Here is a 57,671-nt window from a genome sequence, read left to right on the forward strand (position 1 = left end):
GGCTTCTGGGCCGGCACCTGCATCGGCAACGTGTCCTACTCCATCCTCATCAAATCCACGCTCGGCGCCTTCTTTCTGCTCTTTGGCGACGGCAACACGGTGGCGGCCATCGCCGCTTCATCCGTGTTGTTGTGGGCCTTCTACTTGAATCGCCCCTGGTTTCGTAGACACCTCCAAGCCTCATAATGAGGCCCAAATAGGAGGTGCCATGAGTCGTCAGCGTTACCCTGAAGAATTCAAGATCGAAGCGGTCAAGCAAGTGACCGAGAAAGGCAAACCTGTCGCCGATGTCGCTCAGCGCTTGGGCATGTCCGTGCACAGTCTTTACGCGTGGATCAAGGTCTACAGCAAGCCCCAAGAGCAGCGTCAGCACGACGATGATCAGCAGGCAGAACTGCGCAAGCTGCGCGCTGAACTCAAGCGGGTGACGGAAGAGCGAGACATCTTAAAGAAGGCCGCCGCGTACTTTGCCAAGGAGTGCGGCTGAAGTACGCCTTCATCAAGAAGCACTCGATCGATTACCCGGTGCGGCGTCTTTGTCAAACCCTCAAGGTGCATCCCAGCGGCTACTACGCTTGGCTGGCCGAGCCTCAATCTGCCCGAGCCAAAGAAGATCAACGCCTGCTTGGCTTGATCAAGCATGCCTGGTTAGAAAGCGGAGGCGTGTATGGCTATCGCAAGATTCACGATGACCTTCGAGAGCTGGGAGAGATCTGTGGGCGAAATCGAGTCGGTCGCTTGATGCAGGCAGAGGGGCTGCGTTCGCAAACGGGCTATCGCCGTCGTCCTGGGTTTTATGGCGGAAAACCAACAGTGGCATCGCCCAACCATCTGGCCCGGCAGTTCAAGGTCAGTGAGCCGAATAAGGTCTGGGTGACCGATATCACCTACATCCGCACCTATGAAGGGTGGCTGTACTTGGCGGTAGTGTTGGATCTGTTCTCTCGCCAAGTCATTGGTTGGTCAATGAAGCCCAGGATGAGCAGCGACCTGGCCATCGACGCCATGCTGATGGCCGTGTGGCGACGCAAGCCACAGCAGCAAGTGATGATTCACTCAGACCAAGGCAGTCAGTTCAGTAGCTCAGATTGGCAAAGCTTCCTGAAGGCCAACAATGTGATCAGCAGCATGAGCCGACGGGGAAACTGTCACGACAATGCCGTAGCCGAGAGCTTTTTCCAGCTTTTGAAGCGGGAGCGAATCCGACGAAAGATCTACGCAACGCGTGACGAAGCCCGAAGTGATATTTTCGATTACATCGAGATGTTCTATAACCCCAAGCGTCGACACAGCAGTGCTATGCAGCTGTCTCCAGTAGAGTATGAGAAACGCTATTTTCTGAGCTTGGAGAGTGTCTAGGGAACCAGGGGCGATTCAGTGTGGGCTGATGGGGACGTTTCAAGTTTCTAACCACTGCTACCGGATGACAACTGACATAAATGCTAGGTTTGTACGAAAAGCCTTGATACGTGGTCATGCTGCGTTGAAAACAGCCTCGGAATGCTCATTTACAACCCGTACACTCCGCTTCCTCGGCTGTTTTCGCCTTGCCTGACCTGCGTCTCAAGATTTTTCATACAGAGCCTAGGTAATCCACCAGCTTGAGCAACATCGCATCACACCCCTGCAACTGCTCGACACTGACAAACTCATCCGGCTTGTGCCCCTGGTCCATGCTGCCAGGCCCGCACACCACGGTCGGGATACCTGCCTGGTCAAACAACCCGCCTTCTGTACCAAACGCCACCGTACCGAATTCATCGGTACCACTGAGCAACGCCACCAGCTGCGCCGCCTCACTGTCGGCAGGTGTCGCCAGCCCCGGGTAGGCGCTCAGCGGCGCCAGGCGAATATCACTGGCCGCATTGACCTTGCGCATACGTGGCAGCAACTCGGCTTCTGCATAGGATTGCAACTGGTCGGCCACTGCCTGCGCCTCAAACCCCGGCAAGGCCCGCACTTCGAAGTCGAACTCGCACTCCGCCGGCACGATGTTCAGTGCCCTGCCCCCTTTGATCACCCCGGTCTGCACCGTGGAGAACGGTGGGTCGAAGCGCTCGTCGTGATGCTGTGGCAAGGCCAGTGCGTCACCGATGTCACCCAGTTTGCCAATCAGCTTCGCCGCATACTCGATGGCATTCACGCCATAGGGCGCATAGGCCGAGTGGCAGGCCGCGCCATGCACCTGGCAGCGCATCGCCAACTTGCCCTTGTGTCCCAGCACCGGCTTGAGCTCGGTGGGCTCGCCAATGAGGCACAGGCGCGGCTTGTGCGGGCGCTGTTCCAATGCGGCCAGCATCGAGCGTACACCCAGGCAGCCCACTTCCTCGTCATAGGAGAATGCCAGGTGCACCGGCATGCGCAGAGGTTGAGCGAGGAACGCGGGCACGGCGGCCAGCACCGAAGCGATAAAGCCCTTCATGTCGGCCGTGCCACGGCCATACAGGCGCCCATCACGTTCGCTCAGGGCAAACGGCTCGACGGTCCAGGCCTGCCCATCCACCGGTACCACATCGGTGTGCCCCGACAACACCACGCCGCCAACGTTTTGGGGGCCGATGGTGGCGAACAGGTTGGCCTTGGTGCCTTCCGGGTTGTGAAACAGCTCGCACTCCACCCCCAGCTCGGCCAGGTAATCGCGGATGAAGCCGATCAACTCAAGGTTGGAGTCCCGGCTGACCGTAGCAAAGCCGATCAGCCGGGCCAGCAGCGCGCGGCTGGCAAATTCACTCATCGCCCGGGACCCCATAGCTGGGTGCAGCGGTCGGGTTGAGGGCACGGGTGACGTAATCCTGCATTTGTGGGCGATAGGCCTGCCAAAGACCGTCGAGCACGCCGATCGGGTCGGTATCAGCCCAGTCCACGCGCAGGTCCACCAATGGCCAGGTCAACTCGCCGGCAATTTTCAACGCCGCCGAGTGCACCGGCCCGGCTTCACCACCCGCAGCCATCGCCGCGTGCATGGCGGCCAGCAAGCGGTCGGCCAGGTGGCCGCCAGCCTGCTCGAACGCCACGACCATCGCTTCGATCACCTGGGTCGAGGACAACAGATTCCCGGCCGCCGCACACTGTTCACCGGCCACAGCGTTGTGCGTGCCCAATGCCTCGCGCCCGGTAAACAGCGCCACCTGCCCCTGGCTGTCGATCACGGTAACCTGGCGGTACTCGCTCCAGCCATTGGCGCTGAGCACCCGGTCCAGCGCGGCGGCGGGTGGCAACTGGCCCTGTTCAAGGGCATCGAGAACCTGCGGGCCAAGCGCCGGCAAGGTGATGTTCTGGGTGGAAACGGCGCCAACACCGGCACGCACCCAAGGGCAACGGGCACCCACGGCAATGCTCGACGAACTGATGGCGATGCCAACCTGGCCGGTTTCCTGGCAGCGGCCAATGATGGAGAAGGTCATGGTAATGCTCCTGTTGTCCTGTGCGATGCAGGGCATTCTGGGTGGAACCTTTCGGTAGGCGAAACCAACTTTTTCCGAGGGGTTAGACAGGAAAAAACTTTGCTCAGGCAGAGAGCGAACGCCGCCCGCGCGGCGCATCGCGAGCTGCGCTCGCTCCTACGTTTGTTTCAGGCCAGTTTCTCCTGTGCGAGGCCACAGAACTCGGGGCCTTCGCCGTTTTATCGGCAAGCACCAGCTAAATACTATTTTCGCCATTTGTGCCACATCCCTAGTCTGGCCCCAGGCAACGGCGGTCCTCCAAACCGACCTGACAAAAACCGCCTGAACAAGGGCTCGGACATGACACTGAACAACCTCGAAATCGACACCCTCGTCGTCGGCGCCGGCCAGGCCGGCGTGGCCATGAGCGAACACCTGAACAAGCTTGGCGTGCCGCACCTGGTGCTGGAGCGCAACCGCATCGCCGAAGCGTGGCGCACTGGCCGCTGGGACTCGCTGGTCGCCAACGGCCCGGTCTGGCACGACCGCTTCCCGGGCCTGGCATTCAACCTCGACGCCGACGCCTTCGCCGGCAAGGACCAGGTGGCTGACTACTTCGAGCAGTACGTACGCAAGTTCAACCTGCCCGTGCGCACCGGCATTGAAGTGAAGCGCGTGGTACGCAACAGCGACCGCCCGGGCTTTACCATCGAAACCAATGAAGGCGTGATTCGCGCCAACCGTGTGGTTGCGGCAACCGGCCCGTTCCAGAAGCCGGTTATCCCCGCCATTGCGCCAAAGGACAGCAACCTGCACCAGATCCATTCCGCCGCCTACTACAACCCTCAGCAACTGCCAGAAGGCGCAGTGCTGGTGGTAGGTGCCGGCTCCTCTGGCGTGCAGATCGCCGAAGAGCTGATGCGTGCGGGCCGCCAGGTGTACCTGTCGGTCGGCGCCCACGACCGCCCGCCGCGTGCCTACCGCAACCGCGACTTCTGCTGGTGGCTGGGCGTGCTGGGTGAGTGGGACGCAGAAATCGCCAAGCCTGGCCGCGAGCACGTGACCATCGCCGTCAGCGGCGCCCGTGGCGGCCACACCGTAGACTTCCGCGCCCTCGCCCATCAAGGCATGACCCTGGTCGGCCTGACCCAGTCGTTCGAGAACGGCGTGGCGCGCTTCCAGGACAACCTGGTCGAGAACATCAACCGTGGCGACGAAAACTACCTGGCCCTGCTGGATGCCGCCGATGCCTACATCGAACGCAACGGCCTGGACCTGCCAGAAGAGCCCGAAGCCCGCCAGCGCCTCGCCGACCCGGAGTGCATGGTCAACCCGCTGCAGCAACTGGACCTGGCCAAGGCCGGTGTCAGCAGCATCATCTGGGCTACCGGTTACGGTGTGGATTTCAGCTGGCTGCAGGTAGACACCTTCGACGCCAACGGCAAACCCCAGCACCAGCGTGGCGTAGCCCGTGAGCCCGGCGTGTACTTCCTGGGCCTGCCGTGGCTGTCGCGCCGTGGCTCGTCGTTCATCTGGGGCGTGTGGCACGACGCCAAGCACGTCGCCGGCCACATCGCCACGCAACGCACCTACCTGGCCTACCGCGACCGCGAACAGCGCGACGCGGATGAGCAGCAAGACAACACCATCAGCAACGTCAGCACCCTCGGAGCCCACTGATGCCTACTCATACCCGCATCCGCATGTTCAACACCAAGGAAACCTACCCCAACCAGACCCTGGACAACGACCTGTGCCAGGCCGTGCGGGCCGGTAACACCATTTATGTGCGCGGCCAGGTCGGTACCGACTTCGAAGGCAAGCTGGTGGGCCTGGGCGACCCTCGGGCGCAGACCGAGCAGGCGATGAAAAACGTCAAGCAACTGCTTGAAGAAGCCGGCTCGGACCTGTCGCACATCGTCAAGACCACCACCTACATCACCGACCCGCGCTTCCGCGAGCCGGTGTACAAGGAAGTGGGCAAGTGGCTGAAGGGTGTGTTCCCGATTTCCACCGGGCTGGTGGTGGCCGGGTTGGCCCAGGCCGAATGGCTGATGGAAATCGATGTGATCGCCGTGGTGCCGGATCAGGCGTGACCGGCAACACCGATGCCATCCAGCGCGCTGGATATTTCGCGGGCACGCCCACAGGTACACCGTAGGCTTAAGGCTTGTGCAGTCCCTGTGGGCGTGCCTGCGATGGGCCGCAAAGCGGCCCCCAACGATCTGCTGACAAGTATCAAGCTCTAGGCAAACCCGAACAATCGGCGGGGTGTGTCCCACATCACTGCACGGCGCGTGCGGGCATCCGGCATCAGGCACTCGGCCAGTTTCAGCAACGGGCCGTAGTCCACCCGCGAGCACTGGCGAATGAACGGCCAGTCCGAACCCCATACGCAGGCCTCGGGGCCAAAGGCTTCGAGCAGGGCGTGGACGTAGGCACTGCTCTGCTCCAGCAAGGCATCGACGGCGGCGAACTTCTGCATGCCCGACAGTTTCACGCTGGCCCGGCCACTGTCGGCCAGCCGCAGCAAGGCCTGGAAGCCAGTTTGCTGCACCCCGGCGGCTACATCCGGGCGGCCACAGTGATCGATCAACAGACGTGCCCGGGAGCCTTGCAGCAGACCATGCAGGTCCAGCAACTGGTCTTCGCACACCTGAATCTGGGCAAACAGGCCAAGCTCGGCGACCTTGCCGAGCAACCCGTCAACGTTCTTGAGGCTGGCCACCCCGTACAACGCGGGGTTGAAGGCGATACCGACCACCCCTTGCACCTGCAGCGCAGCCAGCGCATCGAGAGGGATACTTGCCTCGACCACCGCCACGCCCTTGAACCGCCCTTGCCCGGTGGCCAGGGCGTGCAGCAGGCAGCGGTTGTCGGTGTGGTAGCCGCTGTTGGGGCCGACGAGCAAGGCATGCTGTACACCGTAGGCGTCCATCACCCGGGTGAACTGCTCCTGGGTCGCCACCTCCTGGCCAGAGGGCGCATAGGGTGCTTCGGGGTGGTAAGGGAAACGGGCGGGGTCAAACAAATGGTTATGGCAATCGATCTTCGGTTCGTCAAAGATGTTCACGCAGCACTCCCGGCAAGCACCGCTGCGCTTGCCTACAGATCTTGTTATTGTTCGCCGCCAGGGCGATTGGGCTGTGTTCAAGATACTGCGTGGCCGGGTTTGACGCTCATACCCAGATGGCGAAGACCATAACCGAAGGTAATAGACATGCTGCTTGGCAACGAAGGCGCAGACGCGAGCCCCATGGTGTTCAAACTGCGGCACATGGAAGTGTTCCGTGCGGTGATGCTGACCGGCTCGATCAGCGCGGCGGCCAAGCTGCTGTACGTGTCGCAGCCGGCCGTGAGCAAGCTGATCCAGTACATCGAGGGGCGCCTGGCTTATCGCCTGTTCGAGCGCATCAACAACCGCCTGGTGCCAACCGCCGAGGCGCAGGTGCTGTTCCGTGAGGTCGAGCGGGTGTACCAGGCGGCGCTGGAGGTGAATGAGTGTGCGCTGTCATTGGGTGCCGGCGGCCACCACAAGCTGCGTATCTCTTGCAGCGCCTCGCTGTCGACGGTGGTCATCCCGATTGCCCTGGCGCAGCTCAAGCGCGAGGCGCCTTCGCTGGACATCGAGTGGCAAACCTCGCTGATGGGCGAAATGCCCAACCAGATCCTGTCGAAAAAGGTCGACCTGTCGATTGCCGCCCTGCCCGTGGTGCACGATCACCTGCATTCGCAAGCCTTCATGCGCGGGCGCATGGTGGTGGTGATGCCACCCGACCACGCCTTGGCCGGGCATGGCTCGCTGACCTTGCAGCAGCTGGAAGGCCACCCGCTGCTGCTGTTCAGGCCCGACATGCCGTTTGGCAAACTGCTGGCCGGGCACATCGAGCGGCGCGGGCTGCAATTGAAATCACTGTTGTCGTTCACCAACGCCAACGAAGCAGTGGCCCTGGTGAAGCAGGGCATGGGCATCAGCGTGATCGACGAATTCGTGGCGCAGGACAGTGGGTTGGCGGTGGTGCCGCTGGCCGATGAAATTCACTTTGATATCAGCTTTGTCTATTCGCGGTTCGAGCCGCCGTCGCATGCGGCGATGCATTTGATGCGGGTGTTGCAGGGACAGGCGCAGAAGCTGGGGCGGGCGATTGCGCCGAACTGACACAAGTGTTGGGGCTAACACACCCCTGTGGGAGCGGGCTTGCCCGCTCCCACAGGGTCCGCAAAAGACTTGCCGGACGTGTTCAGAAACCGACTGTAGCCGACAACAAGTAGGTACGCGGCGTGGATAGGGTCAACCCCGGCTCACTGTCATCCGAAGCCCCCGCCGAGCTCCAGTAACGATCATCCAGCACATTCTCGACACTGGCCCGTAAGGTCACCTCGGTAGCGTCCACCTTGAAGGCATAGCGCGCGCCCAGGTCGTAACGCTCCCAGCCATCAATCTGCTTGCTGTTGTTCTGGTCCAGGTACTGCGAGCTGGAATGAATGCCCCGCGCCGTCAGGGTCAGCCCACTCACACCGGGCACGTCCCATTCGGCGCCGAGGTTGACGTTGTACTCGGGCGTGGCCGGCGCGCGGTTGCCATCGTAGGCACCACCCACGGTATCGGTCAGCTCGCTGTCGATGTACATGACCCCACCCAGCACCCGCACGCCTTGCACCGGTTCGCCGAACACGCTCAACTCGATACCACGGTTGTCACGCTTGCCATTGGGCCCGAACACCCGCGAGGTGGCGTTGGTCTCGTAGGCCGGCTGGCGAATGCGGAATGCGCTGGCCGTGAACGCAACCTGGCCCAGGTCGTACTTGGCCCCTACCTCAACCTGCCGGCTGGTGAACGGCGGGAAGATCTGGTCTTCGTTGATCGACGTCGACGGCGCGATCTTGCCCTGGCTCAGGCCTTCCATGTAGTTGGCGTACAACGACAGCTGGTCGGTGACCTTGAGCAGCACGCCGCCCGAGGGCGAGACCTTTTCTTCGTCGTAGGCGGTCTCACCTTTGACGCCGTCGCTCCAGTCATCCACCTGCACCCGCTGCCAGCGCGCGCCCAGGGTCAACAGCAGGCGGTCGTCGAAAAAACCGAGGGTGTCGGCCAGGGCCACACCGGAGAAGCGGTTTTCTGTGTAGACCTCGGGATCGATGCGGGTGGGTGTGCCCGGGGTCGGGGTCGCCACCGGGTTGTAGAGGTTGCTGGGCGCCGAGGCATAGCGGGCGCCGCCGTTGGTGAAGTCCATGTAGAAGTAGGTGGCGGCCAAGTTCAACTCGTGGCTGACCGGCCCGGTGTGAAACCAGTTGCGAAGGCCGGCCATGGCGGTACGCACCGACTCGTCCCGGGTGAAGTCACGCGGCTGCACGGTGAAGTCGCCGGCATCGTTGGTGATGGACACGTTGTGCCGCAGGAAATCATGGTTGCTTTCACGCGCACCGACCGCGCCATAGGCCAGCAGCGACTCACTGACGTCGTATTCGGCATGCAGTGCGCCAAAGGTGTCGTTGGTGCGCGCCTTGCTCCAGGCCTGGGCGTAGTTGCGCCGCACATCGTCGGCTTCCGGCACCTTGGCGTTGGCGCCGATCAGCACGCGCTCCTGCGGCGCATCGGTGTCACGCTCGGTATGGCCAAGGTCTGCCGACAGGCGCAGGCGCTCACCGCGAAAATCCAGGCCCAGTACCGCCATTTCGCGATCGACACGTTGGTGGTCCCATTCGGTATCGCCCGCCTGCTTCACAGCATTCAAACGCACGCCGAACTGCTGGCCTTCGCCAAAACGTCGGCCAACATCCACCGCGCCACCTGCTTGGCCAGCCGATGCATAGCTGCCGGTAAACTCGGTGATCGGCTTGTCTGTGGCCCGCTTGGGCTGCACGTTGATACCGCCGCCCACGCTGCCACGCGGCGAAATGCCGTTGATCAACTGACTGGGGCCTTTGATGATATCGACCCGATCGGCCATTTCCATGTCGATCGAGTAAGTCGGCAAGATACCGTACAGGCCATTGTAGGCCACATCACTGTTGAACAGGCTGAAACCGCGAATGGTGAATTGCTCGAAACGCCCGCCCGCCGGGTTGGTAGCGCGCACCGACGGGTCGGTGGCGATGAGTTCGCCCAAGGTCCGCGCTTGCTGGTTCTTGACCAGTTCGCTGGTGTAACTCGTGATGCTGAACGGGGTTTCCATGAAGTCGCGCGAACCCAGCAGGCCCTGCGCGCCCTGGCGTGCCACCTGGCCACCGGCGTAGGGTAGCGTTTCGCTGCCAGCCGCCCGGCCACCCACGATGCTGATCGGGGCAATTTCCAGCGCACCGCTTGCATGCGGCGCCGGCACCAAGGTGAAGGCACCCTCACCTACCGGCAGCAACTGCAGGCCGCTGCCACGCAGCAGTTGCATGAAGCCTTCTTCGACACTGTAGCTACCTGACAGGCCGCTGCTCTGCCGACCCTGAACCAGCGCAGGGTCCAGCGAAAGGCTGACACCGGCCTGGTCGGCAAAGCGGGTCAGTACGGCGCCCAGGCTCGCGGCCGGCACCTCATAGGCACGCCGCGCCGGCTCATCGGCCCAGGCGGGCGCAGACAACAACAGGCTCATGGCGAACAACGGACGCACTGCGCGCGCCAGCGGGCGCAGGCGGCAAGACATTACTGCAGACATTGAACAAGGCTCCCCTTTGTTTTCTTCTACCGGTAATGACCGGCGAGTGAAAAAAAGGGGACAGCCTCACGCACGATTTTCTCGTGCGCCCAGGCTCACCCAGTAACGCGTGCGTGTTCGCACCTGTAACGGCAGGCTGGCGGCCAGCAAGGCCAGCACCCGGTCGGTGTCGTCAAGGCGGAAGGTGCCGGTCACGCGCAGGCGCTCCAGTTCCGGGGCCCAGCGCAACACGCCAGGGCGGTATCGGCGCAGTTCATGCAGCAGTTCGCCCAAGGGGCGGTCATCCAGACGCAGCACACCTTCGCGCCAGCCCAGTCGCCATTCGTCCAGGCCTGTCACCGGGCCGAAGCCGGCCACGTGCAGGTTGGCCTGCTGCCCGGCTTGCAGCACCTGTGCCGGGCCACGCAGCGGCTGCAGGCTGGCTACACCTTCGACGATCGATACCCGGCAAGCCTGATCGATCAGCCGCAGGCATACCTCGCCGCCACCGAGTACTACCTGGCCATAGGGCACCTGCAACGTCAGGCTCAGGTTAGCGGGCACCTTGATCGCCACTTCGCCGCGCAGCAATGTCAGGCGGCGTGCCCCCAGATCGATATCCACTGCACTGTCGGTGTTCAGTTGCACGGAGGTGCCATCGCTCAATAGCACCTGCCGACGTTCGCCTACCGAGGTGTGCATGTCGGCAGTCCAGGCGTCCAGAGGCAGCTCACGGCTGACCAGCCAGGCTGTCGGCAACAGTGCGGCGATACCCAAGGCTTGCTTGAGCAGCTCGCGGCGGCCGGCGTCCGGGCGGTCCAGGGTGGCCATGGCCAGTGTGCCAGGTAACGCGGTAAAGCGCTGGCGCAACAATGATGCCTTTTGCCAGACGTCTTCATGCAGGCTGCTGCTGGCCCGCCATTGTGCCAGGCGCAGCAAGTCGGTCTCGCTAGCGTCGCCAGAGTCCAGCAGCGCCAGCCAGCGAGCGGCAGCACGCACAGCTTCGCGGGTTTCGGGGGAATGGGGGATCATTGCAATTCGGCCAGCAGGCAATGTTCGTAAGCCTGCGCCATGTAGCGTTTCACCGAGCGCTCGCAAACGCCCAGGCGCTTGCCGATTTCGGCGTAACCCACGCCTTCGAGCTGACTCCAGAGAAAGGCCTTGCGTACCGGTGCCTTCAGGCCATCGAGCAATTCGTCGAGTGCTTGCAGGGTTTCCAGCAATATCCAGCGTTTTTCTGGCGAGGGCACATGCTGCTCGGGCAAGGTGGCCAAGGCATCGAGATAAGCCTGTTCCAGGCTACGTCGCTGGTGGAAGTTGCTCAGCAGGCGCTTGCCGACTGTCAGCAGATAAGCCCTTGGCTCACGTATGTCTGCCAAGGGCTGGGCACTGGCCAGTACCCGCAGAAAAGTATCCTGGCTGAGATCGGCGGCATCCCAGGCATTGCCCAGGCGCCGGCGTAGCCAGGTTTCGAGCCAGCTGCGGTGCTCCCGGTACAGGGCAGGCAGGCTAGGGTCCGTTGGCGGCGCGGCGTCGATCATGAGGATGGCCCTGCGGCGGCGTAAATAGGATTCATTCTAATTTACGTTGCGGCGCAGGGCCAAGCGGTTTGTTACCTGTCAGGCAATCGCTGCATCCACCAGCACCTGCGCTTCCTGCACCAGACGCTGCAGGTGCGCCTCGTCGATGAAGCTTTCGGCGTAAATCTTGTAGATGTCTTCAGTGCCCGATGGGCGCGCAGCGAACCAGCCATTGGCGGTCATCACCTTCAGCCCGCCAATCGCCTGGCCGTTGCCCGGCGCGTGGCTGAGGATCTGCACGATAGGCTCACCGGCCAGTTCGGTCGACTTGACCTGCTCTGGCGCCAGCTTGCTCAGCAACGCCTTCTGCCGCGCATCGGCCTTGGCTTCGACCCGGGTAGCGTATGGCTTGCCCAAGGCTTCGGTCAGATCAGCATAAGCCTGGCTCGGGTTGCGCCCGGTGCGGGCGGTCATCTCGGCAGCCAGCAAGGCCGGGATCAGCCCGTCTTTGTCGGTGGCCCAGACCGAACCATCGCGGCGCAGGAACGACGCACCGGCACTTTCTTCGCCACCAAAGCCCAGCGAGCCGTCGAACAGCCCTTGGGCAAAGAACTTGAAGCCCACCGGCACTTCGTACAGCTCACGGCCCAGAGGCTGAGTAACGCGGTCGATCAGGCCGCTGGACACCACGGTTTTGCCAACGGCTGCATCGCTGCGCCATAGCGGGCGGTGGCGGTACAGGTAGTCGATGGCCACGGCCAGGTAGTTGTTCGGTTGCAGCAGGCCGTCCGGGGTGACGATGCCGTGGCGGTCGTGGTCCGGATCACAGGCGAAGGCCACGTCGAAACGCTCGCGCAGGCCGATCAGGCCCTGCATGGCGTAGGGCGAGGAAGGGTCCATGCGGATCTGGCCGTCCCAGTCGACGGTCATGAAGCGGAAGGTGGGGTCTACCTCGGTGTTCACCACTTCCAGGTCCAGCTTGTAGTGTTCGGCAATGGCCGACCAGTAGCGCACCCCTGCCCCACCCAGCGGGTCGACGCCCAGGCGCAAGTTGGCGCTGCGGATGACGTCGAAGTCGATGACGTTTTCCAGGTCCGCTACATAGCTGCTGACGTAGTCGTGACGCTGAGTGGTCGGTGCCTGCAGCGCCTGGGCATGGTCCATGCGCTTCACGCCTGCCAGGTTCGCTGCCAGCAGTTCGTTGGCCTTGGCCTCGACCCACTTGGTCACATCGCTGTCGGCCGGGCCGCCATTGGGCGGGTTGTACTTGAAGCCACCGCTTTGCGGCGGGTTGTGCGACGGGGTGATGACGATGCCGTCGGCCAGGCCCTGCTGGCGGCCACGGTTGTGACAGAGGATGGCGTGGGACACAGCCGGCGTGGGCGTGTATTCGTCGTCCTTCGACAACCTGACTTGCACGCCGTTGGCCGCCAACACTTCCAGCGCGCTGGCCGTGGCCGGGGCCGACAGGGCGTGGGTGTCGGCGCCGATGAACAGCGGGCCATCGATGCCCTTTTCCTGGCGGTACAGGCAGATGGCCTGGGTGATGGCCAGCACGTGGTATTCGTTGAAACTCAATTCAAGCGAAGTGCCCCGGTGCCCCGAGGTGCCGAAGGCCACCCGCTGAGCCGCCACGGCAGCGTCAGGGCGGCCGGTGTAATAGGCGGTGAGCAGTCGGGGAATATCGACCAGCACGCTGGCCGGAGCCGGCTTGCCTGCCAAAGGACTGAGCGTCATGCAAAAACCTCGAGTTCAACAGATGTTGGTGTTGGAACGTGCAGTGTACTGAGAGTTGCAAGGGTGTGCGATGGGTGCCAGCAAAGAACAAGCTAGAGTAGAGACCATACCCACCGTGAATGAGGCCCCATGGCTTTCCACCGCCTGACCCGAACCCACCCCCGCCTGAGCTTCGCCGCAGCGGCAGGCCTGATTGGCGCCTGGCTGATCCCTGCCGGTGACGCCGTGCAACACATCCTCGCTGGCTGGAACCTGGGCGTCTGGCTGTACCTGTTGCTGGTGCTGTGCCTGAGCTGGGGCGCCAACCCGGAAAAGGTCCGCAAGGTTGCCCGCGTCGAAGACGAAAACGCAGGCCTGGTCCTGCTCACCGTTTGCATTGCCGCCATCGCCAGCCTCGCCGCAGTCACCCTGCAACTGCTGTCCAGCCGTGGGCTGCAACGCGCAGACCTGGCCCTGCACTACCTCTACACCGGCCTGACCGTGGCCGGTTCCTGGCTGCTGATTGGCTGCATCTTCAGCCTGCATTACGCCCGGTTATTCTACACCGGGCAGAACCATGAACCACCGCTGCGCTTCGCCGATGGCGAGCGCAACCCGGACTATTGGGACTTTCACTACTTCTCGTTCACCATCAGCGTGGCCGTGCAAACGTCTGACGTGGGCGTTGCCGGGCGGGGGTTGCGGCGGGTGGTGCTGGCGCATTCGCTGGTGGGGTTTGTGTTCAATACGGCGATTTTGGGGTTCACCATCAACATTGCTGCAGGCTTATTGGGATGAATCGACCTGGCATATTTGCCAGTAGACAACCTGCAGAGCATTTGCAAACTATAAGGCTTGGTATCTCCACAATGGACCAAGCCCCATGCAAAACTACAACTATCCAGATAGATTATTTTTTTATGGCCAGAAGCACCTCGCCACCATTACCGGAACTGCCCCAGTGCAACTTCTTCGCACCGACATGACCGCGCTGGCCGAGCGCTACGAAGCGACATCCACTACTTCAATAATCCAAAGCGATCGCGCCTCCAGTGTATTAGGCACTTCCTTAGCGCATTTAAATCGAATCTATACCCCCTATGGACTCGATCATACGGCACCAACTTTCTTGGGTTTCACCGGCCAACCAACCGACCCTGTCACTGGGTGCTATCCACTTGGCAATGGACATCGCTTTTACAATCCTGCAATGATGCGCTTTCATCAGCCAGATAGGCTTTCTCCTTTCCATCGTGGAGCAACTAACAGCTATACCTATGCCTTGGGTGATCCCGTGAACCTGCATGACCCTAGCGGACAACTCCCACAATTCATCGTTACAGGTGTATCGAGGACAGTTCGATTAATCAAACGGGTTTTAAGGGAAGCCATAAACCAAGCACTTGCCCCACCTGCAATAGTCAAAGATTATTTACAACCTATTTTAAGTACGATTGTAGCAACGGCAGAAAACGCCTCACGTCAATTGTTACCTGCAGCTACACCACTGCCCCTAAGGCTAGCCGTACAAACTGGAGTTGCGGCCGGAGTAGGTGCCTCGATTGCTACAGCAGCGATTTCATATTCACAAACTGGGACGATGTTGAGTGTGTCGCCATGGGAAGCAATCGGAATCTGGTATATGGGCAGCGCCACTCCAGAGCAACAGATAGCTCTCGGGTTCCAAATCCGACAACCTCAGGTCCCTGACCACATGAACAAGTTCTTGGCTTCTTGAAACCGGCTGCATCAAGCTAATACGATGCGCACATCTACAGCTTCCTAGCTGTTCATCCTACCGCTCGTCCGAAAAAGCAATGTGCACCAGATGTCGACGACCATGGCAGATCGGGTTGGCTTAACTGCCTCAAGCCTGCGAAGAAAACGTTTGCCTTTCTAATGGTAACCAAACGCCAGCCATCACAAGGTTGTGACCCTCGTCATGAATTAGTACATTTGTCGTATTTGCAGCCGAGAATCGCGCGTGGCAGGTGCTATGTTTACCTTCCCGGCGACCGCATCGATGTGGCCACCCGTTCACCACGTCCAGGTACGGACAAGGAGGCTGGCATGAACAAAATGACGTTCCCCAACGCCTGCCAGGTGATGCGCTGGCATTTTCACCCGCTGGGCTTCGAGGCGATCATGGATGCGCCACGCAGCATGGTTGCACGGCTGTTCGACCGCGCCACCGGCGAAACGCTACTGGCCATAGCCGGTATCCCCTGCACGGCAGTCATGGCTGCCGCCGACGTTGAACGCATCATCGAAGCCGTCGAGGCGGAGATGGACGCGTTCATACCCAGCTTCACCTTGCGCGATGCCGTTTAACCCGTGGCGGTATCTTGCGGCCGCAATGCTTGCAACTTGCTCATGAACTGTTCGGCGGGCACTGGCTGGCCCAGCAGGTAGCCTTGCAGCGAATCACACCCCAGTCGGGTCAGGAAGTCTTGCTGCTTGTCGGTCTCCACCCCTTCGGCAACGATGCGCAGGCCCAGCGCCTGGCCCAAGGCGACGATGGCCGAGACAATCGCCGCATCGTCACTGTCCTGCTCCAGGTCACGCACGAAGCCACGGTCGATTTTCAGTTCGTTGGCCGGCAGGCGCTTGAGGTACATCAGGCTGGAGTAGCCGGTGCCAAAGTCATCGATGGACAGGTCCACCCCCATGTCGGACAGGCGTTGCAGCACGGTCAGGCTGGCATCGGCGTCGTGCATGGCGGTGGTTTCGGTGATTTCCAGGGTCAGGCAGTTGGCCGGCAGGCGGTTCTGTTGCAGGGCCCGGGCCACGCTCTCGACCAGCCCGGCATGGCAAAACTGGATGGCCGACAGGTTCACGGCCATGCGCCAGCCTTGGTGCCCTTGATCCAGCCACTGGCGCATCTGCCGGCAAGCTTCGTCCAGCACCCACTCGCCGATCGGGATGATCAGGCCGGTCTTCTCCGCCAGGCCGATGAAGCGGTCGGGCAGCAACAGCCCCTGCTGCGGGTGCTCCCAACGCAGCAAGGCTTCGGCACCAATAGGCTCGCACGCCTGGGCGTCGAACTTTGGCTGGTAATGCAAACGGAACTGACGGTGCTCCAACGCCTGACGCAGGTCTTGCAGCAGCTGCAATTGCTGGCGGGCGTTACTGTTCATCGACACATCAAAGAAGCTGTAGCCGTTCTTGCCGGCGCTCTTGGCGTGGTACATGGCGGCGTCGGCATTGCGCAGCAGTTCGTGCTGGTCCTGGCCGTTTCCGGGGTACAGGACGATGCCCAGGCTCGCCGACAGTTGCAGGTCGTGTTCGGCCACGCGGAATGGCCGCGACACCAGGTTGACCTGCTTGACCGCCACGTCCATGGCATCGTTCGGCTCCTGCAATTCCACCAGCAGCACGAACTCGTCACCGCCGATGCGCGCCAACGTGTCCTGGCTGTGCAAGTGGCCGCGCAGCCGCCCCGCCACGGCCTTGAGCAGCAGATCGCCAATGTGGTGACCAAAGGCATCGTTGACCGGTTTGAAACCGTCCAGGTCGATGAACATCAGGGCAAAACAGCCGCCCTGCTCCGCCACCTTGGCGATAGCCTGCTCGATACGGTCGGCCAGCAAGGTACGGTTGGGCAGGTCGGTGAGCGTGTCGTGCAGCGCCAGTTGGGTAAGTTCCTGGTTGGCCAGGGTCAGCGAACGGGCCAGTTCGGCGGTGCGTGCTTCAAGGCGAGCGTCCAGCACCGAGGTGAGCAAGGCCACGGCCAACACCGCCAAGGTAGTGATCAACACCAGGTAAACCAGGCTGTCGCCCTGCAACCCGCCTGCCAGTGCACCGCAGAAACTGCCTTCGGGGAAGTTCGCCGCCGCCATGCCGGTGTAATGCATGCCGACGATGGCAAACCCCATCACCACTGCCGCCAGCCCGCGGATCTGCCGCACGTAGGGGGTGTGTTTGCGCAGACGGAAGGCGATCCACAACGCCGCCGCAGACGCACCCACGGCAATCAGCAGCGAGGCGCCAAATAGCGTCGGGTCATAGTCGATGCCCGGCAGCATGCGCAGCGCGGCCATGCCGGTGTAGTGCATGCAGGCGATGCCGGCACCCATGATAAGCGCGCCGAAGGCCAGTTGCAGGCACGGGAGGCTCGGCTGGCTCACCAGCCACAGGGCAAAGCCCGAGGACAGCACGGCGATCAGCAGCGAGAACGCGGTAAGCGCCAGGTCATAACCCAGGTCGACAGGCAGGCTGAAGGCGAGCATACCGATAAAGTGCATCGACCACACGCCGATGCCCATGGCCAACGCGCCGCCCCCCATCCACAAGTAGGCAGCCCGGCCCTTGGCCGTGGCGATGCGGCCGGTCAGGTCAAGGGCGGTATAAGACGCCAAAATCGCCACGCACAGCGAAATCAGCACCAGCGAAGAGGAGTAGCTACCGGTCAGCATTGGGAGTTCCAGCGACGGGACAGGGGGCCCGGCAAAAGCTGACGATTGTACTCAAGCTTAAGCGAAACGCACGGGGTTTTTGCGAATGGGAATGGATCCAATAGTTAGGCCCAACATTCTCCCTGTGGGAGCGGGTTCACCCGCAAACACCGCCGAAGCCGGTGCCATAAAACGCGCTGGCTTCTTCGCGGGTAAACCCGCTCCCACTGGATGTTTGCAAGTTTGCAGAAAACCGATCAATCCTGCTCGGCAAATGCCTTTTCGGCGTCCCAGCCGCCTCCCAGCGCAGCCACCAGCTGCACACTGGCCACCAGGCGCCCTTGCAGCAGGTTCAACACACTGCGCTCGTTGCTCAACGCCGTGGTCTGCACGTTCACCACATCCAGGTAGCCGATCAACCCTGCGCGGTACTGGTTCTCGGTCAGGCGCAGCGACTCGCGGGCGGCATCCAGCGCTTCCTGGCGCACCACCGCCTCATCGCCGTACACCTTCAACTGCACCAGCAGGTTTTCCACTTCCTTGAAGCCGTCGAGCACGGTCTGGCGGTATTGCGCCACGGTCTGGTCATACGCGGCCACCGTGCGGTCCACCTCGGCGCTGCGCTTGCCGGCGTCGAACAGGGTCAGCGCCAGTTGCGGGCCTACCGACCAGTAGCGGTTGGGCAGCTCGATCCAGTTGCTGAAGCTGCTGCTGGAATAGCCGCCGCTCATGCTCAGGCTGAGGTCCGGGAAATACGCCGCCCGCGACACGCCGATGTTGGCATTGGCGGCCATCACGTTACGCTCGGCGGCAGCGATATCCGGGCGCCGTTCCAGCAACTGCGAAGGCAGCGAAACCGGGATTTGCGGCAGCGCGGGAATGTCCTTGCTGTCGGCCAGCGCAAAGTCGGCCGGGGTTTTGCCCAGCAGCACGGCAATGGCATTTTCGAACTGCGCGCGCTGCCAGATCAGGTCGATCAGGTCAGCCTGGGTGCTCTTGAGCTGGGTACGAGCTTGCGCCACGGCATCTGGCCCGGCGACGCCGGCGCGATACTGGTTTTCGTTCATCCGCAACGAGCGCTCGTAGGCCGCCACAGTGGCTTCCAGCAGGCGCTTTTGCTCGTCTATCACCCGCAGTTGCAGGTAGTTCTGCACCAGCTCCGATTGCTGGCTCAAACGAATCGAGGCGAGGTCGGCGAAGCTGGCTTCGGCACTGGCCTCGTTGGCATTCATGGTTTCGCGCAGCTTGCCCCACAGGTCGATTTCCCAGCTCACGCCCAACTGCGCGTTGTAGGTGTTGCGAATACCGCTGCTGTTGTTGGACAAGCTCGAACTGGAACTGCCGGTGCCCTGGGCCGAGCGGTTCTTGCTGGCGTTCAGGTCCAGGCTGGGGAACAACGCCGCGCGGCTGCTGCGCACCAGCGCTTGGGCCTGGCGGTACTGGGCTTCGGACTGCGCTACGGTCTGGTTGCTGCGGTTCAGTTCCTCAACCAGCGCATTGAGCCCGGCATCGCCGTAGATTTCCCACCAGGCGCCGCGGGCGATGGCGTCGGATGGCGCGGCCTGGGTCCAGCCTTCGGCGTGCTTGAACTGCGCCGCCGAGCTGTTCAGTTCGGGGCGATGGTAGTCCGGGCTCAAGGTACAGGCACTGAGCAGGGCTACGCACAACCCGGCGCCGAGCAGGCGCGAGCCACGCCCACGGGTCAGCGTTTGCAGGGCACGATGAAGTGGGGTCTGGGCAAAAGTCATAGCGGGTTTTCCAGGGCGGCGTCGGTGCGCACGCCGCGCCAACGGTTGAAACGGTGGCGCAGGCGGTCCAGGTACAGGTAGACCACCGGCGTCGTGTAAAGGGTGAGGATCTGGCTGAACACCAGGCCACCAATGATGGTCAGGCCCAGCGGCTGGCGCATTTCCGCGCCCTCGGCGTGGCTCAGCAGCAGCGGCAAGGCGCCAAGGATGGCCGCCAGGGTGGTCATCAGGATCGGCCGCAGGCGCAGCAGACAGGCCCGGCGAATCGACTCCTCGGGTGACAGCCCCTGGTGGCGCTCCAGCTGCAAGGCCAGGTCGATCATCAGGATGGCGTTTTTCTTCACCACGCCAATCAGCAGGAACAGCCCCAGCAGCGAGATCAGGCTGAACTCGCCCCCCGTGACGTACAACGCGAGCAAGGCCCCGACACCGGCTGAAGGCAGTGTCGAAAGAATGGTCAGCGGGTGAATGTAGCTTTCGTACAGGATGCCCAGCACCAGGTACACCAGCACCAGCGCACCGAGGATCATGAACGGCTGGCCTTCCTGGGTCTTGGCAAAGGCATCGGCAGTGCCCCCCAGCTTGGCGATCACTTCCTCAGGCAAGCCCAACTTGGCCACCGCGCGCTCCAGCGCAGCCATGGCCTGATCAGGGCTGTAGCCTTCCGCGACGTCGAAGGCAATGTCTTCGGAGGCGAACTGGCCTTCGTGGCTGACGCGGTCGTTGGCCAGGCTGTTCTCGTAGTGGGCGATGGTGGACAGCGGCACACGGGCGCCGTCGGCGGTGATCACCTGCACTTGCTCCAGGGTACTTGGGTCCCAGGCATATTTCGGGTTGATTTCCAGCACCACCTGGTATTGGTTGAGACTGTCGTAGATGGTAGAGATCTGCCGCTGGCTGTAGGCGTTGTTCAACACCGTGGTAACCATGTCCATGTCGATGCCCAGGCGCTTGGCCTGGTCGCGGTCGACCACCAGGGTCACCTGCTGGGTGCCGGCACCGTCACGCGCATCGATAGCGGTGAGCTCCGGCAGTGCACGCACGGCTGCGACCACTTTCGGGAACCACTCACGCAGCGCTGCCAGGTCGCCACTCTGCAGGGTATACAGGTACTGCGACGAGTTCTGGTCACGGCCACCGCCGCCCAGTTGCAGGTCCTGGTCGGCCATCAGGAACAGGCGCCCGCCAGGCACTTTGGGCATTTCCTTGCGCAGGCGCTCGATCACCTTCTGCGCATCGATCTTGCGCTCGCTGATCGGTTTCAGGCGCACCAGCACCATGGCGTTGTTGGTACCGCTATTGCCACCGATGAAACCTGCAACGCTCTGCACTGCCGGGTCAGCGAGCAAAGCACGGCGGTAAATTTCCATCTTCGGCTGCATCACGGTGAACGACAGCCCGTCGTCACCACGGATGAAGCCCACCAGCTGGCCGGTGTCCTGCTGCGGCATCAACGTCTTGGGCACCACTACATACAGCGCGATGTTGATGCCGATGGTGGCCAACAGGCTGAGCAGGGTCAGGCGCTTGTGGCGCAGGGCCCAGCCCAGGCTGCGGTCGTAGACGTTAACCATGCGCTGGTGCAGTTTGTCGCTCCAGCGTTGCAGGCGTGTCTGCTCGGCCTGATGCGGTTTGAGCCAGCGGGCGCAGAGCATGGGCGTCAGGGTCAGCGATACCACCAGCGACACGATGATCGCCGTCGCCAGGGTGATGGAAAACTCCTGGAACAGGTTGCGCACAATGCCGCCCATGAACAGGATGGAGACGAACACCGCCACCAGCGACACGTTCATCGACAGCAAGGTGAAGCCTACTTCCTTGGCGCCGAGGAAGGCCGCCCTCATCGGCGGCTGGCCGTCCTCGATGTGCCGCGAGATGTTTTCCAGCACCACGATGGCATCGTCCACCACCAGGCCGGTGGCCAGAATCAGCGCCATCAGCGACAGGTTGTTCAGCGAGAAACCGCACAGGTACATGACCGCGAACGTGCCCACCAGCGACACCGGCACGGCCAGGCTGGGGATCAGCGAGGCGCGCAGGCTGCCGAGGAACAGGTACACCACCAGGATCACCAGCACCACCGCAATCAGCAGGGTGTGCTCGGCCTCTTTCAGGGTGGCCTTGATCACGGGCGAGCGGTCCATGGCCACGTTCAGTTGCACGCTGGCTGGCAACAACGACTGCAGGGCCGGCAGCTGTGCCTTGATCTGGTCAACCGTTTCGATGATGTTGGCGCCGGCCTGGCGGTTGACCACCAGCAGCACGGCCGCCTGGTCATTGAAGAAGCCGCTGTTGTAACGGTTCTCGACGCCGTCGGTGATGGTCGCCACGTCGGACAGGCGCAGGATGGTACCGTTTTGCTGGCGGATCACCACCGGCTCGTAGTCCTTGGCCGTTTCCAGCTGGTCGTTGGCGCGCACCTGCCAGTTGCGCTCAGCGTCCTCGACAAAGCCCATGGGGCGACGCTGGTTGGCGTTGGACACCGCCGTGCGCACTTCGTCCAGCGACAGGTTGTACTGGTTGAGCAGTTGCGGCTCGACGGCGATGCGCACCGCCGGCAGCGAGCTGCCGCCGATCTGCACCTCCCCTACCCCCGACACCTGGGCCAGGCTCTGCGCCAGGATGGTGTCGGCCAAGTCGTACAACTGGCCTTTCTGCAGCACATCCGAGGTCAGCGACAACACCATGATCGGCGCCTGGGACGGGTTGATCTTCTTATAGGTGGGCATGCTGCGCATGCCGCTGGGCAGCAGGTTGCGGGTAGCGTTGATCGCCGCCTGCACCTCGCGCGCCGCACCGTCGATGTCCCGGCCCATCTCGAAACCGATGATCACCCGGGTCGAGCCCTGGTTGGAGCTACTGGTCAGCGTGGTGACGCCGGCGATGCTGCCCAGCTTACGCTCCAGTGGCGTGGCCACGGTAGACGCCATGACCTCAGGGCTGGCCCCGGACAGGTTGGCCGACACCACGATCACCGGGAAGTCCATTTCCGGCAGCGGCGCAACTGGCAGCAGCTTGAAGCTGACGCCGCCCAGCAGCATGATCGCCAGGCTCAACAGCATGGTCGCCACCGGGCGACGGATGAAAGGACCGGACAGGTTCATGCCTCGGCCTGCTTCGCGTCAGTGGCCGGGCGCCAGCGGCGGGCCAGGCGGTCGAAGTAGAGGTAGATGACCGGGGTGGTGAACAGCGTCAGCACCTGGCTGACCAGCAACCCGCCCACCATCACCAGGCCCAGAGGCTGGCGCAGCTCCGCGCCGGAACCGGTGGCGAGCATCAGCGGCACAGCACCGAACAGCGCGGCCAGGGTGGTCATCAGGATCGGCCGGAAGCGCAGCAGCGCCGCCTGGTAGATGGCATCGCGCGGGCTCATGCCTTGGTGGCGCTCGGCCTCCAGGGCGAAGTCGATCATCATGATCGCGTTCTTCTTCACGATACCGATCAGCAGGATGATACCGATGATGGCGATCATGCCCAGGTCGTTGCCGCTGATGAGCAGCGCCAGCAAAGCGCCCACTGCTGCCGACGGCAAGGTCGAGAGGATGGTCACAGGGTGAATGTAGCTTTCGTACAGCACGCCCAGCACGATGTACATCGTCACTACCGCCGCCAGGATCAGCAGCAAGGTGCTCGACAGCGATGCCTGGAAGGCCTGCGCCGCACCCTGGAAGCGGGTTTGCACACCCAACGGCATGCCGATGTCCTTCTGCACCTGCTCGATCACCTGCACGGCTTCACCCAGCGATGCGCCGTGGGCTAGGTTGAACGACAGGGTCACCGCCGGGAACTGGCCGATGTGGGCAATGGCCAACTGGGCCTGGCGCTGCTCGATACGCGCCAGCGCCGACAGGCGCACCTGGCCGCCATCGGTGGCCTTGACGTGAATCGACTCCAGCGCTTGCGGGCCGATAACTGCCGCGTCCTGCGACTGCAGTACCACACGGTACTGGCTGGCCTGGGTGTAGATGGTGGAGATCTGCCGTTGGCCAAAGGCGTCATACAGGGCATTGGTGATCTGCGACACCGTGATGCCCAGGCGGCCGGCCATGTCACGGTCAATCACCAGGTAGACCTGCAAGCCCTTGTCCTGCAGGTCGCTGGCCACGTCGGTCAGTTCGGGGCGTTGCTGCAGCGCCTGTACCAGCTTGCTGCTCCATTGCGCCAACAGGTCGGCGTCGGGCGACGACAGGCTGAACTGGTACTGGGTGCGGCTGACACGGTCTTCGATACTCAGGTCCTGCACCGGCTGCATGAACAGGCGGATGCCCACCACCCGGTCGAGTTGCGGCTGCAGACGGCGGATGACCTCGCTGGCGGTGACATCCCGTTCGCCATGGGGCTTGAGGTTGATCAGCACGCGGCCACTGTTGAGCGTAGCGTTGTCGCCGTCGACACCGATGTAGGACGACAGGCTTTGCACCGCCGGGTCCTGCAGGATCACCTTGCTCAGGGCCTGCTGGCGTTCGCTCATGGCGGCAAACGAGGTGGATTGCGGCGCTTCGGAGATACCCTGGATCACCCCGGTGTCCTGCACCGGGAAGAAGCCCTTGGGCACCACCATGTACAGGAACACAGTCAGCGCCAGGCTGGCCACGGCGACCAGCAGTGTCAACGGCTGGTGCTTCAGCACCCATTGCAGGGCACTGCCATAGTGCTTGATCAGCCAGTCGATCCAGGCACCACTGGCACGGTAGAAGCGCCCCTGCTCTTCTTCCTTGGGCTCGCGCTTGAGCAGCCGGGCGCACATCATCGGCGTCAGGGTCAGCGACACCACCAGGGAAATCAGGATGGCCACCGCCAGGGTAATGGCGAACTCGCGGAACAGCCGGCCGACGACATCGGCCATGAACAGCAGCGGGATCAGTACCGCGATCAGCGAGAAGGTCAGGGAAATCAGGGTGAAGCCGATTTGCCGGGCGCCCTTGAGCGCTGCCTGCATGGGCGTCTCGCCCTCTTCGATATGCCGTGAGATGTTTTCCAGCATCACGATGGCATCATCGACCACAAAGCCCGTGGCGATGGTCAGGGCCATCAGCGTCAGGTTGTTGACCGAGAAGCCGGCCAGGTACATGACGCCGAAGGTGCCGATCAGCGACAAAGGCACGGCAATCGAAGGGATAATGGTGGCACTGAAGCGGCGCAGGAAGAGGAAGGTGACCATCACCACCAGGGCGATGGCGATCAGCAGTTCGTGCTGTACGTCCTTCACCGCAGCGCGGATGGTCTGGGTGCGGTCGGTGAGCACCGACACATCCAGACCGGCCGGCAGGTTGTCGGTGATCGACGGCAACAGTTCCTTGATGCGGTCGACCACTTCGATCACGTTGGCGCCCGGCTGACGCTGGATGTTCAGCAGCACCGCATGGTTTTCGTTGGCCCAGGCGGCCAGGCGCTCGTTCTCCGCGCCGTCGACGATTTCGGCCACGTCTTTCAGGCGCAGCGGCGCACCGTTGTTGTAGGCCAGGATCAGGTTGGCGTATTCCTCCGGGGAACGTAGCTGGTCGTTGGCATCGAGCATCGACACCCGGGTCGGGCCGTCGAAGTTGCCCTTGGGCTGGTTGACGTTGGACGCGCCAATCAGCGTGCGCACGTCATCCAGGTTCAGGCCGTTGGCGGCCAAGGCATCGACGTTGACCTTGATGCGCACTGCCTGGCGCTGGCCGCCGGCAATGCTGACCATGCCCACACCACTGATCTGCGCAAGCTTTTGCGCCACGCGGGTGTCGACCAGGTCGTTGAGCTTGGGCAGCGGCATGGTCTTGCTGGAAATGGCCAGGGTCAACACCGGGGTGTCGGCCGGGTTGACCTTGTTGTACACCGGTGGTGCTGGCAGGTCGCTGGGCAGCAGGTTGCTGGCGGCGTTGATCGCGGCCTGCACCTGTTGCTCGGCAACGTCCATGTTCATGTCGAGGTTGAAGCGCAAGGTCAGCACCGACGCGCCGCCGGAGCTGGTCGAAGCCATTTGCTCAAGGCCAGGCATCTGCCCGAACTGGCGCTCCAGCGGTGCGGTGACTGCACTGGTCATGACCTGCGGGCTGGCGCCGGGGTAAAGGGTCATGACGCGGATGGTCGGGTAATCCACCTGCGGCAAGGCGGAAACCGGCAGCAGCTTGTAGGCGATCAGGCCGGCCAGAACGATGGCCAGCATGCTCAGCGTGGTGGCGACCGGCCGCAGAATGAACAGACGCGAGAAGTTCATGCGCCCGCCTTGCCTGCTGCTTTGCCCGGTTGTGCTTCACCGGTTTGCGCCGAGTCTTTGGCCTCTTGCCCTTGCAGGTGCTGGCCCGGGGTGGTCGGCACTTGTGAGCTGTCTTCGACCACTTCGACCTTGGTGCCTTCGCGCAGGCGGTCGGTACCTTCCAACACCAGCCGGTCACCGGCCTTCAGGCCGTCGAGAATGACGCTGTTCTCGCCATCGCTGGCGCCCACTTTGAGCTTGCGCACGTTAACCGTGTTCTCGGCATTGACCACGTAGGCGAAGCTACCGTCGTTGCCGAACTGGATGGCCGCCGCCGGGGCCATGACCACCTGCCTGAGGGTATCGGCCAGCAAGCGCACGTTGACGAACTGGTTGGGGAACAGGGCCAGGTCCTTGTTCTCGAAGCGGCCTTTGAATTTGAGGGTGCCAGTGGTGGTGTCGATCTGGTTGTCGATACTGCCCAGCACGCCGGTAGATTGCAGTTTGCTGTCATTGCGGTCCCAGGCCTCGACCGGCAGGCTGGCGCCGCTGCGATAGCGCTCCAGCACGGTGTTCAGCTCGGTTTCCGGCAGGGTGAAGGCGACGTTGATCGGCTCGGTCTGGGTGATGACTACCAGTGCGGTGGTGTCGTTGGCCGCCACCAGGTTGCCCAGGTCAAGCTGACGCAGGCCGACTCGGCCGCTGATCGGCGCACGGATCTGGGTGAAGTCGAGGTTCAGGCGGGCATCGTTGACCTGGGCCTGGTTGGTCTTGACCAGCCCCTGGAATTGCGCCACCTGTGCTTCGGCGGTGTCGAGCGTTTGCTTGGCAATGCTGTCTTCGGCGTACAGGCCTTTGTAACGGGCCAGGTCGACCTGGGCGTTCTTCAACTGTGCCTGGTTTTGCGCCAAGGTGCCTTCGGCTTGCTGCAGGGCGATGCGGTACGAGCGCGGGTCGATTTCGGCAAGCAAGTCGCCGGCCTTGACCTGCTGACCTTCCTTGAAGTGGATTTTCACCAGTTCGCCAGCCACGCGGCTGCGTACGTTGACGGTGTTGGTCGCGGTGACCGTGCCCAGGGCCTTGTAGTACAGCGGGAAATCACCCACCCGCACCGGCTCGACGCGCACGGGTACAGCTTCGCTGGAGCCGCCAAAGCCCGGGCGACCGCCCATCATGCCCATGCCCTTGCCGCCGCGCCCGCCGCCACTGGCTTCTTTATGCGCAGGCGTTGCTGCAGGCCACAGCCACCAGGCCAGTGCAGCCACCAGCAGCAGGATCAGCAGGCCGACGAGCCAACGACGGGGGGAACGGGAATTGAACGCTTGCATGGGTTGAACGAACCTTGTTCGGAATGGCGACTTGGGGAGGGTGAACGATAAGCAATGGCATCGTTTAAGCAAAGGCCCTTTACCAGAGGTTTACCTTAGGCTGACGTTGCCAAGACGCGGAATTTTAAATGAAAACGGCCCGGAGAGCGTTCCGGGCCGTTACAGGGTGTTGCCTGGAGCGGTGGCGGGCTGAAAGGTTTCTTTTTCTGTGCCCGCGAAGAGGCCGGTACAGGCAATAAATGCCCGCCCTGCCCCACGCAGTCCTTACTTCAGTACAGCCAGGGCTGCATCGTAGTTCGGCTCGTCAGCAATTTCGCCAACCAGCTCGCTGTGCAGCACCTTGTCGTTCTCGTCCAGCACCACCACGGCGCGGGCAGCCAGGCCGGCCAGCGGGCCGTCGGCGATGGCGACGCCGTAGTTTTCAAGGAACTCGCGGCCACGCAGGGTCGACAGGTTCTTCACGTTGTCCAAGCCTTCAGCACCGCAGAAGCGGGCCTGGGCGAACGGCAGGTCGGCGGAGATGCACAGCACGACAGTGTTGGCGACATCGTTGGCCTGGGCGTTGAACTTGCGCACGGAGGTAGCGCAGGTTGGGGTGTCGACGCTCGGGAAAATGTTCAGCACTTTGCGCTTGCCGGCGAAGTCTTTCAGCGACTTGTCAGCCAGGCCTTCACCGACCAGGGAGAATGCCGGAGCCTGGGCGCCGGCCTGTGGCAGGTTGCCGTTGACCTGAACCGGGCCGCCTTTGAGAGTCACTTGAGCCATGACGAAATCCTTATGCTGGGTTTGAAAAGGACACTGAGTTAAGCATGAAGCCGGCCGGGTGCCTATGGGTCCGGTGAAATTGTTCTATTTCCAGACACTTTTTGTGGACAAAAAAAATACCCGGTTTGCGACAGGCAACCCGGGCATTCTTTATTGCAGGAGGCGAATCAGCCCAGCAGGCCGTACACCACCGAAGTCAACGCAACCAGACCGACCACCACCACGAACACGTTGGAGGCCGCGCCGCTGTACTTGCGCATCGACGGTACACGGTGAATGGCGTACATCGGCATCAGGAACAGCAGCACCGCCAGGATCGGGCCGCCGAGCGACTCGATCATGCCGAGGATGCTCGGGTTGAGGGTGGCAACGATCCAGCACACCACCAGCATCAGCGCAGCGACCACGCGGTCCAGGGTTTTGGCACCCGGGCGCGCGCCGGTCTTGGTGATGATGCCTTTCAGGCCTTCGCTGGCACCGATGTAGTGACCCAGGAACGACTTGGCGATAGCCACGAAGGCGATCAGCGGCGCCGCGAAAGCGATGGTCGGATTGCTGAAGTGGTTGGCCAGGTACGACAGGATCGACAGGTTCTGTGCCTTGGCTTCGGCCAGCTGGGCGCTGCTCAGGGTGAGCACGCAGCTGAACACGAAGAACAGCACCATCACCACCATCAGCAGGTGGGCGCGGCGCAGGATCTGGCCGCTGCGCTCATCGGCGTGCTCGCCGTAACGGCGCTTCTGGTCCACCGCAAAGGCCGAGATGATCGGCGAGTGGTTGAACGAGAACACCATCACCGGAATGGCCAGCCACAGGGTGTGCAGGAACGCCGAGGCCGGCGGCACCTGGGTGGCGCTGTCAAGGATGCCACCGGTCCAGTGCGGCACCAGGTACAGGCCCAGCAGCGCCAGGGCGACGATGAACGGGTACACCAGCAGGCTCATGACCTTGACCGTGGCCTGCTCGCCGCAACGCACGATGGCCAGCAGGCCGAGGATCAGCACGAACGACAGGATGGCCCGCGGTGGCGGCGCCATGTGCAACTGGTGCTCCATGAAGCTGGACACGGTGTTGGTCAGCGCCACGCTATAAATAAGCAGGATGGGGAAAATCGCGAAGAAATACAGCACGGTGATCGAGGCACCGGCGGTGCTGCCGAAATGCTCTTTGACCACCTCGGTGATGTCGCCACCGTTGCGCCCGGAAAGGACGAAACGGGTCAGGCCACGGTGGGCAAAGTACGTCATCGGGAAAGCCAGTATGGCCAGGATCAGCAGCGGCCAGAAACCGCCAAGGCCGGCGTTGATCGGCAGGAACAAGGTTCCGGCGCCAATGGCTGTGCCAAACAGGCCCAGCATCCAGGTAGTGTCGTGACGCGCCCAGCTGCCAAGGGTGGCGGGGGTCGATTCTGCAAAGCGTTGTTCAACGCTTGGGGCCTGCTCATTCATTCCGGGTGAAGCTCCACTCGCAAGACTGCAACAGGCTGAGAATGGCGAAATAGTGCCTTCGCCCAACTCAACCGGAAAAGAGGGGCGCGATTGTGCACGGAAAGGTTGCACTTGCGAAGCCCCTTTCCGAGGGGCGGTTGCACTTGTCTTTACAAGCGGGTTGTGCCGACAGGAAATGCAAGGGGCCGCGCAGGCCCCTTGGTGGTGTTACTTCTGAACAGCAGCGAACGCTTCGGCAACCCGTTGCAGGTTGGCCGGGCGCAGGCCGGACATGCACACGCGGCCGCTGTCGATCAGGTATACGCCAAATTCGTCACGCAGGCGGCGCACTTGCTCCACGCTGAAGCCGGTGTAGCTGAACATGCCACGCTGGCGCAGGAAGAACTGGAAGTCCTGGCCTGGCAGCAGCTTCGCCAGAGCATCGACCAGCGCCTGGCGCATGTCGAGGATACGCTTGCGCATCACTTCGACTTCTTCGGCCCATTGGGCATTGAGGCCGGCATCGCTCAGCACGCCAGCGACCAGCTGGGCGCCGAAGTTGGGCGGGCTGGAATAGTTGCGGCGTACGGTGGCCTTGAGCTGGCCAAGGACGCTCTGGGCAGTGGCGTCGTCGTCGCACACCACCGACAAGCCCCCTACCCGCTCGCCGTACAGCGAGAATATTTTCGAGAACGAGTTGCTGACCAGGCACGGCACACCGGCACGAGCCATTTCGCGGATGGCGTAGGCGTCTTCCACCAGGCCTTCGGCGAAGCCCTGGTAGGCGATGTCGAGGAACGGGATCAGTTGGCGTGCCTTGACCACTTCAACCACTTGTTGCCACTGGTGTTGTTCCAGGTCGGCGCCGGTGGGGTTGTGGCAGCAAGGGTGCAGCAGTACTACGCTGTTGGCCGGCAGGGTCTGCAGGGTGGCCAGCATGCCGTCGAAGTCCACGCCACGGGTGGCCTGGTCGAAGTACGGGTAGGTGTGCACCTTGAAGCCGGCGCCTTCGAAGATGGCGCGGTGGTTGTCCCAGGTCGGGTTGCTGACCCAGACTTCGGACTGCGGGAAATAGCGCTTGAGGAAGTCGGCACCGACTTTCAGGGCGCCGGAACCACCCACGGTCTGCACGGTGGCCACACGGCCGCCGGTCACAGCCGGGTGATCGGCACCGAACAGCAGTGCCTGGATCGCCTGTCGGTAGCTGGCCAGGCCTTCCATTGGCAGGTACAGGGAAGCTTCGTGGTCCTGGCCGGCGATGCGTTTTTCCACCGCATCCACAGCCGCCAGTTGCGGCACCACGCCGGCCTCATCGTAGTACAGGCCGATACTCAGGTTGACCTTGTCGGCGCGCGGGTCGGCCTTGAAGGTTTCCATCAACGAGAGGATCGGGTCGCCGGCATAGGCATCGACATGTTTGAACACAGCGTGCAGCTCCTTGGATCAGGACAGTACGAAAAGTCAGCGTTGAGCATACCCGGAGTGCGGGTTCAGGAACATCCACTATTGTGCAAGGTTGTCTATGCAACATTGCATGGCTGGAAATTTGTGCTGGATTCTTCGCGGGCAAGCCCGCGAAGAGACCGGGTTAGCCCAGCAACTCCTTCAGGCCGAGCAACTCCTGCTCGGTCACCGCCACCCCCTCCTCCTCGGCCACCTCTCGCTCGCGGTATCGCCGCTCACCCGGCATGCGGGTCAGGCCCACCGACTGCATCTGTTCCACCAATTCGCGGCTGCGCTGGGCAAACCGCTCGCCCTCGGCCTTGTGCGGGTCGATGACGATGATCAGCTGCCCCGTCCATGGCGTTTTCGCCCCGGGGTGCCCGGACCAGTCGAACTCCCAGGAAAAATGCCCGCCCGTCAGCGCCGCCGCCAGCAACTCGACCATCATCGACAGCGCCGAGCCCTTGTGCCCACCAAACGGTAGCAAGGCCCCACCCTCCAGAATCGCCAGCGGGTCGGTGGTCGGCTCGCCGTTGGCATCCACACCCATGCCTTCCGGTAGTTGCTGGCCGGCACGCGCAGCAATCTGCACGTCACCGTGGGCCATGGCGCTGGTGGCCATGTCGAAGACGATCGGGTCATGTTCGGCGCAAGGCGCAGCAAACGCAATGGGGTTGGTGCCGAACAGAGGCTTGCGGGCCCCATGCGGCACCACGCAGGTCATGCTGTTGACCACGCTCAGGGCCACCAGGCCCTCTTCGGCGAACGGCTCTACATCCGGCCACAGTGCCGCGAAGTGGTGCGAGTTGTGGATCGCCAGTACGGCAATGCCGGCATTGCGGGCCTTGGCCACCAACAATTCACGGGCAGCAGCCAGCGCGGGCTGGGCGAAACCACCAGCGGCATCGACACTGACATAGCCGGCAGCCACATCACTGACCTTCGGTGTGGCCTGCCCGTCGACCCAGCCACTGGCCAGGGTCGAAACATACCCAGGCATGCGGAATACCCCATGGCTATGCGCGCCATCACGCTGGGCACTGGCGCAGTTGTGAGCCAGCACCCCGGCCACGCGCTCGCTGCAGCCATGGCGCTGGAAAATAGCCTGCAACAGGCCCTGCAGTTCGGTAAAGGGCACACGCACGACGGTGCCGTTGGAAGGTGCGGACATCTGAAGCTCCTTGTTGGTATTGGAATGGCTACAGCGTTGCAACGACAAAAACTTTCCTGCAAGTGACAGCAATCTGTCAAATGTTGACTTGATGACAGAAAACATTCATTTTCTTTCCCAAGCCTTACCCCTGGAGCCACAGCATGAGCCAACCGATCAAGCAACGCCTGGAAAACAGCCTCGAAGGGGCCGCTGCCTCGGGCCGCAAGATCGCCACCTACATGCTTGCCAACCTGCACGAACTGCCGTTCCAGACTTCGGCCAGCATCGCCGTCAAGCTGGGCGTCAGCGAATCCAGCGTCGGGCGCTTCTGCCGCTCACTGGGTTATGCCCACCTCAAGGCGCTTAAGCAAGACCTGCAGAACGACCTGGGCGACGGCCCCTGGCTGGTGGGTGACCGCTTGCAAGATTACCGCCAGAACCAGGACGCCAGCGACAACGCCGGCAGCCTGGAGCTGGAGATCGCCGCCCTGGTGCGCGTGCACGAGTACCGTCAAAGCCCGGCCTGGCACAGCGTGGCGCAACGCCTGGCCAGCAAGCCACGGGTGTTCATCGCCGGCTTCCAGACCGAGCGCGGCGTGGCCATGTGCATGAGCCACTTGCTGCAATACCTGCGCGATGGCGTGCAACTGGTCGATATCAGCGCCGGGCACTTCGGCGACGTGTTGCTGGGCCGCGCCGAAGACAGCGCCCTGGTGGTGTTCGAAGCGCGCCGTTATTCCCGCCACGCCCTATTGCTGTGCCAGAAGGCACGCCAGGCGGGCATCGCGGTCACCCTGGTGACCGACACCTTCTGTGACTGGGCCGATGCCAACGCCGACGAGGTGTTCCGCATCCCCACCGAGTTCAATCTGTTCTGGGAATCCACCTCGACGATGCTGTCGTGGGTTCACCTGATGGTCAACGAGGTCTGCAAGAAACTCGGGCCTGATGTTGAAAAACGCTTGGAAGCGACTGCCGCTCTACATAACGAGTTCGTCGGCTACACCTCGTGGTCGGCGGGCAAACAACAATAGCAAGAGTGCAATGAGGTGCGAGATGAACAAGACCATGGCCTTGGTGGGTGCGTGTGCCCTGCTGCTGACGGGTACCGCCAGTGCCGAAACCCTGCGTTTTGCCACCGAGGGCGCCTACCCGCCCTTCAACTATGTCGATGCCGATAACAAACTGCACGGCTTCGACATCGACATCACCCACGCCCTGTGCGAACAGATGAAAGTCGAGTGCACGCTGGTGGCCCAGGACTGGGAAGGCATCATCCCCGCCCTGATGGCCCGCAAGTACGACGCTATTGTCGCCTCGATGATCGACACCGAAGAACGTCGTAAGAAAATCGCCTTCACCGACCATTACTACCGCACCCCGCTGACCGTCGCCGTCGCCAAGGACAGCAAGATCGACAGCGCCCAGACTGACTTCGTCGGCTACACCGTCGGCGCCCAGTCCTCGTCCACCCAGGCTATCTACGCCGAAGACGTGTATGGCAAGGCCGGTGCCGACGTGAAGCTGTACCCGACCATGGACGAAGCCAACGCCGACCTGGCCGCCGGGCGCCTGGACGGGGTGATTGCCGACAAATTCCCGCTGCACGAGTGGATGACCAAGAACGGTGGGGATTGCTGCAAGATCCTCGGCGACGTGGCAAACACCAAAGCCGATGCTGCCATTGCCGTGCGCAAGGACGACGAGGCCCTGCGCCAGCGCCTGAACGTTGCACTGCAACAGATCGTGGCCAACGGCACCTATCAGAAGATCGCCAGCAAGTACTTCGCTTTCGATATCTACAACTGACCTTCAAGCCCGCATTGCCTGACCGGGCCCTATCGCCAGCCAGCTCCCACAGGTTGCTCACTGACCTGAAGAACAGAGGTGTACCTGTGGGAGCCGGCTTGCCGGCGATGAGGCCGGTGAGGTCAACACAAGGTGTTTGTCATGCTCGATCAATTGTCCTTGCTGTCCTTCGCCAGTGGAGGCTGGGGCCAGGCGCTGCTGGCCGGCGCGCTGGTTACGGTTTCCCTCGCCCTGGCCTGCCTGCCCATCGGCCTGCCGCTGGGCCTGCTAGTTGCCCTGGCCGCACGCTCGCGCAAACGCCTGCCACGGGCCTGGGCCACCACGTTCTCTACCGTGTTCCGCGGCCTGCCAGAGCTGCTGACGTTGCTGATCATTTATTACGGCTGCCAGATTGCCGCGCAGAAGATCCTTGCCGCCATGGGCTACGAGGGTGAGTTCCTGATCAACACCTTCCTTGCCGCGATGATTGCCTTCAGCCTGGTGTTCGCCGCGTTCTCCAGCGAGATCTGGCTCGCAGCCTTCAAGACCCTGCCCAAAGGCCAGCTGGAGGCCTGCTCGGCACTGGGCCTGAGCAAGCGCACCGGCTTCTTCAAGGTGCTGCTGCCGCAACTGACCCGCATCGCCCTGCCCGGCTTGTCGAACAACTGGCTGTCGCTGCTCAAGGACACCTCGCTGGTGTCGACCATTTCGCTGGTCGACCTGATGCGCCAGACCAACCTTGCGGTCAGCGTGACCAAGGAGCCCATGTTCTTCTACGGCGTCGCCTGCCTAGGTTACCTGCTGTTCGCGGCACTTTCCGGGCGCGTGTTCGCCTACATCGAACGGCGCAGCAACCGCCACCTGCAAGGAGCACGCGCATGAGCTTCGAACAACTGCTGGCACTGGTGCTCGACCCCGACCTGCTGGAGCGCTACGGCCCGCGCTTTCTTGATGGCCTGCTGGTGACCGCCAAGCTGGTGGGCATTTCCTTCAGCCTGGGCGCCGTACTCGGCCTGTTGCTGGCCCTGGCACGTATGTCGCGCAGCCTGGTACTGCAGCGCATGGCCGCCAGTTACGTGTACTTCTTCCGTGGCTCGCCGCTGCTGGCCCAACTGTTCCTGCTGTATTACGGCCTGGGCTCGCTCAAAGGCTTCTGGCAGGACGTGGGTCTGTGGTGGTTCTTCCGCGAGGCGTGGTTCTGCACCTTGCTGGCATTCACCCTGAATACCGCCGCCTACCAGGCCGAGATCTTCCGCGGCAGCCTGATGGCCGTGGCCCCCGGCCAGCATGAGGCAGCCCGGGCGCTGAACCTGAAACGCTCGACCACCTTCTTCAAGGTGATCCTGCCGCAGTCGCTGCTGGTGGCCATCGGCCCGCTGGGCAACGAACTGATCCTGATGATCAAGGCCAGCGCGATTGCCTCGCTGGTGACCATCTATGACCTGATGGGCGTGACCAAACTGGCCTTCTCGCGCAGTTTCGACTTCCAGATCTACCTGTGGGCCGCTGTGCTCTACCTGGTGATCGTCGAACTGGTGCGGCGCCTGCTGAAACACCTGGAAGCCCGCCTGGGCCGCCACCTGAACTGACCGAAGGATACGTTCCATGCATTGCCAGACCCTTGTCCTCGGCGCCGGCATCGTCGGCGTCAGCACCGCGCTGCACCTGCAGGCCCGCGGGCGCCAGGTGATCCTGATCGACCGCGACGAACCGGGCAGCGGCACCAGCCACGGCAACGCCGGGCTGATTGAGCGCTCCAGCGTCATCCCCTATGCTTTTCCCCGGCAACTAGGCGCATTGCTGCGCTACGGCCTGAACCGCCAGCCCGATGTGCGCTACAGCCTGGCGCACCTGCCCAAGGCCGCGCCGTGGCTGTGGCGCTACTGGCGTCAGTCAGCCCCTGGTCGGCTGGCCGGTGCCGCCGCTGACATGCTGCCGCTGGTGCAGCGCTGCGTCGAAGAACACGACGTGCTCATCGCTGCTGCCGGCCTTGAAGGGCTGGTGCAGGCCAAAGGCTGGATCGAAGTGTTCCGCGACCCGGCCCTGTTCGAGCAGGCCAAGGCCGACGCCAAGGGCCTGAGCCGCTATGGCCTGCAATTTGAAATCCTTGAATGCGGGCAACTGCAGGCCCGCGAGCACCAGCTGGACGCCACCGTGGTCGGCGGCATTCACTGGCTCGACCCGAAGACCGTGAACAACCCCGGCGCCCTCACCCGTGGCTACGCGACGCTGTTCCAGCAACGCGGCGGGCAGTTCCTGCATGGTGATGCACGCAGCCTGCGCCAGGCCAACGGCCAATGGCGGGTCGAGAGCCGCCGCGGCCCGATTACCGCCGACGAAGTGGTGGCCTGCCTCGGCCCACAGTCGGCCGACCTGTTCAGCGGCCTGGGCTACCAGATCCCGCTGGCGATCAAGCGCGGTTACCACATGCACTACAGCACCCGTGACGGCGCGCAACTGGAGCATTCCATTTGCGATACCCAAGGCGGCTACGTGCTTGCACCAATGGCGCGCGGCGTGCGCCTGACCACCGGCATCGAGTTCGACGCAGCCAGCGCGCCCGGCAACCAGATCCAGCTGGGCCGCTGCGAGGCCCTGGCGCGCAAGCTGTTCCCGGCCTTGGGCGAACGCCTCGATGACACGCCGTGGCTGGGCCGTCGCCCGTGCCTGCCCGACATGCGCCCGGTGATCGGCCCGGCACCGCACCACCCCGGGCTTTGGTTCAACTTCGGCCACGCCCACCACGGCCTCACCCTGGGCCCGGTCAGCGGTCGACTGGTGGCCGAGCTGATCACCGGCGAACACCCCTTCACCGACCCCGCGCCCTACAGCGCGACCCGTTTCGACTGAACCCACGCGGGAGAAAAACAACATGACCGCACCACTGAGCCTTGCCAGCCTTGCCCCCGAGCCCGACCCACGCCAGGTGCTGATCCGCATCGAAGGCCTGAACAAGCACTACGGTGCGTACCACGTGCTGCACGACATCGACCTGCAGGTGCGCGAAGGCGAACGCATCGTGCTGTGCGGGCCGTCCGGCTCGGGCAAATCGACGCTGATCCGCTGCATCAACCGCCTGGAGGTGGCCCAGCAGGGCAGCATCAAGGTCGACGGCATCGACCTCGCCGCCACCACCCGTGAAGCGGCGCAGGTGCGCAGCGATATCGGCATGGTGTTCCAGCATTTCAACCTGTTCCCGCACATGAGCGTACTGGACAACTGCCTGCTGGCCCCTACCAGCGTGCGCGGGCTGTCGCGCAAGGACGCCGAGGAACGGGCGCGCATGTACCTGAAGAAGGTGGGTATCGAAAGCCACGCGCACAAGTACCCCAGCCAATTGTCCGGTGGGCAGCAGCAGCGCGTGGCAATCGCCCGGGCGCTGTGCATGAAGCCGAGGATCATGCTGTTTGACGAGCCAACCTCCGCACTGGATCCGGAAATGGTCGCCGAAGTGCTGGATGTGCTGGTGCAACTGGCCGGCACCGGCATGACCATGCTGTGCGTCACTCATGAAATGGGCTTTGCCCGGCAAGTGGCCGAGCGGGTGCTGTTCCTTGAGGGTGGGCATATCATCGAGGACAGCCCGCCGCAGGTGTTCTTCAACCAGCCGCGCACCGACCGGGCCAAGGCGTTTCTGGCGCAGATACTGCACTGAAATCTGCTCTGGCCTCTTCGCGGGCGTGCCTGCGAAGAGGCCGGCACAAGCAACACTTTATTGCACCGCTGCAAAGACCCGACTGCATCGTTAAATATTATTGACCGACACCCCCGCCAAACCCACGCCGCTCCAGGCCCGCATCGGTTTCAGCCCCCAAAAACCGGTGCATTCCCCGCGTTAAAGCCCTCTTTAGTCGTTTGACATATCGAACGGCTCTGGCAAGCTATCTACATGCCCCGACCGGAATCGTCGCCTCTGACGAGCCGGCAGTGCTCGGGGCTACAGGCTGCACCCAAGGCTTCGCGCCGTGCACCTGCACAACAACGACAGGCTGAACCTGTCCCAAGGTGACATATGTCCAACAGCAACATTGGCAACAAGCAACCTTCCCTGCGCAAACCCGTCGTCCTGATGACCATGGGCAGCCAAGAGCGCAAAGGCCATGACTATCAGGTCATGACCCACAAATACATCACGCCGCTGGTCGAGTTCTCTGATTGCGTTCCGGTGCTGGTGCCCACCTGCTGCGGCACTGAAGACCTCGAGACCTACCTGGACATGGCCGACGGCGTGTACCTGACCGGCGCTGGCAGCAACATCGACCCGGCCCTGTACGGCCAGGAAAACCAGACCCCAGGCAAAGGCCAGGACCAGAACCGCGACCTGTTCGACATCCCGCTGGTCAAGGCGGCGATCAAGCGTGGCCTGCCAATCTTCGGCATCTGCCGTGGCATGCAGGAAATCAACGTGGCCCTGGGCGGCGACATCTACCAGAAGGTGTACGCCGAGCCGGGCTTCAACGACCACCGGGAAAACCCGCAAGACCCGGTTGAAGTGCAATACGCTCAGGTTCATGGCGTGAAAATCCAGCCAGGCAGCTGGCTGCAAGACACCCTGGGTACCGACGAGATTCGCGTCAACTCGTTGCATGGCCAAGGCCTGCGCAAGCTTGGCGCCGGCATCGAAGCCATCGCCCACGCCGAAGATGGCCTGGTCGAGGCCATTCACGCCCCGAGCATTTCGCCGTTCCTGTTCGCCGTGCAATGGCACCCGGAGTGGCAAGCGGCGAAAAACCCTGATTCGATCAAGATCTTCCAAGCATTCGGCGATGCTTGCCGTGCCCAGGTACGCAAGGCGCAGATCAAGCGCCAGCACGCTGCCTGACCTACCGTTTCCTCTGCTTTGATCGCGGGGCGGCGCAAGGCCGCCCCCGTTTCCCCGGTCACCCTCTGCTGGTCCCAGAACACTTCCCGTGGATGCGGGCGGCGGGCTTGTGCCTGTCTCCGCGATCGTTTTTCCCCTCCCTCTCAAGAGATACGATGACTGATTGCAGGTAGGCTGCCATCGGTACCTCCTGCGCCTTCAGTTGTTACTTGTACCGGCCTCTTCGCGGGCAAGCCCGCTCCCACAGGGGGCTGCGCTGGTTTCAAAGGTGGTGCTGCACCTGTGGATGCGGGCTTGTCCCGTGAACAGGTCAGGACAGGCAATAACCCTTCTTCCCTGCCCCACTGCAAAAAAACCTCGCAAAGGGACTAGTCACCGCACAAGTTGTACGATAACTTACCTCCAGCGCAGAATAACACCCTTCACCCAAGCGCCACAGGATGCCTACAACAATGACTCCACAAGAACTGAAATCCATCCTCTCCCACGGCCTGCTGTCTTTCCCGGTCACCGACTTCAACGCCCAGGGCGATTTCAACCAGGCTGGCTACATCAAACGCCTGGAATGGCTGGCCCCGTATGGCGCCAGTGCCCTGTTCGCCGCTGGCGGCACCGGTGAGTTCTTCTCCCTGGCGGCCAGCGAATACAGCCAGGTGATCAAGACCGCCGTCGACACCTGTGCCACTTCGGTACCGATCCTCGCCGGCGTGGGTGGCTCCACCCGCCAGGCCATCGAATACGCCCAGGAAGCCGAGCGCCTGGGTGCCAAGGGCCTGCTGCTGCTGCCTCACTACCTGACCGAAGCCAGCCAGGACGGCGTTGCCGCCCACGTTGAAGCGGTGTGCAAATCGGTAAAAATCGGTGTGGTGGTGTACAACCGCAACGTCTGCCGCCTGAACGCCGACCTGCTGGAAAAACTGGCCGAGCGCTGCCCGAACCTGATCGGTTACAAAGACGGCCTGGGTGATATCGAGCTGATGGTGTCGATCCGTCGCCGCCTGGGCGACCGCTTCAGCTACCTGGGTGGCCTGCCGACCGCCGAAGTGTATGCTGCTGCCTACAAGGCCCTGGGCGTACCGGTGTACTCCTCCGCCGTGTTCAACTTCGTGCCGAAGACCGCCATGGACTTCTACAACGCCATCGCCCGTGACGACCACGCCGCCGTGGCCAAGCTGATCGACGATTTCTTCCTGCCGTACCTGGACATCCGCAACCGCAAAGCCGGCTACGCCGTCAGCATCGTCAAGGCCGGCGCCAAAATTGCCGGTTACGACGCAGGCCCGGTGCGCACGCCGCTGACCGACCTGACTGCCGAAGAGTACGAAATGCTCGCTGCCCTGATGGACAAGATGGGTCCGCAATAAGCGAACCCCTGCGGCCTGCCTTTGCCGCACCCGGAGTGGGAAGCCCCACTCCGGTTACAATTCGTGAGCCCGCACAAAAATAACTAGTGGGAGTATTACCAGCATGCAAGCGACGAAGAAGACGCATGTGCGCTACCTGATCCTGTTCATGCTGTTTCTGGTGACCACGATCAACTATGCCGACCGCGCCACCATTGCAATCGCAGGCTCCAGCCTGCAGAAAGACCTCGGCATTGACGCCGTAACCCTCGGTTATATCTTCTCCGCCTTCGGATGGGCTTACGTGGCTGGCCAGATTCCTGGTGGCTGGCTGCTCGATCGTTTCGGTTCCAAGAACGTCTACGCCTTCAGCATCTTCACCTGGTCGCTGTTCACCCTGCTGCAGGGTTTTGTCGGTGGCCTGCCAGTTGCCTGGGCCGTAGTGACCCTCTTCACCCTGCGCTTCCTGGTAGGTTTCGCCGAAGCCCCATCGTTCCCGGGTAACGCGCGCATCGTCGCCGCTTGGTTCCCCACACAGGAACGGGGCACGGCTTCGGCCATCTTCAACTCGGCACAGTACTTCGCCACCGCGCTGTTCGCTCCGATCATGGGCTGGATCGTGTTCAGCTTTGGCTGGAAGCATGTGTTCGTGGTCATGGGCGCACTGGGGATCGTGTTCTCCATGGTGTGGCTGAAGACCATCCACAACCCGCGCCAACACCCCCGCATCAGCCAAAGCGAGCTTGAGCACATCGAGCAGAACGGCGGCCTGGTGGACATGGACCAGAAGCGCGGCAACGACGGCCCGAAATGGGGCTACATCAAGCAACTGCTGACCAGCCGCATGCTGCTGGGCGTGTACCTGGGCCAATACTGCATCAACGCCATCACCTATTTCTTCCTCACCTGGTTCCCGGTGTACCTGGTGCAGGAGCGCGGCATGACCATCCTCAAGGCCGGCTTCATCGCCTCGCTGCCGGCGGTTTGCGGCTTCATTGGTGGCGTGCTGGGTGGCGTAATCTCGGACTGGCTGCTGCGCCGGGGCAACTCGCTGACCTTTTCGCGCAAACTGCCGATCGTCTGTGGCCTGTTGCTGTCGACCACCATGGTGTTCTGCAACTACGTCGACGCCGAATGGATGGTGGTCGGTTTCATGACCCTGGCGTTCTTTGGCAAAGGCATCGGCGCGCTGGGCTGGGCAGTGGTGGCAGACACCTCGCCCAAGCAGATCGCCGGGCTGTCTGGCGGCCTGTTCAACACCTTCGGCAACATCGCCTCGATCACCACCCCTATCGTGATCGGCTACATCATCAGCGCCACCGGCTCGTTCAAGTGGGCGCTGGTATATGTAGGTGCCAACGCCCTGGTGGCCGTGTTCAGCTACCTGGTGATCGTCGGCCCGATCAAGCGTATCGAGCTGCGCGACGATGCCCCAAAGCCACAGGCTGAGCCTGCCGCCAACGGCGAACTGGCCAGCTCGCGCCACTGAGTGAACACGCCCGCGCCGGGTTACCCGGTGCGGGCGGATGTACAAAAAGCCTGAGAACCTGACAAGTAGGGCCCAAACATGCAGTTGATCGAACATTCCGACTCGCCCCGCTACGTCCGCCTGCACGACGACGATAATGTCGTGGTGGTTGTAAACGACGGCGGCCTGGGCGAAGGCGCCCGCTTCGCCGACGGCCTGACCCTGATCGAAGGCGTGCCGCAGAGCCACAAGGTGGCCACCGTGGCCATCAACAAGGGCGAACCCGTGCGCCGCTATGGGCAAATCATCGGCTACGCGCTGGAAGACCTGCGCCAGGGCAGCTGGGTGCAGGAAAGCCAGCTGGCCATGCCGGCCGCACCAGAGCTGGACAGCCTGCCGCGCTGTGACGCTGTCCCACAGCCTTTGCCCCCCCTTGAGGGCTTCACCTTCGAAGGCTACCGCAACGCAGACGGCACCGTCGGTACCCGCAACATCCTCGGCATCACCACCACCGTGCAATGCGTAACCGGCGTGCTGGAGCATGCGGTCAAGCGCATTCGCAGCGAACTGCTGCCCAAATACCCCAACGTCGACGACGTGGTGGCCATCACCCACAGCTACGGCTGCGGCGTGGCCATCAACGCACGCGACGCCTACATCCCGATCCGCACCGTGCGCAACCTGGCGCGCAACCCCAACCTGGGTGGCGAGGCGCTGGTCATCAGCCTGGGTTGCGAAAAACTGCAGGCCGGCCAGGTGATGCACGACAACGACCCGTCGGTAGACCTCAGCGACCCGTGGCTGTACCGCCTGCAGGACGCCAGCCTGGGCTTTGTGGAAATGATCGAACAGATCATGGAATTGGCCGAAACCCGGCTGAAGAAACTCGACCAGCGCCGACGCGAAACCGTACCCGCCCGCGAGCTGATCCTTGGCATGCAGTGCGGCGGCAGCGACGCCTTTTCGGGCATTACCGCCAACCCGGCACTGGGCTACGCGTCCGACCTGCTGGTACGCGCCGGCGCCACCGTGCTGTTCTCGGAAGTGACCGAGGTGCGCGACGCCATCTACATGCTGACCTCTCGTGCCGAAAACCAGGACGTCGCCGAAGCCCTGGTACGCGAGATGGACTGGTACGACCGCTACTTGCAGCAAGGCGCTGCCGACCGCAGTGCCAACACCACGCCGGGCAACAAGAAAGGTGGCCTGTCCAATATCGTCGAGAAGTCGCTGGGTTCGATCGTCAAGTCCGGCAGCGGCGCCATCCAGGGCGTGCTTGGCCCTGGCGAGCGGGTAAACCGCAAAGGCCTGATCTTCTGCGCCACCCCGGCCAGCGACTTCGTGTGCGGCACCCTGCAACTGGCCGCCGGCATGAACCTGCACGTATTCACTACCGGCCGCGGCACCCCGTATGGCCTGGCCATGGCACCGGTGGTCAAGGTATGCACCCGCAGCGAACTGGCGCAGCGCTGGCCCGACCTGATCGACATCGACGCCGGGCGCATCGCCACAGGCCGTTCGACCATCGAAGAGCTGGGTTGGGAGCTGTTCCATTACTACCTGGACGTGGCCAGCGGCCGCAAGCAGACCTGGGCCGAACAGCACCGGTTGCACAACGACATCACCCTGTTCAACCCGGCACCGATTACCTGATGCCGAGGGCTCACTTGATCGTAGAACGCACCTCCTTCCCTGTGGGAGCGGGCATGCCCGCGAACACCGGCAAAGCCGGTGCCATGCACCAAGTTGCCCGCTCCCACAGGTCATGTGACAACCCGCCAGATTTACTCTCAACCTACAGGAGCACTCCATGCCTGAAATCCTCGGCCACAACTTCATCGCCGGCCAGCGTAGCGCCGTCAGCCAACAGCGCCTGCAGAGCCTGGACGCCAGCACTGGCGAGGCCCTGCCCTACAGCTTTGCCCAGGCCACTGAAACCGAAGTGGACCAGGCCGCCAAAGCCGCCGCCGCTGCCTTCGCCGAATTCCGCCAACTGGCCCCGGCGCGGCGCGCCGAATTCCTTGAAGCCATTGCTGCGGAACTGGACGAACTGGACGACGCTTTCGTCGCCATCGTCTGCCGCGAAACCGCCCTGCCCGCCGCCCGCATTCAAGGCGAGCGTGGCCGCACCAGTGGCCAGATGCGCCTGTTCGCACAGGTGCTGCGCCGGGGTGACTTCCTCGGTGCCCGTATCGACCTGGCCCTGCCCGAGCGCCAGCCGCTACCGCGCGTAGACCTGCGCCAGATGCGCATAGGCGTTGGCCCGGTCGCCGTGTTCGGCGCCAGCAACTTCCCGCTGGCCTTCTCCACCGCCGGTGGCGACACCGCCGCCGCCCTGGCTGCCGGTTGCCCGGTGGTGTTCAAGGCACACAGCGGCCACATGGCCACCGCCGACCTGGTCGGCTGTGCCATCGTGCGCGCCGCCGAACGTACCGGCATGCCCAAGGGTGTGTTCAACATGGTATTCGGTGGCGGCGTGGGCGAGTGGCTGGTCAAACACCCGGCCATCCAAGCTGTCGGCTTCACCGGTTCGCTCAAAGGTGGCGACGCCCTGTGCCGCATGGCTGCCGAGCGCCCGCAACCCATACCGGTGTTCGCCGAGATGTCCAGCATCAACCCGGTGATCGTCCTTCCGGGCGCCCTCGCCAAACGTGGCGAGGCCATCGCCCGAGAACTGGCCGGCTCCGTGTGCATGGGCGCCGGCCAGTTCTGCACCAACCCGGGCATGGTCATCGGTTTGCAATCGACTCGGTTCAGCCAGCTGCTGGCAGACCTTGGCCAGCACCTGAACGCCCAGGCCGGCCAAACCATGCTCAACGCTGGCGGCCTGCGCAGCTACGTCGGCGGCCTGGAACACCTGCACGCCCACGCGGGTATCCAGCACCTGGCTGGCCAGCCACAGGAAGGCAGCCAGGCCCGCGCCCAGCTGTTCAAGGCCGACACCAGCCTGCTGGTGAATGCCGACCCGCTGCTGCAGGAAGAAGTGTTCGGCCCAACCACCGTAGCGGTCGAAGTGCAGGACAACGACCAGCTGCGCGCCGCCCTGCTCGGCCTGCGCGGCCAGCTGACCGCAACGCTGATCGGCGAGCAGGAGGACTTCGAGGCCTTTGCCTGGCTGGTGCCGCTGCTGGAGGAGAAGGTCGGACGCATTCTGGTCAACGGTTACCCGACCGGTGTCGAAGTGTGTGATGCGATGGTCCACGGCGGGCCCTACCCGGCCACTTCGGATGCGCGCGGCACGTCGGTAGGTACCTTGGCCATCGACCGCTTCCTGCGACCGGTGTGCTACCAGAACTACCCGCAGGCGCTACTGCCTGAAGCCCTGCGCGACGGCAACCCATTGGGTCTGCGCCGCCTGGTAAATGGTCAGTGGCGTGACGGGGCGATCTGAGTGATTGCCTGATGCAAGAAAGCCCCGCGCATGGCGGGGCTTTCTTTTGGCAGTGTCCGCAGGCAAGGGAAACGTCAGGCCCCTTGCGCCTCAGCCTGTTCATGCACCTGACGCAAACGCTCCCGGCTATTGCTCAGGTGCATGCGCATGGCCATCTTCGCCCCTTCGCTGTCACGCCGGGCAATGGCTTCGTAGATCGCTTCGTGCTCATGCATCAACCGGCTCATGTAATGCGCCTGGTCATCATGGGCCAATCGCGCCGAATTCAGCCGGGTACGCGGGATGATGCTGGTACCCAGGTGGTTGATGATGTCGGCGAAGTAATGGTTGCCGCTGGCCTGTGCAATGCGCAGATGAAACTGGAAGTCTGCCGACACGGCATCGTTGGCATGGGCCGCCCCGTCGTTGAGTTCGTCCAGCGCCGCGCGCATGCCTGCAAGCTCTTCATCGCTGCGCCGCTGTGCCGCCAGGCCTGCCGACTCGATCTCAAGGGCAATGCGCAATTCCAGCACTGCCAGCACTTCACGCAGGGTGACCACGGTGGCCGGGTCGATGCGAAAGCCCCCTGTGGCCGGCGCGTCCAGCACGAAGGTGCCGATGCCATGACGGGTCTCGACCTGCCCGGCGGCCTGTAGCCGCGAGATCGCCTCACGCACCACGGTGCGGCTGACGCCCTCCTCAGCCATGATCTGCGATTCGGTCGGAAGCTTGTCGCCACGCTTGAGCTGGCCACTGCGAATGCGCTCGGTCAACACCGTGACCAGTTCCTGGGCCAGACTACGCGGCTTGCGCCGGGTCCTTGCCTGTACCTGCTGCTCTGTCATTGCCCTGTGTTTCACCTTGAAAGACAGCGCTCATCATAGCGCATGCAGTTGTACGATCACATACACCCGGTGCGGTATTTATTGCGCATCCCTGTCGCCCCACCTCGGGAAAAGCTGGCCCAAAGCCAGTGCAAGCCTGTACTGTGCGCCTTTGCGCTCACTCATCCATGGAAGGAAGACCCGGCATGAAAGTCCACGACCGCCTGCTGCTCGCCAGCGGCCTGCTGATCCCCCTCTGGCTGCTGGCCGGTGTATGGCTCACTGCCCAGGCCTACCCCGGCTACGACCACCTGCAACAGGCCATGAGCCAACTCGGCGCCGTTGGCTCGCCAACCCATAGCTGGTCGCCACGGGTCAACAACTTCCCCTTGGTCGTACTGTTCGCACTGTTTGCCTGGGGCCTGGCGCGGCGCTGGCGTCACTCCAGACTTGCACTGCTGAGTGCGGGCCTGGTGTTGCTACACGGTGTCGGCAGCCTGGGCACCGGCTGGTTCCCCTGCGACCAAGGGTGCGCTCCGGCGCAGCCGTCTACCTCTCAGCAACTGCATAACCTGTCTGGCCTGCTGATGTTCCTCTCATTGACCCTGGCCAGCGCCTTGTGGGCCTGGCTGGGCAATCGCATTGCAGGCTCACCGGCTCTGTCGTTGTTCTCCCTGGCCTGCGTGGTACTCGCGATCGTTACCGTCGCCCTGATGGGCCAGGCGGTAGAAAGCGGCCAGTTGTTCGGCCTGTACCAACGCCTGAACTATGGCGTGTCGGTGATCTGGGTCGCCGGCCTGGCCTGGGCCAGCCTGCGCAAGCCTGCCACCAACCCGCTGCGCATGGCGGTGATCTGACGGCAAACTGCTGGCCCCCGGTCTTGAAAAGGGAAGGCAAACTTCCTTCCTCTTCATATGCTTAGGACAGCAACATGCGAGTACTTCTAGCATCGTTGGCCGGTTGCCTGCTGGCCACGCTCGCTTTCGGCGCCCAAGCCCGGGCGCCAAGCCAGAACGATCGCCACACCTGCACCTGGGGGGCGCAGATAGCCGCCGAAGCCCAACAGGCCAAGCTTTCCGGGGTAACGCTCTATGCCACGCGAAAGAAGCTGCAGGTACGCAAATTCCCCAAACCGTGGATGCGCATGACCGCCTTCGGTATCACCGAACAGACCTACAACAGCCGCTCGCGGCTAAAGCCGTCGGCAATCAGGCAGACTTACTATGAACAATGCGTTCAGCATGCTGTGGCAAGAAGATAATTTGTTATTTATCAAATGTTTATGTGACAAACCTTAGAATAAGTCTTGAATAACGATAGCCCGCATCACGGCCGTCAAGGGGCTCCGGCCTTGAAGCCTGATAAAGCCATTCACCCCATGGATGAACTGCGCAAGATCGACCTCAACCTGCTGCTGGCTTTTCACGCGCTGCTCAGCGAGAAACATGTGACCCGCGCCGCCCTGCGCCTGCACCGCAGCCAACCGGGGGGGCTGATCAACCTTCTGGCTGCTTCACCACCGTTGCGGCACCGGCCGGTGTCGCCGTCGTCCAGGTGCCCTCCACCAGCAGCACGCCGCATAAAATCAGCACCACCGGACACATACAGAGCCCTCCAGAACACCCCCTACCCACAGCCACCAACGCCCCTGCAGCGCCTTGCCCATGTACGGTGCAGGCACCCTGAGAACCATGAAAATCAGCCATGCAACGCAATAATTCAATCGCTGTCGCAGCCATGTAACACAGACACTGTTGACTTACTAAGGCACCAAGATAAACTGCGCCTTATGAATATTCTTGAGAACAAGCATCACATCATGCTCGACGCACTGGCAGAGGCCCCTGCCGACGCCAGGCAAAGCGTGCGCCTGTGTTTCGAACTGCTGTCCGCGGCTGCGGCAATCAACCGCGTGTGCGCGGTGCGACTGGCTCGCCATAACCTGTCAGAGGGGCGTTTCGCCATCTTGCTGACGTTGCAAGCGGCTGGCGGACGCTTGTCGCCGCTGGAACTGGCGACGCGTCTGGCGATCACTTCGGGCACCGTCACCGGCCTACTCGACGGCCTGCAAGGCGACGGCTTCATCAAGCGCCGCAAGGATGCCCATGACCGTCGCAAACTGAGCATCAGCCTTACCCCGGCAGGTGTTGCTGTCCTGGACGCGGTATTCGCCGAACACACCGACTGGATCGGCACGATCATGCACACGCTGGACCACACACAACGGGAAGCCCTTTCCGCCACGCTACAGGCACTTTCGGCTAGCCCTGCCCTGGCATTGCCACCCGACAAGGACTGAAGCCAATACACCCGTCAAACCACATGGAGGTGGATGATGTTGCAGAATCAGAGCGTACTGGCACGAATCGGCAGGAAGCCGCGCGTGCACAGCGAGCGCGACCAGGTAAGGCGGCGCCAGGCCTGGCTTGAAGCCTGCCTGCCAGCAGCACTTTACCGGCGGCTGTTCATTCACCGCCTCTCCAACCACCCGCTAGCCATTGAAGGCTTCAGCTTTCGACCGGTGCAGAATCTGTACGAACTTGAGCAGGCCCTGCGCCTGGTCAACGACAGCTATGCCCGTCGCGGCATTGCTACCGTGTGCCGCGCCGGCATGCGCTTCTCACCCTTTCACCTGCTACCTGGCACCACCACGTTCGTGGCACTGAAAGGTGACCAGGTGGTGGGGACCGTATCTCTGATCGAAGACTCGCCGCTCGGTTTGCCGCTGGAAGACGTGCATGTCAATGAAGCTGTGTTGCAACGCCTGGACGGTGGCCGCCTGGCCGAAGTCGGCACCCTGGCGGTCTGTAGCCACTACAAAGGCAAAGGCGTGCCCCTCATGCTGTACAACGCCATGTTCCGTTGGGCCATGGACCATCGCCGGGTAAATAGCCTGCTGATCGCCGTGCACCCTCGCGCGGCCAGCTTCTACCGCAACGTGCTGTTCTTTTCGCCCATTGGCCCTGTGCAGACCTACACCAAACTCAACAATGCCCTGTCGCTACCCCTGGCGTTGAACCTGAACCAGGCACGCCAGGTGTTCGCCAAGGTCTACCAGCACCCAGGCCTTGGCTTTACCGTCGAGCAGCAGCACACCGATCTTTTCGACTTCTTCTGCGCCCGGCATTTCCCGCACATCCAGTTGCCCGTCACGCCGCCTCAAACCCACTGGAGCACTGACGAAGTGCTCACCCACATGGCACGTTGCGGCACTTCGCCGCGCCATCTGACGCCGCGGGTACGGCGGGTTCTGCAATTGGATTGAGCAGCCCGCCCCGCGCTCCACACCACACGACTTTCATGGAGGATACGTTCATGGACATGGGATTGCTGCGCGCGATCTACAGGGAAATTACCCTCAGGCACCCGCTGGTGCGCACGCCTGAGCCTGATCTGGTAATGGCCGACGACGCCTGTGTCTCGGCTTACGCCGACAGTGCAGGCCAAGGCCAGGCGCTGTCCGGTACGTACCTGTACCACTGCGCCCAGATGTGTGCACTGATCAAACCCGGCGATGTCGTGCTGGACATCGGTTGTGGCCCGGCCAGCCTGTTGCTGCAACTGGCCCGCCTGAACCCGAGAGCCGAATTCATCGGCACCGACCTGTCAGCCACCATGCTAGAAGTGGGGCAGGCCTCGATTCGCCAGCAAGGCATCGACAACGTCGAACTGCGCGAGGAAGACATGACTCGCCTGGCCGGTATCGCCGACCGTAGCGTTGACGTGGTGATCTCTTCGATGGCGCTGCATCACCTGGCCGACCTTGCTCAGCTGGAAGCCACGTTTCGCAACATCGCACGCGTGCTCCGCAATGACCGGGCCATCTACCTGAACGACTTTGGCCGGCTCAAGTCGGTAGAGTCGGTGGACTATTTCGTCAGCCGCGCCAGTGATGGGGCCGACCAGGCCACACTGCTCGACTACCGCAATTCGCTGTTGGCTGCTTTCTCTCTGGAAGAATTCCAGACCCTTGCCGCCAGCTACCTGGGCCCCTGTGCCAAGGTTTACAGCACGGCGGTCAGCCCTCTGGTGATGGTGATCCGCACACCCAAGCGGCGCTGTGTGGCAGCGATGAAGGGCGAATTTCGGCGACGCTACCGCGATTTGCCACGCAGCCGTCGGGCCGATGTCGACCAACTGCGGCTGTTCCTTGGCATGGGAGGCCTGGCAAGTGCGTTCTGAGCCGCAGGGGCTGCAAGCCGCCTTGGCAGCCTGGCGCGCGGTGCTGGGTGACGCCCATGTACAGAGTGACGCCAGCACGCTGCGCCAGCTGAGCCAGGACACCATGCGCTCGCCCGCCCATGCCAGTGCCAGGCTCAGGCCAGCCAACAGCGAGCAGGTAGCTGCCTGCCTGGCCATTGCACACCTGCACGGTGTCGCGGTGCATCCGGTCAGCACAGGCCACAACTGGGGCTATGGCGGCGTTGCAACGCTTCACGAGCGCTGCGTGCAACTTGACCTGTCGCGCATGGATAAGATCCTTGCCTTCGACGAGACTCTGGGCGTGGTCACCCTTGAACCAGGCGTTACCCAAGCCGCGCTGGCCGATTACCTGGCCAGTCGCAACCTGCCATTCCTTACGCCAGTCACCGGCGCAGGACCCACCTGCAGTGTGTTGGCCAACGCGCTGGAGCGCGGCTTTGGCATCACACCGTTAACGGACCACTGGCAAGCAGTCATGGGCCTTGAAGCCATTCTGCCCGATGGCCAACGCTATCGCTCGCCGATGTGGGCAACGGGCACAACCGCCTGCTTCAAATGGGGCATCGGCCCCTACCTGGACGGCCTGTTCAGCCAGAGCGGGCTGGGGGTGGTGACAAACATGTCGATCGCCTTGGTCAAGCGCCCACAGGTCGTGCAACCGTTCTATTTCTGGGTGGATTCGGCAGCACAGCTCCCGGCCGCCCTCGATGGCATCAAGCGCATTCTGGAACGTTGCGGCAGCCAGGTGGGCGGCATCAACCTGATGAACAGCACGCGTCTGCTAAGCATGGCCTACGATACCCGGCCCCTTACCCAACTGAATCAGGCCGAACGCAACGCCGCCGCGCAATCGCTGGCATTACCCGCCTGGATGGGGGTAGGTTCGATCTACTGCGAACAGGCGCAGCTGGCCTCGCTCAAGGGCATCATCCGCAGCGAACTGCGGCGGTTCTGCAGCCGTTACCTGTTCCGCAGCGAACGCCAGCTGGCGCTGGCGGAGCGCGCCTTGCGTCTGCTGCCGGGGACCTGGTCCAGGCGTTGGCAACTGACCTTGAGCAAACTGCGCATGGGCGTTGAGCTGATGGAAGGCCAGCCGAACCAGTTGGCACTGCCGCTGGCTTACGCCGCAGGTGCGCAACCGCAGCAAGGCACCTTGCTTGACCCGGCCCGGGACAACTGCGGCCTGATCTGGTACGCGCCTATCCTGCCTCTGCGCAGCCAGCAGGTAGCCACCTTCGTCTCGCACATGGAACAGGCTTGCGAAACCCATCGCATGCCCTGCCCGGTTACCCTCACCACCTTGTCGGGCCGCGCAATCGACTGCACCGTGCCGCTACTGTTCGACCGCAACGATGCCCCCGGCAGCAGCCGCGCCGAAGACTGCTACCGGCAGTTGTTCCGCACGGGTAAAGAGCAAGGCGTACTGCCCTACCGGCTTCCCCTGGCCTTCATGGGCTTGCTGAGCGAAACACAAGCGTCTGCCTGGCAACTCGGACAGCGCATCAAGGATGCGCTGGACCCAGAGCACCTGCTCGCGCCAGGGCGTTACTGCCCGTTGGCGCCAGCCCTCCACTGCCAACCTGCTGTGATGGAGCCTCAGCAATGACTGATGATCGCAAGTCCCTGATCGACCTTGGCCAACTGCCAACCCGCAACCTGGCCGAATGCCTGGCCGTGGATCAGGCGACACTGGCCAATGCCCTGGTCACCCGGTTACCTGCGGCGCTGGTCGCGCAACTGGCTGCCTGCGCTGATCAGGTTCAGACGCTGGGCCTGTCAAAAAAGATTGCAGCCATTGGCCTGGCGCTGGGCCAATGGCTGGAACATGCACCCGCCCCCCTGCGCCAGGAGGTGTTCGAGCAATGCTGTGCGCACCCGTCCGACACCGTTCGCAGCTGGGCAGCCTTCGCTCAGGCACACCTTTCGCGCACGCTGCCTGCACAAGACGCCCTGCTGGCGCAGTTGCGCTTCGCCCGCGATGAGCATTTTGGTGTACGCGAATGGGCCTGGATTGCCCTGCGCCCACGCCTGGCACAGCAGTTGGACACCGCCCTGCCGTTGCTCAGCCGCTACGCAGGCGACGCAGACCCGCTGGTGCGACGCTTTTGTATCGAAATCCTGCGTCCACGTGGCGTCTGGTGTGAGCACATAGCCGCGCTCAAAGAACAACCGGAAGTGGCCGAGCCGTTGCTGGTGCCGCTGTTGGCCGAGGCTGAAAAGTACGCCCAGGACTCGGTCGCCAACTGGCTTAACGATGCCAGCAAAACCCGACCCGATTGGGTGCTCCAGCTGTTCCAGCGCTATCCCCCCGGCTGCAAGGCCTCGCAGCGAATCCACGCCCGAGCAACCCGAAGCCTGCCCCAGTGAATCACCACAAGGAGAGAAGCATGTCACTCAAGGAAAAACTCGACGCCATCAAACAGCAGATGGGCCAACTGCCCGCCGACGTGCTGGAAAAATTCAGCACGTCGCTACAGGCCTTGATCGCACGCCACCCCGAAGCCCATGCACTGAAAGCCGGTGACCGCGCACCACTGGCCGTGTTGAAGGATGCGGATGGCAAGGCGGTAGACCTGCATGCCTTGCTGACACGCGGCCCATTGGTGCTGGTTTTCTATCGCGGCCTGTGGTGCCCGTTCTGCAATGCCGCGCTTGGCGAATACCAGCAGATGGTGGGTGACCTGGCCGCCAGCGGTGCCACCTTGGTGGCTGTCTCCGCCCAGAGCCCTGCCGCCACCGGGAAAACCCGTGAAGCCCTGGGGGTGCGCTATCAACTATTGAGCGACCCCGGCAACCAGTTGGCGCGCCAGTACGGCATCGTCTTCGAACTGGAACCGGAGCTCGAGGCGGTGTACCGCTCACTCGGTGCAGACCTCAAGGCCCTCAATGCCAGCGACGACCTCAGTTTGCCGATGGCCAGCGCATTCGTCATCGGCCAGGACGGTCACATACGCCGGGCGTTCATCAATGTCGACTACTCCGAGCGCGCCGAACCCCAGGCACTGATCGAAGCCGCCAGCCACTGAGCGCCACTCCCCGGCACCGGTTTTCCCGGTGCCCCACCCCATCACGGACTGATGACATGAAACGTATCGCTATCATGGGGGCCGGCGTGGCCGGCCACCTGGCTGCCCTGTACCTGCGCAAGCGCTTGCCTGGCGTAGAAGTGACGCTGATCGGCCGCCCGGACCGCAAGCGGCCGATCGTCGGTGAGTCGACGGTCGAGCTGACCACCCACTTTTTCAAAGGTATCGGCCTGGGCAGCCTGCTTGAAGAAAAGCATTACCACAAATACGGCCTGACCTATTACCTGAAACTGCGCAACAACCCGGAGTGCCGTAACTACGTGGTCCATGAGGCACCTGGAGTGATCCGCATGCCCGCCTACAACCTCAACCGCTTCAGCTTCGACAAAGACCTGCGTGCCATCGTGGCCGACCAGCAGGTGCAATTGATCGAGGCCGACGTGGCTGCGGTCGACCTGCACGAAGGCGAGCACACCCGTCACCGCCTGACCCTGCGCAGCGAAGCGCAAACCTGGCAAATGGACGCCGACTGGGTGGTCGACGCCACCGGCCGCAACCGTTTCATGGCCAAGAAGCTGAAGCTGCACAAAGAGCCGACCTACCAGCGCAGCACGTTCTGGTTCCGCCTTCGCCAGTTTGATCGCAACATCCTGCACAGCATCAACACCCACAAGGACAAGCATCACTGTTTCGACCCGTACTACGTCACCCATCACTTCTACGGCAAGGGCTACTGGATCTGGCTCATACCCATGCGCAGCGAAGACGGTGCCGACATGATCAGCATCGGTATTACCTACCGCCCGGACATGATCAACGAACGGATTGGCACGCTGGAAGCCTTCAAGGAAAGAGTCATGGCAGACCACCCGGTGATCACCGAGCTGATGGCATCGGGCGAAGTCATCGACCAGCACGCCATGTACAACTACATGTACGAGGCCAACCAGTACTACTCCACCGATGGCTGGTTCCTGATCGGCGATGCAGCGTTCACCTTCGACCCGGCCAACAGTGCTGGGCTGGCCTATGTAGCCCAGCAGATACCGCAAGTGGCCGCCATGATCGAGAAAGACATCCAGGGCACGTTGACGCCCGCCTATGTCAATTGCCTGGAGTCGCACATCCAGGCGCAACTGGCGCTTCAGGACACCTGGAGCAAGTGGTACGAGGTAATGGACGACCCGTTCCTGATGGGCTGGACGCTGCTGTTCGCCAACATGGCGTACTTCCATGTGGTGTTGCCCATGTATGTCAGCGGTGACTTTCTGGACGGCCATCAGGCCCAGCAATTCGCCGATTTGTTGCCACGCTACACACGGGACCTGCAGCCATCACCGCTGCCCTTTGCCTGCCTGTTACGTGAAGTACGCCGTTCCAATCCGGGCATCAGCCCGCAGATGATCCCCAACCTGTATTCGCGTACCATCAACTTCGCCCTGTACAAGGCCGACAACCAGGCCCGGCCGCGATACGCCGCCAGCTACTTCCTGCGCTCGGCGCTGCTGCGCTTACGCTTGATGCGCATGGTGCGCTGGAGTTTGGCGCCTCGCCACCTGAAACTGCTGGCGCGGCATAGCCTGGGCACGCTGCAGGACTTGGGACGCGCTACCAGCCTGCGGCTGATGCCTTCACTGTTTTACAAGTACGGCGAGGCGCCCGAGCTGCTCAAGTCGCCGTTCGGCAGCGACGGCGGCTTCCTCGACCTGGTGCGCCACTGATGGGCGTGCCCATGGCCGAAGCCGGCGGCGACGCACTGGTGGCTCTTAGCGGTGTGCGCCTGGCTGCCGGGGTCCGTGATGGCACGCTGTCGCCGGTAGCACTGGTCGAACACAGCATCCGCCGCTGCCAAACCGTGCAACGGCGCTGCAACGCGGTGGCAGTGGCGCTGTACGACCAGGCGCGGCGGGCCGCCGAAGTTGCCGAACGCCAGCGAGACCAAGGCGTCCCGCTGGGTCGACTGCATGGCGTGCCCTTCAGCTTCAAGGAGGGCCTGGGGCTGGCCGATGCGCCCAAGACGTGCGGCTCACGCCGCCGACAGCACAAGGTTGCCGGGTTTACCGCCACCGCCGCGCAACGTCTGATCGATGCGGGCGCCATTCCGGTCGCACTGGGTAACCAGGCCGAGATGGCGCTATGGCCAGAAACCGATAACCCTGTCTACGGCCGCACCAGCAGCCCCTACCGGAACGACCGGAGTGCCGGTGGCAGCAGTGGCGGTGATGCCGTGCTGGTAGCCAGCGCTTGCGTGCCTTTCGCGCTGGGTACCGACGGCGGTGGCTCGGTGCGAATCCCGGCTGCCTGCAACGGCATTTTCGGCCTCAAGCCATCACGGGGGTTGGTGCCACTGACCGGGCATCTCCCCTTGGACGAACGCGGCCTGGGGCAGCCGAATGCCATGGCCATCGCCAGGCACTTTGCTGCCGGCCCATTGTGTCGGCATGCCGAAGACCTGCCCGTGCTGCTGGAGATCATTGCCGGGCCTGACCAACTGGACCGCAATATTATCGACAGCTACGTACACCGCCCGCCGCCTGCAGCATTGCAACGCCTGTACCTGTGCCAGCCCGAGCGCCTGGGCTGGGGAAGCCGGATTTCGCCGGCCGTGGTTCAGGCACTGGATGACGTGGCCCACCACTATCAAAGCCAAGGCACCCATGTCGAGCGCTGGCTACCCCACGCACTGAACGATGCGTTCGCCATCTGGTTGGCCGTGCTCAAGCAGGAAACCGGCGTGCGCCTGGCCGACATTCTCGGTGACGGCCAGCCTGTGGCGCATTTGGCGCATGCCTGGCAAGCACTGCTCGGCCAACCGCAGCATGCCGCCGGACCTTGGCTGGCAACCGTGCTCGACAGCCTGGGCGAATGCCTGGGTAACCCCGGCCTTGCAAGGCAGCTACCCAAACGCGATGCCCTGTTACACGCGCTGACCGAACGGCTGGATGGCAACAGTGTACTGGTCCTGCCAGCGTTGCCCGGCACCTCGCCCGAGCATGGCCATGCCCTGCGCTACCCGGGGGATATCGGCTACACCGCGTTGTTCAACGTACTGGGCCTGCCGGCCCTGACGGTACCCATGGGGCGCCTCGATCAAGGCTGCCCGGTGGCCCTGCAGCTGGTGGCCGGCCCCGGCCAGGAGCCTGTGCTGCTCGACGCAGCACGCTCACTGGAGCTCGCATTCGGTGGCTGGATCGCGCCGCCCTTCTGACCCAACACACTCGGGACACCATCATGCCCAATACCCTTCACGCCAGTACCGTGCAGCTCGCGCCAACGGCGCCGGCACAGTCAGCCGTTGGCTCCCAGGCCGAACACCTGACCCTGATGTTTCTGTTGCAGCTCATCGTGATCTTCAGTGTTTCGCGGCTGATCGCCTGGTTCAGCACCCGCCGCTTGGGCCAAACGCCAGTCGCCGGCGAAATCCTTGCCGGGCTGGTGCTAGGCCCAAGCCTGCTCGGCTACTTTTTTCCTGAGCAACTGGCCGCGCTGTTCGTACCGCAAACGGCCACTGCCTTCGTGGTCACTGCACAAATCGGCCTTATCCTGCTGATGTTCCAGGTCGGCCTGGAGTTCGAGTTCGGTGCGCACCTCAAGGGCCGCAAGCGTTCGGTCATCATCATCAGCATGGGTGGGCTGCTGGTACCCTTTGCCAGCGGCATGCTCACCGCCGAGTACTTCTGGCAGCAAATCAGCGGGGACAGACCGCCCCTGCTGGCGTTCCAGCTGTTCTTCGCCACGGCACTTTCAATTACCGCTCTGCCCATCCTCGGGCGCATCTTCATGGAATTGGGCCTTTCGCGCTCGCGAGTCGCCACCCTTACCATCGGTGCGGCGGCAATAGACGATGTCTGCGGCTGGCTCATCCTTGGTGGCGTTACATCGCTGATCGCCTCGCAGTTCAACCCTTGGGCTTCGTTGGCCCGGGTGCTGGCGCTGGGCTTGTTCATTGTGCTGGTGATCGGCCTGGTGCGACCACTGATCATGCGCTGGATCCTCGGCGACCTGGAGCGCCGACCGCTGACGGCCCAAGGCATATCGCTGATGCTGATCATCCTGCTGGCCAGCGCGACCGTGACCAACCTGATCGGCGTGTTCTCGATCATCGGCGGTTTCATTCTCGGCGTTGCCCTGCACACTGAACGCCGCTTCGTCCAGCAGTGGAATGCCAAGGTCAGTGGCGTGGTCAACGCATTCTTCTTGCCGATATTCTTCGCCTACACCGGCCTGCGCACGGATGTGGGTGCCCTGGAAGGCACTACCGCACTGTGGAATTGCCTGCTGATCTGCCTGGTGGCCTTCGCCAGCAAGTTTTTCGGTGCCTACGGAGCCAGCCGCCTGCTTGGCGAAAGCCGCCGTGATGCGGCGCTGATAGGCGTGTGCATGAATACCCGGGCGCTGATGGAGCTGGTCGTGCTGAATGTCGGCTATGACCTGGGCGTACTTCCCAAGGAGTACTTCACCCTGTTGGTGATCATGGCCATCATCAGTACTTTCATCGCCTCCCCCTTGATCCGGCTGCTCACAGCACATTCTCGCACCCCACGTTCGACCTCGGAGGCAACCGAGGTCGGCAGCGGCTGAAATCAGCGTGAGGTTTCGACACGCAGCACTTCGGTGTAGATCGCGTCGACAGTCTGACCGACCTTGAGGTTCTTCATGCGCGCCTGCAGGTCCGGGTTCTCGACCTTGACCACCTGCAGCTTGCCCTCTGGCGGCAGCAGGCTTACTTCATGTTTGGCGAGGTCGATCTTCTTGATCTGCGAGGTAACCCTGACCTGGCGGAAGGCCTCGCCGCCCGGGTTGGGGTTTTGCGCCGTGGCGCGAATGGTGCCGGACTCCTCACTGGCCTTCGGCGCCCCGCCCACATCCGTGTTGAGCACATAGGCCACGGCACGGGTCACGAAGATGTCGACCTGGTCCCCCACCTTGAGGTTGGGTAGGGCCTTGGCCTTTTCAGTCAGCTGGAACGTCACATCCTTCCTGTTATCTGGGCCCTTCACCGTGACCTGGCGGTTGGCCAGGTCGATGGCGGTGACCTGCGTGGTCACGTGACTTTCCAGCGCCTCGCTGGCAATCGGGATATCTGCAGCGTGCGCGGTGAGGCTGGTAGCGGACACCAGTGTGGCCAAAGCAACAGCACGCGCAA

General features: G+C 62.8%; 48 protein-coding genes and 2 pseudogenes (2 of these 50 cut by a window edge). 31 read left to right on the forward strand and 19 right to left on the reverse strand.

What is annotated here, in order from left to right; genetic code table 11:
- Positions 1 to 186 carry the 3' portion of an amino acid permease gene (locus APH36_RS32450; RefSeq protein ID WP_060497006.1) on the forward strand. Its footprint begins 120 nt before the window's first position, so only the last 186 of its 306 coding nucleotides appear in the window; its start codon lies off the left edge, out of view; the stop codon is at positions 184 to 186.
- 22 nt (positions 187 to 208) lie between these two features.
- Positions 209 to 1,359, forward strand: a protein-coding gene (locus APH36_RS00545) for an IS3 family transposase (protein WP_143514977.1) whose coding sequence is annotated in 2 segments (ribosomal slippage) — positions 209 to 443 and positions 443 to 1,359 — 1,152 coding nt in all. Because the reading frame shifts where the segments join, the coding sequence is not laid out codon by codon here.
- 214 nt (positions 1,360 to 1,573) lie between these two features.
- On the opposite strand, the gene argE is transcribed toward APH36_RS00545, so the two are convergent.
- On the reverse strand, positions 1,574 to 2,734 hold the full coding sequence (argE, locus tag APH36_RS00550; RefSeq protein WP_060497008.1) for an acetylornithine deacetylase: 1,161 nt from the start codon (positions 2,732 to 2,734) through the stop codon (positions 1,574 to 1,576).
- The gene (locus APH36_RS00555; RefSeq protein ID WP_060497009.1) at positions 2,727 to 3,404 is read right to left on the reverse strand and encodes a DUF1028 domain-containing protein; all 678 of its coding nucleotides are present in this window, start codon (positions 3,402 to 3,404) and stop codon (positions 2,727 to 2,729) included. The genes argE and APH36_RS00555 overlap by 8 nt, the downstream gene beginning before the upstream one ends.
- Before the next feature lie 339 nt (positions 3,405 to 3,743).
- Here APH36_RS00555 and APH36_RS00560 point away from each other — a divergent pair, with 339 nt between their 5' ends.
- Positions 3,744 to 5,063 (forward strand): NAD(P)/FAD-dependent oxidoreductase, encoded by a 1,320-nt coding sequence (locus APH36_RS00560; protein ID WP_060497010.1) that lies wholly within the window; start codon positions 3,744 to 3,746, stop codon positions 5,061 to 5,063.
- A complete protein-coding gene (locus tag APH36_RS00565; protein WP_016713864.1) occupies positions 5,063 to 5,479 on the forward strand; it encodes a RidA family protein in 417 nt (138 codons plus the stop codon). The genes APH36_RS00560 and APH36_RS00565 overlap by 1 nt, the downstream gene beginning before the upstream one ends.
- 149 nt (positions 5,480 to 5,628) lie before the next feature.
- On the opposite strand, the gene APH36_RS00570 is transcribed toward APH36_RS00565, so the two are convergent.
- Positions 5,629 to 6,456, reverse strand: a complete 828-nt coding sequence (locus tag APH36_RS00570; protein WP_060497011.1) for an amidohydrolase — start codon at positions 6,454 to 6,456, stop codon at positions 5,629 to 5,631.
- A gap of 147 nt (positions 6,457 to 6,603) precedes the next feature.
- On the opposite strand from APH36_RS00570, the gene APH36_RS00575 reads away from it, so the two are divergent.
- Positions 6,604 to 7,542 carry a LysR family transcriptional regulator gene (locus tag APH36_RS00575; RefSeq protein WP_060497012.1) on the forward strand — a complete coding sequence of 313 codons (939 nt, stop codon included), beginning with the start codon at positions 6,604 to 6,606 and terminating at the stop codon, positions 7,540 to 7,542.
- 82 nt (positions 7,543 to 7,624) lie between these two features.
- Here APH36_RS00575 and APH36_RS00580 read toward each other — a convergent pair whose 3' ends face one another.
- From APH36_RS00580 to pgm, 4 genes are all read right to left on the reverse strand, one after another.
- On the reverse strand, positions 7,625 to 10,030 hold the full coding sequence (locus tag APH36_RS00580) for a TonB-dependent receptor (protein ID WP_060497013.1): 2,406 nt from the start codon (positions 10,028 to 10,030) through the stop codon (positions 7,625 to 7,627).
- A 66-nt stretch (positions 10,031 to 10,096) separates the two neighbouring features.
- The gene (locus APH36_RS00585) at positions 10,097 to 11,041 is read right to left on the reverse strand and encodes a FecR domain-containing protein (protein WP_060497014.1); all 945 of its coding nucleotides are present in this window, start codon (positions 11,039 to 11,041) and stop codon (positions 10,097 to 10,099) included.
- Positions 11,038 to 11,550 carry a sigma-70 family RNA polymerase sigma factor gene (locus APH36_RS00590; protein ID WP_060497015.1) on the reverse strand — a complete coding sequence of 171 codons (513 nt, stop codon included), beginning with the start codon at positions 11,548 to 11,550 and terminating at the stop codon, positions 11,038 to 11,040. Before APH36_RS00590 ends, APH36_RS00585 begins: the two co-directional genes overlap by 4 nt.
- 78 nt (positions 11,551 to 11,628) lie before the next feature.
- Positions 11,629 to 13,266, reverse strand: coding sequence for a phosphoglucomutase (alpha-D-glucose-1,6-bisphosphate-dependent) (gene pgm / locus APH36_RS00595; protein ID WP_060497016.1), 1,638 nt, complete (start codon positions 13,264 to 13,266; stop codon positions 11,629 to 11,631).
- Between the two features lie 129 nt (positions 13,267 to 13,395).
- On the opposite strand from pgm, the gene APH36_RS00600 reads away from it, so the two are divergent.
- The 3 genes from APH36_RS00600 to APH36_RS00605 all read left to right on the forward strand — a co-directional run bounded on the left by APH36_RS00600 (position 13,396) and on the right by APH36_RS00605 (position 15,576).
- Complete coding sequence (locus APH36_RS00600) at positions 13,396 to 14,043, forward strand: DUF1345 domain-containing protein (protein WP_060497017.1); 648 nt, start codon at positions 13,396 to 13,398, stop codon at positions 14,041 to 14,043.
- 85 nt (positions 14,044 to 14,128) lie between these two features.
- On the forward strand, positions 14,129 to 14,983 hold the full coding sequence (locus APH36_RS30410) for an RHS repeat-associated core domain-containing protein (protein ID WP_082426310.1): 855 nt from the start codon (positions 14,129 to 14,131) through the stop codon (positions 14,981 to 14,983).
- A 332-nt stretch (positions 14,984 to 15,315) separates the two neighbouring features.
- Positions 15,316 to 15,576: a DUF1652 domain-containing protein gene (locus APH36_RS00605; protein ID WP_019098363.1), complete on the forward strand. Its 261-nt coding sequence runs from the start codon at positions 15,316 to 15,318 to the stop codon at positions 15,574 to 15,576.
- Here APH36_RS00605 and APH36_RS00610 read toward each other — a convergent pair.
- The 9 genes from APH36_RS00610 to APH36_RS00650 all read right to left on the reverse strand — a co-directional run bounded on the left by APH36_RS00610 (position 15,573) and on the right by APH36_RS00650 (position 31,699).
- Positions 15,573 to 17,660, reverse strand: coding sequence for a bifunctional diguanylate cyclase/phosphodiesterase (locus APH36_RS00610; RefSeq protein ID WP_060497018.1), 2,088 nt, complete (start codon positions 17,658 to 17,660; stop codon positions 15,573 to 15,575). The genes APH36_RS00605 and APH36_RS00610 overlap by 4 nt on opposite strands.
- 236 nt (positions 17,661 to 17,896) lie before the next feature.
- On the reverse strand, positions 17,897 to 19,387 hold the full coding sequence (locus tag APH36_RS00615) for an efflux transporter outer membrane subunit (RefSeq protein ID WP_060497019.1): 1,491 nt from the start codon (positions 19,385 to 19,387) through the stop codon (positions 17,897 to 17,899).
- On the reverse strand, positions 19,384 to 22,491 hold the full coding sequence (locus tag APH36_RS00620; protein ID WP_060497020.1) for an efflux RND transporter permease subunit: 3,108 nt from the start codon (positions 22,489 to 22,491) through the stop codon (positions 19,384 to 19,386). Before APH36_RS00620 ends, APH36_RS00615 begins: the two co-directional genes overlap by 4 nt.
- Complete coding sequence (locus APH36_RS00625) at positions 22,488 to 25,586, reverse strand: MdtB/MuxB family multidrug efflux RND transporter permease subunit (protein ID WP_060497021.1); 3,099 nt, start codon at positions 25,584 to 25,586, stop codon at positions 22,488 to 22,490. The genes APH36_RS00620 and APH36_RS00625 overlap by 4 nt, the downstream gene beginning before the upstream one ends.
- Positions 25,583 to 26,893, reverse strand: coding sequence for an MdtA/MuxA family multidrug efflux RND transporter periplasmic adaptor subunit (locus tag APH36_RS00630; protein ID WP_060497022.1), 1,311 nt, complete (start codon positions 26,891 to 26,893; stop codon positions 25,583 to 25,585). The genes APH36_RS00625 and APH36_RS00630 overlap by 4 nt, the downstream gene beginning before the upstream one ends.
- A gap of 264 nt (positions 26,894 to 27,157) precedes the next feature.
- Positions 27,158 to 27,658, reverse strand: a complete 501-nt coding sequence (gene tpx / locus APH36_RS00635; RefSeq protein ID WP_060497023.1) for a thiol peroxidase — start codon at positions 27,656 to 27,658, stop codon at positions 27,158 to 27,160.
- 167 nt (positions 27,659 to 27,825) lie between these two features.
- Positions 27,826 to 29,106, reverse strand: a complete 1,281-nt coding sequence (locus tag APH36_RS00640) for a serine/threonine transporter (protein WP_060497024.1) — start codon at positions 29,104 to 29,106, stop codon at positions 27,826 to 27,828.
- A gap of 207 nt (positions 29,107 to 29,313) precedes the next feature.
- Positions 29,314 to 30,510, reverse strand: coding sequence for an amino acid aminotransferase (locus APH36_RS00645; protein WP_016713845.1), 1,197 nt, complete (start codon positions 30,508 to 30,510; stop codon positions 29,314 to 29,316).
- 163 nt (positions 30,511 to 30,673) lie between these two features.
- The gene (locus tag APH36_RS00650; protein WP_060497025.1) at positions 30,674 to 31,699 is read right to left on the reverse strand and encodes an Ldh family oxidoreductase; all 1,026 of its coding nucleotides are present in this window, start codon (positions 31,697 to 31,699) and stop codon (positions 30,674 to 30,676) included.
- 143 nt (positions 31,700 to 31,842) lie between these two features.
- On the opposite strand from APH36_RS00650, the gene APH36_RS00655 reads away from it, so the two are divergent.
- The 11 genes from APH36_RS00655 (at position 31,843) to APH36_RS00705 (ending at position 44,493) form a co-directional block, all read left to right on the forward strand.
- Complete coding sequence (locus APH36_RS00655) at positions 31,843 to 32,715, forward strand: MurR/RpiR family transcriptional regulator (protein ID WP_060497026.1); 873 nt, start codon at positions 31,843 to 31,845, stop codon at positions 32,713 to 32,715.
- A gap of 22 nt (positions 32,716 to 32,737) precedes the next feature.
- The gene (locus APH36_RS00660) at positions 32,738 to 33,490 is read left to right on the forward strand and encodes a transporter substrate-binding domain-containing protein (protein ID WP_060497027.1); all 753 of its coding nucleotides are present in this window, start codon (positions 32,738 to 32,740) and stop codon (positions 33,488 to 33,490) included.
- Between the two features lie 141 nt (positions 33,491 to 33,631).
- On the forward strand, positions 33,632 to 34,351 hold the full coding sequence (locus APH36_RS00665) for an ABC transporter permease (protein WP_060497028.1): 720 nt from the start codon (positions 33,632 to 33,634) through the stop codon (positions 34,349 to 34,351).
- Positions 34,348 to 35,058 (forward strand): ABC transporter permease, encoded by a 711-nt coding sequence (locus APH36_RS00670; RefSeq protein WP_060497029.1) that lies wholly within the window; start codon positions 34,348 to 34,350, stop codon positions 35,056 to 35,058. The genes APH36_RS00665 and APH36_RS00670 overlap by 4 nt, the downstream gene beginning before the upstream one ends.
- Positions 35,059 to 35,074: 16 nt before the next feature.
- Positions 35,075 to 36,319 carry an FAD-binding oxidoreductase gene (locus tag APH36_RS00675; RefSeq protein WP_060497030.1) on the forward strand — a complete coding sequence of 415 codons (1,245 nt, stop codon included), beginning with the start codon at positions 35,075 to 35,077 and terminating at the stop codon, positions 36,317 to 36,319.
- Between the two features lie 22 nt (positions 36,320 to 36,341).
- Complete coding sequence (locus APH36_RS00680; protein WP_060497031.1) at positions 36,342 to 37,124, forward strand: amino acid ABC transporter ATP-binding protein; 783 nt, start codon at positions 36,342 to 36,344, stop codon at positions 37,122 to 37,124.
- 357 nt (positions 37,125 to 37,481) lie between these two features.
- Positions 37,482 to 38,291 (forward strand): gamma-glutamyl-gamma-aminobutyrate hydrolase family protein, encoded by an 810-nt coding sequence (locus APH36_RS00685; protein ID WP_060497032.1) that lies wholly within the window; start codon positions 37,482 to 37,484, stop codon positions 38,289 to 38,291.
- A 452-nt stretch (positions 38,292 to 38,743) separates the two neighbouring features.
- The gene (gene kdgD / locus APH36_RS00690; RefSeq protein WP_016713836.1) at positions 38,744 to 39,655 is read left to right on the forward strand and encodes a 5-dehydro-4-deoxyglucarate dehydratase; all 912 of its coding nucleotides are present in this window, start codon (positions 38,744 to 38,746) and stop codon (positions 39,653 to 39,655) included.
- Between the two features lie 103 nt (positions 39,656 to 39,758).
- Entirely contained in the window at positions 39,759 to 41,123 is a 1,365-nt protein-coding gene (locus tag APH36_RS00695; protein WP_060497033.1) for an MFS transporter, read from the forward strand.
- Positions 41,124 to 41,201: 78 nt separating this feature from the next.
- The gene (gene garD / locus APH36_RS00700; protein ID WP_060497034.1) at positions 41,202 to 42,755 is read left to right on the forward strand and encodes a galactarate dehydratase; all 1,554 of its coding nucleotides are present in this window, start codon (positions 41,202 to 41,204) and stop codon (positions 42,753 to 42,755) included.
- Between the two features lie 157 nt (positions 42,756 to 42,912).
- Positions 42,913 to 44,493, forward strand: coding sequence for an aldehyde dehydrogenase (NADP(+)) (locus APH36_RS00705; protein WP_060497035.1), 1,581 nt, complete (start codon positions 42,913 to 42,915; stop codon positions 44,491 to 44,493).
- Positions 44,494 to 44,567: 74 nt separating this feature from the next.
- On the opposite strand, the gene APH36_RS00710 is transcribed toward APH36_RS00705, so the two are convergent.
- On the reverse strand, positions 44,568 to 45,317 hold the full coding sequence (locus APH36_RS00710; protein WP_060497036.1) for a FadR/GntR family transcriptional regulator: 750 nt from the start codon (positions 45,315 to 45,317) through the stop codon (positions 44,568 to 44,570).
- 185 nt (positions 45,318 to 45,502) lie between these two features.
- Between APH36_RS00710 and APH36_RS00715 the strand changes: the two genes are divergently transcribed.
- The 3 genes and pseudogenes from APH36_RS00715 to APH36_RS33080 form a co-directional block, all read left to right on the forward strand.
- Positions 45,503 to 46,153 (forward strand): DUF998 domain-containing protein, encoded by a 651-nt coding sequence (locus tag APH36_RS00715; RefSeq protein WP_060497037.1) that lies wholly within the window; start codon positions 45,503 to 45,505, stop codon positions 46,151 to 46,153.
- 74 nt (positions 46,154 to 46,227) lie between these two features.
- Positions 46,228 to 46,557, forward strand: a complete 330-nt coding sequence (locus APH36_RS00720) for a hypothetical protein (RefSeq protein ID WP_060497038.1) — start codon at positions 46,228 to 46,230, stop codon at positions 46,555 to 46,557.
- A 117-nt stretch (positions 46,558 to 46,674) separates the two neighbouring features.
- A pseudogene (locus tag APH36_RS33080) lies at positions 46,675 to 46,782 on the forward strand (LysR family transcriptional regulator); the annotation flags it as partial.
- A 10-nt stretch (positions 46,783 to 46,792) separates the two neighbouring features.
- Here APH36_RS33080 and APH36_RS32455 read toward each other — a convergent pair.
- Positions 46,793 to 46,989 (reverse strand): annotated as a pseudogene (locus APH36_RS32455) (EamA-like transporter family protein); the annotation flags it as partial.
- Between the two features lie 96 nt (positions 46,990 to 47,085).
- Between APH36_RS32455 and APH36_RS32460 the strand changes: the two are divergent.
- Genes APH36_RS32460 through APH36_RS00770 form a run of 9 tightly spaced genes read left to right on the forward strand, consistent with a single transcriptional unit; the run spans position 47,086 to position 57,106 of the window.
- Entirely contained in the window at positions 47,086 to 47,595 is a 510-nt protein-coding gene (locus tag APH36_RS32460) for a MarR family winged helix-turn-helix transcriptional regulator (protein ID WP_060497040.1), read from the forward strand.
- Between the two features lie 36 nt (positions 47,596 to 47,631).
- Entirely contained in the window at positions 47,632 to 48,561 is a 930-nt protein-coding gene (locus APH36_RS00735; protein WP_060497041.1) for a GNAT family N-acetyltransferase, read from the forward strand.
- A 50-nt stretch (positions 48,562 to 48,611) separates the two neighbouring features.
- A complete protein-coding gene (locus APH36_RS00740; protein ID WP_060497042.1) occupies positions 48,612 to 49,478 on the forward strand; it encodes a class I SAM-dependent methyltransferase in 867 nt (288 codons plus the stop codon).
- Positions 49,468 to 51,105, forward strand: a complete 1,638-nt coding sequence (locus tag APH36_RS00745; protein ID WP_060497043.1) for an FAD-binding oxidoreductase — start codon at positions 49,468 to 49,470, stop codon at positions 51,103 to 51,105. Before APH36_RS00740 ends, APH36_RS00745 begins: the two co-directional genes overlap by 11 nt.
- Positions 51,102 to 51,866 (forward strand): hypothetical protein, encoded by a 765-nt coding sequence (locus APH36_RS00750; RefSeq protein ID WP_060497044.1) that lies wholly within the window; start codon positions 51,102 to 51,104, stop codon positions 51,864 to 51,866. Before APH36_RS00745 ends, APH36_RS00750 begins: the two co-directional genes overlap by 4 nt.
- A 20-nt stretch (positions 51,867 to 51,886) precedes the next feature.
- Positions 51,887 to 52,525, forward strand: a complete 639-nt coding sequence (locus APH36_RS00755) for a peroxiredoxin-like family protein (RefSeq protein WP_060497045.1) — start codon at positions 51,887 to 51,889, stop codon at positions 52,523 to 52,525.
- 56 nt (positions 52,526 to 52,581) lie between these two features.
- Positions 52,582 to 54,246 (forward strand): NAD(P)/FAD-dependent oxidoreductase, encoded by a 1,665-nt coding sequence (locus tag APH36_RS00760; protein WP_060497046.1) that lies wholly within the window; start codon positions 52,582 to 52,584, stop codon positions 54,244 to 54,246.
- Positions 54,246 to 55,733: an amidase gene (locus APH36_RS00765; protein WP_060497047.1), complete on the forward strand. Its 1,488-nt coding sequence runs from the start codon at positions 54,246 to 54,248 to the stop codon at positions 55,731 to 55,733. Before APH36_RS00760 ends, APH36_RS00765 begins: the two co-directional genes overlap by 1 nt.
- 23 nt (positions 55,734 to 55,756) lie before the next feature.
- A complete protein-coding gene (locus APH36_RS00770) occupies positions 55,757 to 57,106 on the forward strand; it encodes a cation:proton antiporter (protein WP_060497048.1) in 1,350 nt (449 codons plus the stop codon).
- Positions 57,107 to 57,108: 2 nt separating this feature from the next.
- On the opposite strand, the gene APH36_RS00775 is transcribed toward APH36_RS00770, so the two are convergent.
- A protein-coding gene (locus APH36_RS00775) for a hypothetical protein (RefSeq protein ID WP_060497049.1) crosses the window boundary here: on the reverse strand, positions 57,109 to 57,671 show its 3' portion. 19 nt of this gene lie beyond the right edge of the window; only the last 563 of its 582 coding nucleotides appear in the window; the start codon falls outside the window, past its right edge; the stop codon is at positions 57,109 to 57,111.

This window comes from Pseudomonas sp. NBRC 111133 (genome assembly GCF_001320605.1).
GTDB classification, from domain to species: Bacteria; Pseudomonadota; Gammaproteobacteria; order Pseudomonadales; family Pseudomonadaceae; genus Aquipseudomonas; species Aquipseudomonas monteilii.

Excerpts from the sequence above, each read along its gene's own strand:
- APH36_RS00655 (WP_060497026.1), top strand. The coding sequence starts at position 31,843 with ATGAGCCAACCGATCAAGCAACGCCTGGAAAACAGCCTCGAAGGGGCC.
- APH36_RS00760 (WP_060497046.1), top strand. The coding sequence starts at position 52,582 with ATGAAACGTATCGCTATCATGGGGGCCGGCGTGGCCGGCCACCTGGCT.
- APH36_RS00625 (WP_060497021.1), bottom strand. The coding sequence starts at position 25,586 with ATGAACTTCTCGCGTCTGTTCATTCTGCGGCCGGTCGCCACCACGCTG.
- APH36_RS00770 (WP_060497048.1), top strand. The coding sequence starts at position 55,757 with ATGCCCAATACCCTTCACGCCAGTACCGTGCAGCTCGCGCCAACGGCG.
- APH36_RS00675 (WP_060497030.1), top strand. The coding sequence starts at position 35,075 with ATGCATTGCCAGACCCTTGTCCTCGGCGCCGGCATCGTCGGCGTCAGC.
- APH36_RS00705 (WP_060497035.1), top strand. The coding sequence starts at position 42,913 with ATGCCTGAAATCCTCGGCCACAACTTCATCGCCGGCCAGCGTAGCGCC.
- APH36_RS00580 (WP_060497013.1), bottom strand. The coding sequence starts at position 10,030 with ATGTCTGCAGTAATGTCTTGCCGCCTGCGCCCGCTGGCGCGCGCAGTG.
- APH36_RS00615 (WP_060497019.1), bottom strand. The coding sequence starts at position 19,387 with ATGACTTTTGCCCAGACCCCACTTCATCGTGCCCTGCAAACGCTGACC.
- APH36_RS00575 (WP_060497012.1), top strand. The coding sequence starts at position 6,604 with ATGCTGCTTGGCAACGAAGGCGCAGACGCGAGCCCCATGGTGTTCAAA.
- pgm (WP_060497016.1), bottom strand. The coding sequence starts at position 13,266 with ATGACGCTCAGTCCTTTGGCAGGCAAGCCGGCTCCGGCCAGCGTGCTG.
- APH36_RS00670 (WP_060497029.1), top strand. The coding sequence starts at position 34,348 with ATGAGCTTCGAACAACTGCTGGCACTGGTGCTCGACCCCGACCTGCTG.
- APH36_RS00560 (WP_060497010.1), top strand. The coding sequence starts at position 3,744 with ATGACACTGAACAACCTCGAAATCGACACCCTCGTCGTCGGCGCCGGC.
- APH36_RS00755 (WP_060497045.1), top strand. The coding sequence starts at position 51,887 with ATGTCACTCAAGGAAAAACTCGACGCCATCAAACAGCAGATGGGCCAA.
- APH36_RS00750 (WP_060497044.1), top strand. The coding sequence starts at position 51,102 with ATGACTGATGATCGCAAGTCCCTGATCGACCTTGGCCAACTGCCAACC.
- APH36_RS00620 (WP_060497020.1), bottom strand. The coding sequence starts at position 22,491 with ATGAACCTGTCCGGTCCTTTCATCCGTCGCCCGGTGGCGACCATGCTG.
- APH36_RS00585 (WP_060497014.1), bottom strand. The coding sequence starts at position 11,041 with ATGATCCCCCATTCCCCCGAAACCCGCGAAGCTGTGCGTGCTGCCGCT.
- APH36_RS00720 (WP_060497038.1), top strand. The coding sequence starts at position 46,228 with ATGCGAGTACTTCTAGCATCGTTGGCCGGTTGCCTGCTGGCCACGCTC.
- APH36_RS00765 (WP_060497047.1), top strand. The coding sequence starts at position 54,246 with ATGGGCGTGCCCATGGCCGAAGCCGGCGGCGACGCACTGGTGGCTCTT.
- APH36_RS00590 (WP_060497015.1), bottom strand. The coding sequence starts at position 11,550 with ATGATCGACGCCGCGCCGCCAACGGACCCTAGCCTGCCTGCCCTGTAC.
- APH36_RS00740 (WP_060497042.1), top strand. The coding sequence starts at position 48,612 with ATGGACATGGGATTGCTGCGCGCGATCTACAGGGAAATTACCCTCAGG.
- APH36_RS30410 (WP_082426310.1), top strand. The coding sequence starts at position 14,129 with ATGCAAAACTACAACTATCCAGATAGATTATTTTTTTATGGCCAGAAG.
- APH36_RS00565 (WP_016713864.1), top strand. The coding sequence starts at position 5,063 with ATGCCTACTCATACCCGCATCCGCATGTTCAACACCAAGGAAACCTAC.
- APH36_RS00665 (WP_060497028.1), top strand. The coding sequence starts at position 33,632 with ATGCTCGATCAATTGTCCTTGCTGTCCTTCGCCAGTGGAGGCTGGGGC.
- APH36_RS00695 (WP_060497033.1), top strand. The coding sequence starts at position 39,759 with ATGCAAGCGACGAAGAAGACGCATGTGCGCTACCTGATCCTGTTCATG.
- garD (WP_060497034.1), top strand. The coding sequence starts at position 41,202 with ATGCAGTTGATCGAACATTCCGACTCGCCCCGCTACGTCCGCCTGCAC.
- APH36_RS00630 (WP_060497022.1), bottom strand. The coding sequence starts at position 26,893 with ATGCAAGCGTTCAATTCCCGTTCCCCCCGTCGTTGGCTCGTCGGCCTG.
- argE (WP_060497008.1), bottom strand. The coding sequence starts at position 2,734 with ATGAGTGAATTTGCCAGCCGCGCGCTGCTGGCCCGGCTGATCGGCTTT.
- APH36_RS32460 (WP_060497040.1), top strand. The coding sequence starts at position 47,086 with ATGAATATTCTTGAGAACAAGCATCACATCATGCTCGACGCACTGGCA.
- APH36_RS00555 (WP_060497009.1), bottom strand. The coding sequence starts at position 3,404 with ATGACCTTCTCCATCATTGGCCGCTGCCAGGAAACCGGCCAGGTTGGC.
- APH36_RS00600 (WP_060497017.1), top strand. The coding sequence starts at position 13,396 with ATGGCTTTCCACCGCCTGACCCGAACCCACCCCCGCCTGAGCTTCGCC.
- APH36_RS00660 (WP_060497027.1), top strand. The coding sequence starts at position 32,738 with ATGAACAAGACCATGGCCTTGGTGGGTGCGTGTGCCCTGCTGCTGACG.
- APH36_RS00650 (WP_060497025.1), bottom strand. The coding sequence starts at position 31,699 with ATGTCCGCACCTTCCAACGGCACCGTCGTGCGTGTGCCCTTTACCGAA.
- kdgD (WP_016713836.1), top strand. The coding sequence starts at position 38,744 with ATGACTCCACAAGAACTGAAATCCATCCTCTCCCACGGCCTGCTGTCT.
- APH36_RS00735 (WP_060497041.1), top strand. The coding sequence starts at position 47,632 with ATGTTGCAGAATCAGAGCGTACTGGCACGAATCGGCAGGAAGCCGCGC.
- APH36_RS00610 (WP_060497018.1), bottom strand. The coding sequence starts at position 17,660 with ATGCTGACCGGTAGCTACTCCTCTTCGCTGGTGCTGATTTCGCTGTGC.
- APH36_RS00715 (WP_060497037.1), top strand. The coding sequence starts at position 45,503 with ATGAAAGTCCACGACCGCCTGCTGCTCGCCAGCGGCCTGCTGATCCCC.
- APH36_RS00640 (WP_060497024.1), bottom strand. The coding sequence starts at position 29,106 with ATGAATGAGCAGGCCCCAAGCGTTGAACAACGCTTTGCAGAATCGACC.
- APH36_RS00680 (WP_060497031.1), top strand. The coding sequence starts at position 36,342 with ATGACCGCACCACTGAGCCTTGCCAGCCTTGCCCCCGAGCCCGACCCA.
- tpx (WP_060497023.1), bottom strand. The coding sequence starts at position 27,658 with ATGGCTCAAGTGACTCTCAAAGGCGGCCCGGTTCAGGTCAACGGCAAC.
- APH36_RS00605 (WP_019098363.1), top strand. The coding sequence starts at position 15,316 with ATGAACAAAATGACGTTCCCCAACGCCTGCCAGGTGATGCGCTGGCAT.
- APH36_RS00685 (WP_060497032.1), top strand. The coding sequence starts at position 37,482 with ATGTCCAACAGCAACATTGGCAACAAGCAACCTTCCCTGCGCAAACCC.
- APH36_RS00710 (WP_060497036.1), bottom strand. The coding sequence starts at position 45,317 with ATGACAGAGCAGCAGGTACAGGCAAGGACCCGGCGCAAGCCGCGTAGT.